Source organism: Mycolicibacterium palauense (assembly GCF_002592005.1).
Classification (GTDB): domain Bacteria; phylum Actinomycetota; class Actinomycetes; order Mycobacteriales; family Mycobacteriaceae; genus Mycobacterium; species Mycobacterium palauense.
The window spans coordinates 1-40592 of sequence record NZ_NVQF01000057.1 but is presented as its reverse complement, the minus strand read 5'-3'; the positions used below and the strand labels follow the sequence as shown (position 1 = coordinate 40592).

The 40592-nt window shown below is 69.5% G+C and carries 41 protein-coding genes; 18 read left to right on the top strand and 23 right to left on the bottom strand.

Features of this window, described 5'->3' with window-relative positions; genetic code table 11:
- Nucleotides 1–775 precede the first annotated feature (775 nt).
- The 4 genes from nrdE to CSR00_RS20155 all read right to left on the bottom strand — a co-directional run bounded on the left by nrdE (nt 776) and on the right by CSR00_RS20155 (nt 6050).
- Nucleotides 776–4174, bottom strand: a complete 3399-nt coding sequence (gene nrdE, locus CSR00_RS20170; protein WP_099024200.1) for a class 1b ribonucleoside-diphosphate reductase subunit alpha — start codon at nt 4172–4174, stop codon at nt 776–778.
- Complete coding sequence (nrdI, locus tag CSR00_RS20165; RefSeq protein ID WP_099024210.1) at nt 4141–4587, bottom strand: class Ib ribonucleoside-diphosphate reductase assembly flavoprotein NrdI; 447 nt, start codon at nt 4585–4587, stop codon at nt 4141–4143. Before nrdI ends, nrdE begins: the two co-directional genes overlap by 34 nt.
- Before the next feature lie 75 nt (nt 4588–4662).
- Complete coding sequence (locus tag CSR00_RS20160; protein WP_099024199.1) at nt 4663–4914, bottom strand: redoxin NrdH; 252 nt, start codon at nt 4912–4914, stop codon at nt 4663–4665.
- A gap of 572 nt (nt 4915–5486) precedes the next feature.
- Nucleotides 5487–6050: an NAD(P)H-dependent oxidoreductase gene (locus tag CSR00_RS20155; protein ID WP_099024198.1), complete on the bottom strand. Its 564-nt coding sequence runs from the start codon at nt 6048–6050 to the stop codon at nt 5487–5489.
- Nucleotides 6051–6191: 141 nt separating this feature from the next.
- Here CSR00_RS20155 and CSR00_RS20150 point away from each other — a divergent pair, with 141 nt between their 5' ends.
- From CSR00_RS20150 to CSR00_RS20135, 4 genes are read left to right on the top strand one after another with little or no spacing between them, the layout of a single operon-like run.
- Nucleotides 6192–6773, top strand: coding sequence for a TetR/AcrR family transcriptional regulator (locus CSR00_RS20150; RefSeq protein ID WP_245906301.1), 582 nt, complete (start codon nt 6192–6194; stop codon nt 6771–6773).
- 4 nt (nt 6774–6777) lie between these two features.
- Nucleotides 6778–7827 carry a DNA polymerase IV gene (locus CSR00_RS20145; protein ID WP_099024196.1) on the top strand — a complete coding sequence of 350 codons (1050 nt, stop codon included), beginning with the start codon at nt 6778–6780 and terminating at the stop codon, nt 7825–7827.
- Between the two features lie 39 nt (nt 7828–7866).
- Nucleotides 7867–8652 (top strand): TetR/AcrR family transcriptional regulator, encoded by a 786-nt coding sequence (locus tag CSR00_RS20140; RefSeq protein ID WP_099024195.1) that lies wholly within the window; start codon nt 7867–7869, stop codon nt 8650–8652.
- Nucleotides 8653–8662: 10 nt separating this feature from the next.
- Entirely contained in the window at nt 8663–9796 is a 1134-nt protein-coding gene (locus tag CSR00_RS20135) for an AAA family ATPase (RefSeq protein ID WP_099024194.1), read from the top strand.
- Here the strand turns inward: CSR00_RS20135 and CSR00_RS20130 are convergent.
- Together CSR00_RS20130 and CSR00_RS20125 are read right to left on the bottom strand one after the other, a co-directional pair.
- Nucleotides 9762–10709, bottom strand: coding sequence for an SDR family oxidoreductase (locus CSR00_RS20130; protein ID WP_099024209.1), 948 nt, complete (start codon nt 10707–10709; stop codon nt 9762–9764). The genes CSR00_RS20135 and CSR00_RS20130 overlap by 35 nt on opposite strands.
- Before the next feature lie 26 nt (nt 10710–10735).
- Entirely contained in the window at nt 10736–11398 is a 663-nt protein-coding gene (locus CSR00_RS20125; protein ID WP_407662487.1) for a TetR/AcrR family transcriptional regulator, read from the bottom strand.
- A 117-nt stretch (nt 11399–11515) separates the two neighbouring features.
- Here CSR00_RS20125 and CSR00_RS20120 point away from each other — a divergent pair, with 117 nt between their 5' ends.
- Nucleotides 11516–13003, top strand: a complete 1488-nt coding sequence (locus tag CSR00_RS20120) for a cytochrome P450 (protein WP_099024192.1) — start codon at nt 11516–11518, stop codon at nt 13001–13003.
- A 17-nt stretch (nt 13004–13020) separates the two neighbouring features.
- Here the strand turns inward: CSR00_RS20120 and CSR00_RS20115 are convergent, their stop codons facing one another.
- From CSR00_RS20115 to CSR00_RS20085, 7 genes are all read right to left on the bottom strand, one after another.
- Complete coding sequence (locus tag CSR00_RS20115) at nt 13021–13578, bottom strand: 2-isopropylmalate synthase (protein WP_245906295.1); 558 nt, start codon at nt 13576–13578, stop codon at nt 13021–13023.
- A 182-nt stretch (nt 13579–13760) separates the two neighbouring features.
- Nucleotides 13761–15200 (bottom strand): DUF2254 domain-containing protein, encoded by a 1440-nt coding sequence (locus tag CSR00_RS20110; protein WP_099024191.1) that lies wholly within the window; start codon nt 15198–15200, stop codon nt 13761–13763.
- Nucleotides 15201–15346: 146 nt separating this feature from the next.
- Nucleotides 15347–15739 carry a DUF302 domain-containing protein gene (locus CSR00_RS20105; RefSeq protein ID WP_099024190.1) on the bottom strand — a complete coding sequence of 131 codons (393 nt, stop codon included), beginning with the start codon at nt 15737–15739 and terminating at the stop codon, nt 15347–15349.
- Between the two features lie 24 nt (nt 15740–15763).
- Nucleotides 15764–16033, bottom strand: coding sequence for a metal-sensitive transcriptional regulator (locus tag CSR00_RS20100; protein ID WP_099024189.1), 270 nt, complete (start codon nt 16031–16033; stop codon nt 15764–15766).
- Between the two features lie 24 nt (nt 16034–16057).
- Nucleotides 16058–16936 carry a sulfite exporter TauE/SafE family protein gene (locus CSR00_RS20095; protein WP_099024188.1) on the bottom strand — a complete coding sequence of 293 codons (879 nt, stop codon included), beginning with the start codon at nt 16934–16936 and terminating at the stop codon, nt 16058–16060.
- Nucleotides 16933–17817: a sulfite exporter TauE/SafE family protein gene (locus tag CSR00_RS20090; RefSeq protein WP_099024187.1), complete on the bottom strand. Its 885-nt coding sequence runs from the start codon at nt 17815–17817 to the stop codon at nt 16933–16935. The genes CSR00_RS20095 and CSR00_RS20090 overlap by 4 nt, the downstream gene beginning before the upstream one ends.
- Nucleotides 17814–18401, bottom strand: a complete 588-nt coding sequence (locus CSR00_RS20085) for a rhodanese-like domain-containing protein (protein WP_099024186.1) — start codon at nt 18399–18401, stop codon at nt 17814–17816. The genes CSR00_RS20090 and CSR00_RS20085 overlap by 4 nt, the downstream gene beginning before the upstream one ends.
- 175 nt (nt 18402–18576) lie before the next feature.
- Here CSR00_RS20085 and CSR00_RS20080 point away from each other — a divergent pair, with 175 nt between their 5' ends.
- From CSR00_RS20080 to CSR00_RS20035, 11 genes are all read left to right on the top strand, one after another.
- The gene (locus tag CSR00_RS20080) at nt 18577–19956 is read left to right on the top strand and encodes an MBL fold metallo-hydrolase (RefSeq protein WP_099024185.1); all 1380 of its coding nucleotides are present in this window, start codon (nt 18577–18579) and stop codon (nt 19954–19956) included.
- Between the two features lie 44 nt (nt 19957–20000).
- Entirely contained in the window at nt 20001–20381 is a 381-nt protein-coding gene (gene trxA, locus CSR00_RS20075) for a thioredoxin (protein WP_099024184.1), read from the top strand.
- A 73-nt stretch (nt 20382–20454) separates the two neighbouring features.
- Nucleotides 20455–20583: a DUF8730 family Cys-rich protein gene (locus CSR00_RS31585; protein ID WP_281259742.1), complete on the top strand. Its 129-nt coding sequence runs from the start codon at nt 20455–20457 to the stop codon at nt 20581–20583.
- Between the two features lie 162 nt (nt 20584–20745).
- Nucleotides 20746–21129: an ArsR/SmtB family transcription factor gene (locus CSR00_RS20070; protein ID WP_099024183.1), complete on the top strand. Its 384-nt coding sequence runs from the start codon at nt 20746–20748 to the stop codon at nt 21127–21129.
- A gap of 2 nt (nt 21130–21131) precedes the next feature.
- Entirely contained in the window at nt 21132–21611 is a 480-nt protein-coding gene (locus CSR00_RS20065) for an NADH-quinone oxidoreductase subunit B family protein (protein ID WP_099024182.1), read from the top strand.
- Nucleotides 21608–23587 carry a proton-conducting transporter transmembrane domain-containing protein gene (locus CSR00_RS20060; RefSeq protein ID WP_099024181.1) on the top strand — a complete coding sequence of 660 codons (1980 nt, stop codon included), beginning with the start codon at nt 21608–21610 and terminating at the stop codon, nt 23585–23587. The genes CSR00_RS20065 and CSR00_RS20060 overlap by 4 nt, the downstream gene beginning before the upstream one ends.
- Before the next feature lie 5 nt (nt 23588–23592).
- Complete coding sequence (locus CSR00_RS20055) at nt 23593–24540, top strand: respiratory chain complex I subunit 1 family protein (RefSeq protein ID WP_099024207.1); 948 nt, start codon at nt 23593–23595, stop codon at nt 24538–24540.
- Entirely contained in the window at nt 24537–25199 is a 663-nt protein-coding gene (locus tag CSR00_RS20050; RefSeq protein ID WP_099024180.1) for a hypothetical protein, read from the top strand. Before CSR00_RS20055 ends, CSR00_RS20050 begins: the two co-directional genes overlap by 4 nt.
- On the top strand, nt 25199–26665 hold the full coding sequence (locus CSR00_RS20045) for a proton-conducting transporter transmembrane domain-containing protein (protein WP_099024179.1): 1467 nt from the start codon (nt 25199–25201) through the stop codon (nt 26663–26665). The genes CSR00_RS20050 and CSR00_RS20045 overlap by 1 nt, the downstream gene beginning before the upstream one ends.
- The gene (locus CSR00_RS20040) at nt 26662–28143 is read left to right on the top strand and encodes a hydrogenase large subunit (protein ID WP_407662483.1); all 1482 of its coding nucleotides are present in this window, start codon (nt 26662–26664) and stop codon (nt 28141–28143) included. The genes CSR00_RS20045 and CSR00_RS20040 overlap by 4 nt, the downstream gene beginning before the upstream one ends.
- Before the next feature lie 133 nt (nt 28144–28276).
- Nucleotides 28277–28507 (top strand): HicB family protein, encoded by a 231-nt coding sequence (locus tag CSR00_RS20035; RefSeq protein ID WP_099024177.1) that lies wholly within the window; start codon nt 28277–28279, stop codon nt 28505–28507.
- 63 nt (nt 28508–28570) lie between these two features.
- Here the strand turns inward: CSR00_RS20035 and CSR00_RS20030 are convergent, their stop codons facing one another.
- The 9 genes from CSR00_RS20030 to CSR00_RS19990 form a co-directional block, all read right to left on the bottom strand.
- A complete protein-coding gene (locus CSR00_RS20030; RefSeq protein ID WP_099024176.1) occupies nt 28571–29452 on the bottom strand; it encodes a hypothetical protein in 882 nt (293 codons plus the stop codon).
- Nucleotides 29449–30672: an NHL repeat-containing protein gene (locus tag CSR00_RS20025; RefSeq protein ID WP_245906294.1), complete on the bottom strand. Its 1224-nt coding sequence runs from the start codon at nt 30670–30672 to the stop codon at nt 29449–29451. The genes CSR00_RS20030 and CSR00_RS20025 overlap by 4 nt, the downstream gene beginning before the upstream one ends.
- Entirely contained in the window at nt 30669–31547 is an 879-nt protein-coding gene (locus CSR00_RS20020; RefSeq protein WP_099024205.1) for a NifU family protein, read from the bottom strand. Before CSR00_RS20020 ends, CSR00_RS20025 begins: the two co-directional genes overlap by 4 nt.
- Nucleotides 31541–32821, bottom strand: a complete 1281-nt coding sequence (locus CSR00_RS20015) for a hypothetical protein (protein WP_245906293.1) — start codon at nt 32819–32821, stop codon at nt 31541–31543. The genes CSR00_RS20020 and CSR00_RS20015 overlap by 7 nt, the downstream gene beginning before the upstream one ends.
- 5 nt (nt 32822–32826) lie before the next feature.
- A complete protein-coding gene (locus tag CSR00_RS20010) occupies nt 32827–33093 on the bottom strand; it encodes a hypothetical protein (protein WP_099024203.1) in 267 nt (88 codons plus the stop codon).
- A 5-nt stretch (nt 33094–33098) separates the two neighbouring features.
- Complete coding sequence (locus CSR00_RS20005; protein WP_407662486.1) at nt 33099–33917, bottom strand: hydrogenase maturation protease; 819 nt, start codon at nt 33915–33917, stop codon at nt 33099–33101.
- Between the two features lie 62 nt (nt 33918–33979).
- Nucleotides 33980–35587: a nickel-dependent hydrogenase large subunit gene (locus CSR00_RS20000; RefSeq protein WP_099024175.1), complete on the bottom strand. Its 1608-nt coding sequence runs from the start codon at nt 35585–35587 to the stop codon at nt 33980–33982.
- A gap of 51 nt (nt 35588–35638) precedes the next feature.
- Entirely contained in the window at nt 35639–36610 is a 972-nt protein-coding gene (locus CSR00_RS19995; RefSeq protein WP_099024174.1) for an NADH-quinone oxidoreductase subunit B family protein, read from the bottom strand.
- Between the two features lie 123 nt (nt 36611–36733).
- Nucleotides 36734–37288: a DUF1641 domain-containing protein gene (locus CSR00_RS19990; RefSeq protein ID WP_099024173.1), complete on the bottom strand. Its 555-nt coding sequence runs from the start codon at nt 37286–37288 to the stop codon at nt 36734–36736.
- A gap of 247 nt (nt 37289–37535) precedes the next feature.
- Between CSR00_RS19990 and CSR00_RS19985 the strand changes: the two genes are divergently transcribed.
- Both CSR00_RS19985 and CSR00_RS19980 read left to right on the top strand, forming a co-directional pair.
- Entirely contained in the window at nt 37536–38597 is a 1062-nt protein-coding gene (locus tag CSR00_RS19985) for an AraC family transcriptional regulator (RefSeq protein ID WP_099024172.1), read from the top strand.
- Nucleotides 38598–38781: 184 nt separating this feature from the next.
- Nucleotides 38782–39609: a class I fructose-bisphosphate aldolase gene (locus tag CSR00_RS19980; protein WP_099024171.1), complete on the top strand. Its 828-nt coding sequence runs from the start codon at nt 38782–38784 to the stop codon at nt 39607–39609.
- Here CSR00_RS19980 and CSR00_RS19975 read toward each other — a convergent pair.
- On the bottom strand, nt 39606–40547 hold the full coding sequence (locus CSR00_RS19975) for a GAF domain-containing sensor histidine kinase (RefSeq protein ID WP_245906292.1): 942 nt from the start codon (nt 40545–40547) through the stop codon (nt 39606–39608). The two genes, CSR00_RS19980 and CSR00_RS19975, sit on opposite strands and share 4 nt — an antisense overlap.
- Nucleotides 40548–40592 lie beyond the last annotated feature (45 nt).

The window sequence follows — 40592 nt, the reverse complement described above, 5'->3', positions numbered from 1 at the left end:
GAACTGGGCTTCAAACAGGTCAAGTGGATCGAGTCGATCGAGTTCGTGGACAGTTTCGACGGCATCGGCAAGGGCCACGGCGGCTACAACGAGGACCACGAGTTCTACGGGTATCGAATGCCCATCTGATCACCGCGTGAGCTCGGTGCAGGGTCAGGCAGCGGAGTCCCGGGCGGCCCGAAGGATCCGCTGCACCGTCGACGTCGACACACCCCGACTGCCTCCGCGATCGCCCGTTGCGTGGCGCCCCTGTCGGACATCGTCAGGACCCGCGTCGCCGTGTCGATATCGGCGGTGGTTCGACCCGACGCGACGGTCAGCCGCGGCAGCTTCAACGTCCTCGGCGGCGATCTGCTCGGAACTCTTCCACCGGCCGCGCTCGATATCGCTCTGTGTATCAGCGAGCCAGGCACTCGCGGCTTTCTTCTGTCGGCGTCGCCTGAAAACTAACCCCGTGTCGGCGAAAAGGGGTCAATTTTCGGCCGCCGTTGACATCTTCGTGGTGAACGTGACGGGTGCCGTCCTCCGCTGCCCGTCTGCCGCGCAGTACCGGGCCTGCCACCGCTCGCTCGGGAGCTTCCGGATGCCGCCGAAGTCGCGTGCCCCACTCCCCGCCATCTACCCAGCCGCTGTCCGTGCCCCGCGACGTGCCCCATTTGTGCCCCGCACGATGCCCAAACCTGTCAACCAAGTGCAGAAGTAGCCGAACAGGCTGCCTAACGAAAAAGCAGGCCAGAGGAGGTTTCCTCTGGCCTGCTTCACGTTGATCTCTGCCCTAGAGCATGCAGGACACGCAGCCCTCGACCTCGGTGCCCTCCAAGGCCATCTGGCGCAGCCGGATGTAGTACAGCGTCTTGATGCCCTTGCGCCAGGCGTAGATTTGCGCCTTGTTGACATCGCGGGTGTTGGCGGTGTCCTTGAAGAACAGCGTCAGGCTCAGCCCCTGGTCCACGTGCTGGGTGGCTGCGGCGTAGGTGTCGATGATCTTCTCGTAGCCGATCTCGTAGGCGTCCTGGTAGTACTCCAGGTTGTCGTTGGTCAGGTACGGCGCCGGGTAGTAGACGCGCCCGATCTTGCCTTCCTTGCGGATCTCGATCTTGCTGGCCACCGGGTGGATCGAGCTCGTCGAGTGGTTGATGTAGGAGATCGATCCCGTCGGCGGCACGGCCTGCAGATTCTGGTTGTAGATGCCGTGGGCCTGCACCGACTCCTTGAGCCGGCGCCAGTCGTCCTGATCGGGGATCCGGATACCGGCGTCGATGAAGAGCTGACGCACCTTGTCCGTCTTGGGTTCCCACACCTGCTCGGTGTACTTGTCGAAGAACTCACCGGAGGCGTACTTCGAGCGCTCGAAGCCCTTGAAGTGCGTCCCCCGCTCGATGGCGATCCGGTTCGAGGCCCGCAGCGCGTGGTAGAGCACCGTGTAGAAGTAGATGTTGGTGAAGTCGACACCCTCTTCGGAACCGTAGAGGATCCGCTCCCGCGCCAGGTAGCCGTGCAGGTTCATCTGGCCCAGACCGATCGCGTGGGAATCGTTGTTGCCCTGCTCGATCGAGGGCACCGAGGTGATGTGAGTCTGGTCGCTGACCGCGGTCAGTGCCCGGATGGCCACCTCGATGGTCTGCGAGAAATCCGGGGAGTCCATCGCCTTGGCGATGTTCAGCGATCCCAGGTTGCACGAGATGTCCTTGCCCACTTTGGAGTAGGACAGATCGTCGTTGAACTCCGAGGGCGTGGAGACCTGCAGGATCTCCGAGCACAGGTTCGAGTGGGTGATCTTGCCCTCGATCGGGTTGGCCCGGTTCACCGTGTCCTCGTACATGATGTACGGGTAACCGGATTCGAACTGCAGCTCGGCCAGGGTCTGGAAGAACTCACGGGCCTTGATCTTGGTCTTGCGGATGCGGGCGTCGTTGACCATCTCGTGGTACTTCTCGGTGACCGAGATGTCGGCGAACGGCATGTCGTAGACGCGCTCGACGTCATAGGGCGAGAACAGATACATGTCCTCGTTCTTCTTGGCCAGCTCAAAGGTGATGTCCGGGATCACCACGCCCAGCGACAGGGTCTTGATCCGGATCTTCTCGTCGGCGTTCTCGCGCTTGGTGTCCAGGAACCGGTAGATGTCGGGGTGGTGGGCGTGCAGATAGACCGCGCCCGCGCCCTGGCGGGCGCCGAGCTGGTTGGCGTAGGAGAACGAGTCCTCCAGCAGCTTCATGATCGGGATCACGCCCGAACTCTGGTTCTCGATGTTCTTGATCGGCGCGCCGTGTTCGCGGATGTTGCTCAGCAGCAGGGCCACACCGCCGCCGCGCTTGGACAGCTGCAGCGCCGAGTTGATCGAGCGCCCGATGGACTCCATGTTGTCCTCGATGCGCAGCAGGAAGCAATTGTGCACGACTGTGCCGCGGATCGTGTAGGTGTGCGTTCCTTCCACGTGGAGGTTGTACACCTTCTCTGGAACGTCGAGCGTGCTCGTGAGTTCCCGGACACCAAACACCGTGCGCCCATGCACGACCTGAAAGGTCTTGCGCGAGGTCCCTTTTTGTCCAACGTAGTTGTACAAGTTCTTACCGACATCAAAAATGAAGTCCTCGTTGGCGCCGGGCAGTCCGGGCACAAACACCTGTCCGGTCACGTTGCCGGCTTGGTTGACGTACTGGCGAACCCTGGACACGATCCCTACTCGGCGCAGCAAAAGCTGCACCTGATCGATGAGTTCCGGGTTCACAAGGTCGAGCACCATGCCGCCTGTGGTGGTGCACCCATCCCCACGGAACAACCCAGCCAATAGGCCTCGCTGGAACTCATCGTCAGCGGTCAGAACGTCGTGAGACAACCGCTTGTGGTGGTAGCCCGTACCGACCATCGACAGAAACAGCTCAGCGACGACCTTGCTGTTGCAGATCATGCGTACCGATTGGTCAGACACACTCTGGTTGACCGACAAATCCGTCGCGAACACACGTTTGAACGCCGCGGCCAATTCCTGCTGATACTCGAGTTCGTGCGAACCGACCGTGAAGTGGATACCATTCGGCAACTTCTGGCCGTCTGCCCCCAAACGCTTCGAGACATGCCCTTCGGCGACATACCAACCCAGGATAAGCCCGAGATCGTATGACTCTTCGACGTAGCGGTTCACCGATACGAAAGTCATGCTGTGACGCTGCTTGTTGCGATGCTTCATATCGCAATTGACCTTGCGAATGAGGCCGTCGACCTCTTCATAGGTGCCGGAACCGACGTGGTCCATCAGGTCATGGACGCGCCGCTCGCGGCCCTCTAACGGCGCCGCCGTGACGATGAAGTCCGACGCGTGAATGTCTTTCGCAGCCAACCACACGAACCCGTTGAATGGGTCGGCGCCGTCGCCGTCGATGATTGTCTTCACGTCCCGCGTGGTCCACACCAGGATCGGGTGCTCTGGCGTGCATAGGATCGGCTCTTTGTGCCCAAAATGCGAAACCGACACCAGCGCTTTGTCATTGGGGTTCTCAATGACGGACTCAACCAGGGAAAAAGAGCCATCGTGGGAGAGCACGCGATCGCCCGGTTGCAGTGTTTCGATTGCCCTGGGCCCGTCGGGAGTGTCGATAGGGGTGCCGGCCGGGAAGCAGCTGACCGGCTCGCCGCGCTGCTTCTTGCCCGAGTTGAGGAAGGTCGGGGTCGCCGGCTGGAACCGGCCCTCGATGATCTCGTCGACCAGCCGCTCGGCCAGCACGGTGTCGCCCGAGGCCAGGGTCAACGCCACCATGACGACACGGTCCTCGAACCGTTCCAGATAGCGCTTACCGTCGAAGGTCTTCAGGGTGTAGGAGGTGTAGTACTTGAACGCGCCGAGGAAGGTCGGGAACCGGAACTTCTTGGCGTAGGCGCGGTCCAGCAGCGTCTTGACGAAGTTGCGTGAGTACTGGTCGAGCACCTCGCGCTCGTAGTAGTTCTCCCGGATCAGGTAGTCGAGCTTTTCATCCTGGTTGTGGAAGAAGACCGTGTTCTGGTTGACGTGCTGCAGAAAATACTGACGCGCGGCCAGCACGTCCTTGTCGAACTGGATCCTGCCGTCGGCGTCGTACAGGTTCAGCATCGCGTTCAGGGCGTGATAGTCGGTCTCGCCCGGCAGCGCGTGCACGCCGGTGGTTACAGGTTCTGCAGCTGTGACGGTTGGTGGCACGAGAGTTCCTTCCAGAAGTCTTCCAAGCCCGCTCGAACGGCCAGCACGTCGTCGGTCGTTCCCATCAGTTCGAAGCGGTAGAGATAGGGCACGCCGCACTTACGCGAGACGACCTCGCCCGCGTAGCCGAATTCGGCGCCGAAGTTGGTGTTGCCCGCGGCGATCACGCCGCGGATCAACGACCTGTTGTGTTCGTTGTTCAAGAACGCGATGACCTGCTTGGGGACGTAGCCGCCGGCGTCGGGATCGGGCCCGTTGGCCCGGCCACCGCCGTAGGTGGGCAGGATCAACACGTACGGCTCATCGACCTCGATGCGGCCGTGCAGCGGAATGCGGGTGGCGGGCAATTCGAGCTTCTCCACGAAGCGGTGGGTGTTCTCCGAGACGCTGGAGAAATAGACGATGCGGCTCACCGTCACTCCCCTCCCTGTGCTGGTGGTTGTCTGGAAGCGTGCGAACCGTCCGCGGACCCGCGGACCCGCCGCGCGCTACGCGGTCGCGGCGCTGCCCTGGAAGGCCCCGGCGAGCGACTTGATCCGGTCGGGCCGGAAGCCCGACCAGTGTTCGTTGCCGGCCACGACGACCGGCGCCTGCAGATATCCCAGAGCCATCACGTAGTCGCGGGCCTCGCTGTCCATGCTGATGTCGACGACGTCATAGGCGATGCCCTGCTTGTCCAGCGCCTTGTAGGTGGCGTTGCACTGCACACAGGCGGGCTTGGTGTAGACGGTGATGGTCATCTTCGGTACGGCTCCCCTCAACCAAACTTCAGCGAAACTGCTGCGGATCTCTATCGGGATCTCTTCGGGATCTCTTCTGATCACTGCGGACTTGACTACGAAACGGGACACACTGCTGTTCAGCAGACCGGTGAGCCCCGAAATTCCGGTGATCGGCAGCCACGTCGACCCGGCTTCCGGTACTGGATACCGCCTGGAAACCTCGGTTCTCGGTGTGCTCGCTGACCTCTGCGATCTTGGGGTCTGTCGGCCTGTCAGACACTACACCTAGTGGCCGACAATGCGAAGAGGTACAAGATGTTCTGAACAACATTCGTGAAATTCCCTGGTCGTAAGCCCCGAGAAAGCCGACACGCCTGGCGTGTCGCAGATCACAACACGCCGAAACCGGCATCCTCACCCCCATATCTAGCACCGGCCACCGACAGCTTCGCCCGGGTGTGCGCCCGGGCGAAGCGCCGCGCCCGGAAGGAGTCGGGACATCACCCCGGGCCGGCCCCGAGCCGGCCGCGAGACAGCAAAGCCGCCGCGGGGTCGATGCACCCCGCGGCGGCGTCCCCCTTTCGGCCGGGTCAGCCGGCCTCGACGGCGAGCTTTCCGACGATGCCGGCCAGCCGCCGGGCCACCTCGCCGTTCTCCCGCGGGTGCGCTCCGTCGAAGACCGTCGACGACACCGACAGGGAGAGATCGGCGATCACCCGGGCGCCCGCGACGCCGAGGGACTTCCGGGTCTCGTCGTGGGCCCAGACACCGCCGTACCGCCCGTGCGAGGCGCCGACGACGGCGACTGGCTTACCCTTGACGGCCCCGTCGCCGAAGGGGCGCGACAGCCAGTCGATGGCGTTCTTGAGAACGCCGGGAATGCTGCCGTTGTACTCGGGGGTGATCACCAGCACGGCGTCGGCCGCCGCGGTGGCGCGCCGCAACGCGGCCACCGGCTCTGCGACCGTGCTCGGGTCGTCCGAATCTGTGTCCTCATCGATGTCCTCGTTGTAGAAGGGCAGTTCACCCAGCCGGTCGAAGGACTCCAGGCGAACGCCGGCGGGAGCGGCCTCCACCGCCACCTCGGCCAGCCGGCGATTGACCGACTCCGCCCGCAGGCTTCCCACCAGTACCAGAATCGTGCTCGTCGACATTTCGCTCCCATTCCCGGCCGTCGTGCCCGTATGCGTCATCAAGGTAACCGGACTTCAGTCCGATTAATTCCGGCGGGCTACAGTGCAGACATGAGCGCCGCGGATCGGCCCTGGCATGCGCCGCTGACGGTTCCCCCGACGATGCCGGTGACCGCAGCAGCTCCCCCCGAACGCGTCGACGCCGCGCGCAACCGGGCCGCCCTGCTGGCCGCGGCGCGCCGGCTCATCTCCGACAAGGGCGCCGAGGCGGTCACCATGGACGACATCGCCAACGCCGCCGGTGTCGGCAAGGGTACGGTGTTCCGCCGGTTCGGCAGCCGCGCCGGGCTGATGATGGTGCTGCTCGACGAGGATGAGCGCGCCAGCCAGCAGGCATTTCTGTTCGGCCCGCCACCGCTGGGCCCGGACGCGCCGCCCCTGCAGCGCCTGATCGCGTTCGGCCGGGAGCGGATCCGCTTCGCCCACGCCCACCACGAACTGCTCACCGACGTCGACCGCGATCCGCAGGCCCGCCAGGACAATCCGGCGCTCATGGTGCAGCGCCGCCACGTCTATGTCCTGCTCACCGACGCGGGCACCACCGGCGACCTGGACGCTCAGACCGAGGCACTGCTGGCCCTGCTGGACGCCGGTTACGTCGAGCACCGGCTGGGCGAGGGGCTGACGCTGGACGACATCCAGGACGCATGGGAGAGCGTGGCGCGCAAACTGTGCGGGCGCTGACGCCGTGCGCGACTGGATCCTGCACGTCGATCTCGACCAGTTCCTGGCCTCGGTGGAACTGCAGCGCCGCCCCGACCTGGCCGGCCTGCCGGTCATCGTGGGCGGTAGCGGCGACCCCACCGAGGCGCGCAAGGTCGTCACGTGCGCTTCCTACGAGGCCCGCGAATTCGGTGTGCACGCCGGGATGCCGTTGCGCGCCGCCGCGCGCCGCTGCCCGCAGGCCACGTTCCTGCCCTCGGATCCCGAGGCCTACGACCGGGCCTCCGATGTGGTGATGGGCCTGCTGCGCGATCTCGGCCATCCGGTGGAGGTGTGGGGCTGGGACGAGGCCTACCTGTCGGCCCGCACCGAGGATCCGGCCGCGCTGGCCGAGCAGATCCGCACCGTCATCGCCGGGCAGACCGGCCTGGCGGCCTCGGTGGGGATCAGCGACAACAAGCAACGCGCCAAGGTCGCAACCGGATTCGCCAAACCGGCGGGGGTGTTCACACTCACCGACGCCAATTGGATGGACGTCATGGCGGCCCGCCCGGTCGACGCGCTGTGGGGGGTGGGGCCCAAGACCGCCAGGAAGCTCAGCGCGCTGGGCATCACCACGGTGCGGGGGTTGGCCCACGCCGACGCCGAACTGCTGACCTCGACGTTCGGGCCGCGCACCGGGCTGTGGCTCCTGCTGCTGGCCAAGGGCGGCGGAGACGAGACGGTCAGCGCCGAACCGTGGGTGCCCCGGTCACGCAGCCACGTCGTCACCTTCCCGGTCGACCTGACCGAGCGCGCGGACATGGACGCCGCGATCGCGGACCTGGCCCTGCGCGCGCTCGGCGAGGTCATCGACGCCGGGCGCAGCGTGCTCCGGGTGGCGGTCACCGTGCGCACCGCCACCTTCTACACCAGGACCAAGGTGCGCAAGCTGCCCGAACCCGGCACCGATCCGGAGGCCATCCGGGCTGCCGCGCTGGCGGTGCTGGATCTGTTCGAACTGGACCGGCCCGTGCGGCTGCTGGGCGTACGCCTCGACCTGCAGATGCCCGGCACGCCCAGCGTGCCCGGATAGCACCGACGGCGTCGGACGTGCGGCGTTACCATCGGGGTCATGGGGGGAAGGCCGGCACGGCCGGGGCTGCGCGAGCACAAGAAGCAGCTGACCCGGGCCAGGATCGTCGACGCGGCGCTGGAGCTGCTCGACCGGCAGGGCTATGCCCACACCACCGTCGAGAAGATCGCCGAGGCCGCACACGTGTCCCCGCGCACCGTGTCGCACTACTTCCCGAGCAAGGATCACCTGCTGCTGGCGCCGGTGGACGACTACCTCGACGCGGTGGACACCCAGTTGAGACGGGTGCCGCCGGAGCTGCCCCCGCTGCAGGCGATGCTGGCCGCCAACCTGGCCGTGCTCGACGAATCCGCCCGCGCCGACGCCGTGCTCAGCGCCTCGCGCCTGGCCGCTCTGCTGCGGCTCATGCACTCGGCGCCGCCGCTGCAGCAGCTCGCCCGCTCGCTGCGCTCCGACGAGGTGACCGCCGACATGGCCCGCCGCCTGGCGACCACGACCGAGGACCGGCGCGTCGATCTGGCGTTGTCGATCTGGGTGTCCATCATGGCGACGGCCTTCTCCGGGGTGACCGAGATCCACGCCGACGCCAACCCCGCCACGGCCGACCTGCCGGCCCTGCTGCGCGCCCGACTCACCGAGGCCATGGCCGCGTTCGCGATGGCGGCCGCGCCCTCACCGGTGGCCTCCGACACCACCCGGCCCGACACCACCCGGCCCGACACCACCCGGCCCGACACCACCCGGCCCGATACCGCACGGTCCGACACCGCCCCACCTTTCGCCGCCCAACCCGTCGCTGCGCTACCTGTCACCGCCCGTCGCTAACCTCGGGGCCATGTTGTCCACGGTGGCGGTGCACGGCTACCGCTCGCTGCGGGATGTCACGCTGAGCCTGGGCCGGGTCACGGTCGTCACCGGCGCCAACGGCACCGGCAAGTCGTCGCTGTACCGGGCACTGCGGCTGCTCTCGGACTGCGGTCGCGGCGAGATGATCGCCGCGCTCGCGCGGGAGGGGGGCCTGCAATCGGCGCTGTGGGCCGGGCCGGGCCGTCGCAACAGTCGCGTGGCACTTGAACTCGGTTATGCTGCAGATGATTTCGGCTACATCATCGATCTGGGGCTACCTCAGATGGCCGGAATCGCCTCGGCGTTCGAACGGGATCCCGAGATTAAACGGGAGGCGGTGTTCGCCGGGACGGTACTGCGCAGCGGTTCCGCCCTGGTCCGGCGCGCCGGCCCGCTGGCCGAGGCCCGCGCGCCCTCCGGACGAGGGTTCGACGAGCTCACCCGGGCGCTGCCCACCTACCGCAGCGTGCTCGCCGAGTTCGCCGACCCGGGCCGGCTACCCGAGGTCGCTGCCGTTCGGGACCGCCTGCGCGAGTGGCGGTTCTACGACGGTTTCCGCACCGACGCCACCGCCCCAGCCCGGCGGCCGCACGTGGGCACCCGGACGCCGGTGCTCGCCGACGACGGGAGCGACCTGGCGGCGGCCGTACAGACCATCGTCGAGGCCGGCTTCGACGATCTGGCCGTGGCGGTCGCCGAGGCGTTCGACGGCGCGTCGCTCTCGGTGAGCACCACCGACGGGCTCTTCGACGTTCAATTGCACCAGCGCGGCATGCTGCGGCCGCTGCGTGCGGCCGAACTGTCCGACGGCACGCTGCGGTATCTGCTGTGGACGGCGGCACTGCTGAGCCCACAGCCGCCGACGCTGATGGTGCTCAACGAGCCCGAGACCTCGCTGCACCCCGCCCTCATCGGACCGCTGGCCGCGTCCATTCGCACCGCCGCCGCCACGGCGCAGATCGTCGTGGTCACCCACTCGGGGGCGTTGGTGGAGGCCATCGAGGACGGCGCCAGCGGGCCGGGCGGGGTCGTGCGGGTGGAACTGGTCAGGGAGGACGGCGAGACCCGCATCGCCGACCAGGACATGCTCAGCGCTCCGTCGTGGCACTGGGGGTCACGGTAGCCGTCACCCCGGGGGCGCGCCCGGGGTGCGAAGCGGACCGCCGTGGCGCGGGCCTGAGCACCCGGGTGAACACGACGTTCACCCTGCGCATGGCCACGCTGTAGGGCCACCACGCCAGCCGCTTGAAGGCGTAGAGCGCGCGGATGTCCGAGGAGGTGTAGATCAGGAACTGGTTCTTCTGCACGCCGGCCAGAATCTTGCGGGCAGCGGTCTCCGGTGACACCGCGTGTCCGCCGAACCGGTCCACCCACCGGCGGACCCGCGGGTGGTCACGGTCCACGCCGGCGATCTCCACCGTCGACACCAGCGGGGTCTTCACGGCGCCCGGCACCACGACCGACACGCCGATGTCGTGTCGGTCCAGGTCGAAACGCAGCACCTCCGACAGGCCACGCAGCCCGTACTTGCTGGCGCTGTAGGCGGCGTGCCAGGGGAAGGCCACCAGCCCGGCCGCGGATGAGACGTTGACCAGGTGGCCGCCGTTGCCCGCGGCCATCATCGCCGGCAGGAACGACTCGATGACGTGCACCGGCCCCATCAGGTTGATGTCGATCACCGAGCGCCATTGTTGGTGGCTGAGCTGGTCGACGGTGCCCCACACCGAGACCCCGGCGACGTTCATGACCACATCCATCGCGGAATGGCGAGCGTGGATGTCGGCCGCGAAGGCGGCGACCTGGTCGTGGTCGGCGATGTCGAGATCCCGGTACTCGGGCACCCTGGCCCCGAGCGCGCGGGCGTCGGCGACGGTCAGTCGCAGCCCCTCCGCGTCCCGGTCGGTGAGGTAGAGCTCGGCACCCGCGCGGGCCAGCGCCAGGGCGGTGGCGCGCCCGATCCCGCTGGCCGCGCCCGTGATGAAGCACCGCTTACCCGCGAATGTCGCCTCGAGTGCCTGCCCGGACCGCTGAGCCATGGCGGTGACGATACCGACGGTAACGGTCAGACCGCGGAGCCGCCCCACAAACAGGTCAGCCACAGCTGTTCGAGTACGCGCACCCCACGGTCGATGTCGCCGTCGGGGCCCAGGAAGGTCACGTCGCCGGACAGCATCATCACCGTCGTCGCACCGAGGGTGCGGATCAGCGCGGGAATGTCCTCGCTGATCGGATGTGCGGTGCCGGCGGCCATCTCGTCCTCGACGATGCGCACGATCTGGTCGACGACCGTGGAGATCTGGCCGTCCTGGATCTTGCGGATCTCGGCGTCGGTGCTGCGCGCCGCGTTGCACGCCGACATCACCGGGTCGTTGTGGGCGAACACCGCGGCCGCACTGCCGACCATCCGCTTGGCGAAGGCCGCCGGTGATTCCTCGGCGCCCCGGGGTGCGAAGTACTGGGTGAGTTCCTCGAGTTCCTGGGTGGCCTCGGCAAAGATCTGTGCGAGCACCGCGTACTTGGATTCGAAGTAGAAGTAGAAGCCCGAACGGGCCACGCCGGCGCGGTCGCTGATGGTGCTGACCGACAGGTCGGCGAAGGGGGTTTCCTGCAACAGCTCACGCACGGCACCGATGATCGCGCGCCGCTGCCGGTCGCCCCGCCGCTGCGGCGTCGACCCACTCCGGGTCTGCTGCTGGGAAACGCTCACCCCACAACCATGCACCACATCGGCGGCGGAACGAAACTTGACACGCGTCAACTGACGCGGAGAGACTAGACGAAAGGTGGCATAGGCCACAACGATTTCAGGACGCACCCCTACCATCGCGGCAAAGGAGCTTCAGTGGCCCCAGCGACCATCAGCACCCCGCAATACCTGCTCGACCAGGCGCGGCGCCGGTTGACCCCGACGCCGAACACCCTGCCCGGAATGGGCGCGCTGGAGAAGCGGCTCAAAGCCACCGAGTGGGAGCAGTTCGCGCTGGCCGATCCCCCACCCGGCAGCGGCCTCAAGCCGGTGATGGGTGATGCGGGGCTGCCGATCCTGGGCCACATGATCGAGCTGTTCCGCGGCGGACCGGATTTCGTGCTGGAGATCTACCGCAAGTACGGGCCCGTCCACTACCAGCGCACCCCCGCGCTGAAGTCCGTCATGGCCCTGGGGCCCGACGCCACCCAGGCCGTCTTCTCCAACCGCAACAAGGACTTCTCCCAGCGCGCCTGGGATCCGGTGATCGGCCCGTTCTTCAGCGGCGGTCTCATGCTGCTCGATTTCGACGAGCATCTGTTCCACCGCCGGATCATGCAGGAGGCCTTCACCCGCAGCCGGTTGACCGGCTACGTCTCGCACGTCGACTCGGTGGCCACCGAGGTCCTCGCCGACGACTGGGCGGCCAACGACCCCCGGTTCCTGTTCCATCCGGCGGTCAAACAGCTCACCCTCGACATCGCCTCCGAGGTGTTCATGGGGCACCCGGCGGGCACCGACCACGAGCTGGTCACCACCATCAACGAGGCGTTCACCACCACCACCAGGGCCGGCAACGCGATCGTGCGCAAGCCGGTGCCGCCGCTGACGTGGTGGCGCGGCCTCAAGGCCCGCAAGACCCTGGAGGACTACTTCGCGAGCCGGATCGCCGAGAAGCGCCGCTCGGAGAGCACCGACATGTTCAGCGTGCTGTGCCACGCCCAGGACGAGGACGGTCGGAGCTTCACCGACGAGCAGATCATCAGCCACATGATCTTCCTGATGATGGCCGCCCACGACACCTCGACCTCGACCATGACGACCATGGCCTACCACCTGGCCGCCAATCCCGAGTGGCAGGACCGCTGCCGCGACGAGTCGAACCGGATCGGCGACGGCCCCCTGGACATCGAGGCGCTGGAGAAGCTGGAAACCTACGACCTGGTGATCAACGAGTCGCTGCGGATGCAGACCCCGCTGCCGTTCAACTTCCGCCGCGCCGTGCGCGACACCGATCTGCTGGGCTACTACATCCCGGCCGGTACCGACGTGGTGATCTGGCCGTCGATGAACCACCGGCTGCCCGAGCTGTGGACCGACCCCGAACGGTTCGACCCGGGCCGGTTCGCCGAGCCGCGTTCGGAGCACAAGAAGCACCGCTACGCGTTCGCCCCGTTCGGTGGGGGCGCCCACAAATGCATCGGAATGGTGTTCGGCCAGCTGGAGATCAAGACCGTGATGCACCGGTTGCTGCGCCGCTACCGGCTCGAGCTGACCCATCCCGGGTACCGGCCGCGCTATGACTACGGCGGCATGCCGGTGCCGATCGACGGCATGCCGATCGTGCTGCGCCCGCTGCACTGACCCCGGCGTCAGCACTGTCAACGGTGCGCGAAAAGCCTGTTCCCACAGGAGATGACGGCACGCAGCGCGGACTCGGTGGGGCATGCCGACCATCCGATGGCCCACTCGTCACGCACTCCGTCGGAGCCCCGGACGAAAGTCGCGGTATGCCCGCCGGAGCTCAGCTGATGGAACTTCAGCATCTCGATCCCGACACCGCGGTCGTGCAGCATGGCCGTCAGCGCGGCCAGCGGGCCCGAGGCCGCCGCCGTGGCCGTGGCGACGTGGTCGCCGACGGCCAGGGTGGCCCGGTAGTTGCGGGCCTGCGGCCCGAGCCGACCGGACGGCCGGTCACCGTCGGTGCACTCCCAGTCCCCCAGCCGCAGCGGCCCCGGTGCCGAACCGAAATGGTGCGCCACGTCGTCCCAGGACATGTCCGCGGCGATCTCGCGCAGGCCGCGCGGCAGCGGCGCGTCGAAGAAGTCCGCGAACCGCGGCCGGACCGGCCGTTCCCCGGCCGAGAGCCCCAACGGGACGTGGTTCGGCGGGTTCAGGAACGAGGTGCGGTTCGGGAACGGGGTGGAACGGGGAATCATGTGCCGGTCTTCTCTGCTCTTCGGGAGTGACCGACGGGTAGTAGCCTCCGACCCACAGCGGGGGGTCGGTCTGGATCAGACCCCGCTGCGGGTTGCGGCTACTACGAGAAGATGTCGCACGAGGCCGACATTAATCTCATCGGCCTCGCCCGCGCAAGCCAGTTCGGGCTCACGGTTCTGGCTCACCGTTCTGGCTCACCATTCGAGTCACCGTTCGGCCCGACGGCCCACCGCCCCTGCAGGGCCTCCTCGACCGCGCGCCCGAGGGCGCGCAGGCCGGCGCGCTCGCTGTCGTCGAAATCCTGCTGACCGGCGGTGCGCCGCACCCGCTCCAACTGCGCGGCGACCGCCTCCCGGTCGCCGTCGCGGTGGCAGCGCCAGGCCAGGTCGCGCAGCAGCGCCAGGATGGCCGCCAGCAGGTCGGGATCCGAACTGCCGTAACGGCGGGGCGCCGATACCGCCAGATCCAGCAGGTCGGCCATTGCCGGCCGGCTCAACACCACCAGCGTGTCCCGCGTCTCGTCGGCGGTGAGCCGCACCGGCCCCAGCCGGTGATCGGACAGCTCGCAGAGCACGACGGCGCTGTGGCCCAGGACGTGCACCGCGGTGGTCGGATCGTTGATGCCGGGCGACAGCGACTTGACGGCCACGTCGGTCAGTTGCCGCAGCCCGTAGCCGACGTCCTGGATCGGGGTGCGCTCGTCGGCGGTGTAGACCGCGTCGGCCACACACCGGACCAGGCGCTGGGCCGCCTCGCTGTCGAGGCGCCCCGTTCCGCGCGCCGACCAGGCCCGGGCGATCGGAGTGCCCTCGACGATCCACTCTCCGGGCATGCGATGCACCACCACGACCGCGTGGGCCTCCGCGGCGGCCGCGAGGACACCCTGCCCGTCGACGTGGGCCAGGAAGCCGGTGGCCGGGGCGCAGACATCCAGCGCCTCCGGTGGCGCCACCGGCAGTGCCCCGCCCCCGCTGCCGCGACCGCCGTCACCGTCGGCCTCGTCATCGCTGTCGCGCAGGAGGCTACCGGCGGCCGTCATGGCGTCGTGGCGGACGGTGTCCAGCAGCGTCTCCACCCTGATCTGGCGAACCAGGTGGGCCAGGAACAGCACCAGCGTGATCACACACAGCACGGCCAGCAGGTAGGCGACCGTCACCGAGACCTTGGGCACGAATTCGCGCTGGCCCGGACCGTCGTTGCGCACCGACCGAAGCACCGTCAGCGCGTAGACGAAGGTGGCCAGGAACAACGCCAGGGTCCACTGGACGAAGCGGTCGCGGGCGAAGGTGCGCAGCAGCCGCGGCGAGAACTGTCCGCTGGCGAGCTGCAGGGTGACCAGGGTCAACGAGAACGTCAGCGAGGTGACCGTGATCAGTGACGACGAGACGGCGGTCAGGACGTCGCGGGCGGCGTCGGCACCGCCGCCGAACAGGTAGTCCGACCCCGTGTAGTCGGACGCCGTGGCGGTCAGCCGGTCGTCGAGGGCACGGTCGAGTTCGGGCAGGGCCACCCCGGCACAGATCGCGATCGCGATACCCATCGCGGGGACCGGCCACAGCCGGGTGCGGACCACGTCGAGCACCAGGGTGCTCCGGCTTGCGAGGGCCGAGCGCACTCCCATCTGGGCACCACCTCCGTGGCACCCATACTGCGCCATCGACGGGCGTGACCGGCCGAAAACCGGCGGGTACTCACCGTCAGGGTGTCGACCTCAGGGGTGGACGGTTTCAGGTGCCGTCTGACGCGCTCAGACGCTCTCAGACGCTCTCAGACGCTGTTGATGGCGGCCTGCAGCCGCTCGGTCACGGGGTCGGCGACCCCGGCCAGTGCCGGGTCGCCGGTCACCTCGACCATCAGCTTCGGGTTCATCGCCTCGACGATCACGGTGCCGGGGTTGTCGGTGTCGGTGCGCACCACGACATTGCACGGCAGCAGCAGGCCGATCTGGCGGTTGGCCTCGACGGCCTGGTGCGCGAACGGCGGATTGCAGGCACCGAGGATCAGGTAGTCCTCCATGTCCTCGCCCAGCTTGGCTTTCAGCGTCGCCTTCATGTCGATCTCGGTGAGCACCCCGAAGCCCTGTTCCGACAGGGCCTTTCGGGTGCGCTCGACGGCCTCGTCGAACGGACCGCTGGTCGTCGTCGACAACGCGATGTCCATGGTGTCCTCCTGTGCGTTACGGGCTCAGGCGAGTGCCAGGAACAGTTTCTCCAGTTCGGCCTCGGTCATCGGAGTATCACCCTCGCTGCTCTCCCCGGTGACGCATTCGCGCAGACCGGTGGCGACGATCTTGAAGCCGGCCCGGTCCAGCGCCCGCGACACCGCGGCCAGCTGGGTGACCACGTCCTTGCATTCGCGGCCTTGTTCGATCATCGAGATCACGCCGGAGAGCTGACCCTGCGCGCGGCGCAACCGATTCAGCACCGACGCGATGGCGTCTTCATCACCAACCATGAGCGTTTCCTTTCAACTCTGCCTCTAGAGTACCCCGTGGGGTATAACAACGCCGCCGTCGTTGCTATGCCGTGACCGTCTTCGGCGCAGTCCCGCACGGGTTGCCACCACGGCCGCGGACAGTACCGTCACGGCGCCGACCGCTCCCCCGATCGCCGGACCGGCCTGCTGGGCCAGCACCACGCCGGCCATCAGCAGCACGAACCAGCCGAACAGCGACCGCAGCAGCGTCGCGTCGACGCGCGCGGCCAGCCAGCCGCCCACCACGCTGCCGAGCACCGCGGCCGCCGTCACCCCGGCCGCCAGACCCCATTCGACGTGGTCGGAGGCCAGATGCCCCAGAAAGCCGGCCAGCGACTGCATCGCGATCACGACCAGCGAGGTGCCCACGGCGACCGGCATCGGCAGATCGGCCAGCAGCGTCAGGGCCGGCACCAGCAGGAATCCGCCACCGGCCCCCACCAGGCCGCTGATCAGGCCGACCGCCAGCCCCAGCAACACCAGGCGCACCACGGGCAGCCGGTCATGGTGGGTCGCCTCGCCGCCCTGCCGGCGGCCACGCAACATCGCCACCCCGGCGGCCAGCATGATCACCGCGAAGGCGATCAGCAGCACGGCCCCGGGCACGAATCGGGCCAGGATTCCCCCACCGAACGCGCCGGCCATCGCCGCCGCACCGAAGACGGCGGCGATGCGCCACTTCACCCGGCCGGCACGCGCGTGCGTCACCGCGGCGATGGCGCTGGTCACCCCCACCACCAGCAGCGACGTCGCGATGGCCGGCTTGGCGTCCAGGCCGGCCACCGCGGTCAGCAGCGGCACCATCAGGATGGAGCCGCCGCCGCCGAGGAGCCCCAACGAGACTCCCACGACGGCGGCGAGCGCTATGGCGACGCTGATCATGACGCCGCGGACTCCAGTGGTTCACGCTGCTTGAGGAACCGTTTCGGGCACCAGGAGCTGCCGTGGCTGCACCCGTAGGAGAACACCCCGGCCACCACCGTCACCGCGGCCGTCGCGATGCCCAGCGCCGGATGCATCTCCTGGGCGAAGATCACCGAGGACATGATCAGGACGAACCAGCCGAACGCCTTGCGCAGCGACTCCGGATTGACCAGCGAGGTCATCCTGGCGCCGAGCAGCCCGCCGATCACGGCCGCGACGGTCACCATGCCCGCCATCGCCCAGTCGATCTGCACCGTGCTCAGGTACCCGGCGAGTCCGGCGAAGGACTTCAGCGCGATGACCACCAGCGACGTGCCGACCGCGATCGGCATCGGCAGCCCGCCCAGCAGCACCAGGGCCGGCACCACCAGGAAGCCGCCACCGGCGCCCACCAGCCCGGTCACCAACCCGACGACCAGGCCCTCGGCGATGATCTTGACCGGATGCAGCGAGTGTCCGCCGCGTGATTCGCCGTAGGCGGCGGGTTTGCGTCCCCGCAGCATCGCGATCGCGGTGGCCACCATCATCAGCGCGAAGCCGATGAGCAGCACGGTGCCCGGGATGAACCGCGCCAACAGCCCGCCCAGGTAGGCGCCGGTCATGCCGGCGGCACCGAAGATCAGGCCGACGCGCCAGTGCACCCGGCCCGCCTTGGCGTGCGAGATGGCGCCGACCGCACTGGTCACGCCGACCACGAGCAACGAGGTGGCGATCGCGGCCTTGGCGTCCATGCCGGCGACGTAGGCCAGCAGCGGCACGGTCAGGATCGAACCGCCGCCGCCGAGGATGCCCAGGGTGATCCCGACGACGACCGCGAGCGCCAGGGTGAGCACGATCATGACCGGCCACCCCCGACCAACTTGCTCACGACGGTCTGGGCGTCACAGCTGGCACCGCGGTTGTAGGGCAGCTTGGACAGGAGCATGCCCATGGCGCAGGTGTTCGACACCGCGGCGAAGGTCAGGCCCCCACCGATCGCTCCGGCCACCCACTTGAGCTTGGGTGCGGCGATGCTGCCCAGGATCGAGGTGAGCACGATGGATCCGGCGACCAGTCGCACCTGACGCTCCAGGTCCCACTTGGCCGCACCGCGGTTGACGTTGAACCCCTTGGTCTCCCAGTCAACGATCCCGCCCTCCAGGACGTGCACGTTGGGCAGGCCGGCCCCGCGCAGGGCCTCCTCGGCCTGCGTCGCACGCTGGCCCGAGCGGCACACCAGGACGACGTCCTCGTCGAGGTGCTTCATGATCTCGTCACGGTGCTCGCGCAGCAGGTCCAGCGGCACGTTGTAGGAGCCGGGGATGTGTGCGGTCTCGAATTCGGCGGGGGTGCGGACGTCGAGAACGCGGGGCGGCTCGGCCGAGCTGAGGCGTTCGGTCAGCCCGTGCGAATCGACGGTGACGGGGTTGGCTGCGGTGGTCATCGGATTCCCTTCGTTGCGGTTTCGGATCGATACCCCTTGGGGTATGTTGCGATCATCGTACACATACCAGTAGGGGTATGTGCAAGTGGGAACAAATACCCCCTGGGGTATGTTCCGGATGACGAGAGAAAACCCATCCGGCACCGCCGGCGACTCCGAAAGGAAACCTGACCCGATGATCCTGGAGCAGTACTACATCGAGTGCCTGTCACACGCCTCCTACCTGATCGGCGACGAGACGACGGGCCGCGCCGTGGTCGTGGACCCCAGGCGCGACATCACCGAGTACCTCGAAGACGCACAGAAGTACGGTCTGCAGATCGAGGGTGTGATCAACACCCACTTCCACGCCGACTTCGTCTCCGGCCACCTCGAACTGGTCGAGGCCACCGGCGCCTGGATCGGCTTCGGCGAGGCCGCCGAGACCGACTACCCGATCCGCCGGCTGCGCGACGGCGAGCACATCTCGCTGGGGCAGGTCGACCTGGAGATCCTGTCGACACCCGGGCACACCTGGGAGTCGATCAGCGTGGTGGTCCGCGAACGGCCCGGGGCCGTTCCGGCGGCGGTGCTGACGGGCGACTCGATGTTCATCGGCGACGTCGGCAGGCCCGACCTGGTCAACCTGGGCGACGGCTCGACCACCGACCTGGCCCGTGCGATGTACCACACCATCCACGACAAGCTGCTGCAGCTGCCCGACGAGGTCACGGTCATGCCGGCCCACGGTGCGGGCTCCTCCTGCGGGAAGAACCTGTCCACCGAGCTCACCTCCACCATCGGCGAGCAGCGCCGCACCAACCCCTCGGTGCAGCCGATGAGCGAGGACGAGTTCATCGCCCTGGTCACCACCAACCAGCCGGCGGCCCCGTCGTACTTCAGCGTCAACGCGGCGATGAACAAGCGGGTCCACCCGCTGCTGGCCGGCGACCGCGCGATCCTCGAACTGGCACCCGAGCAGGTGCGCGAGGCGCTGGCGGCCGGGATCCGGGTCGTGGATGCGCGCAGCGTGGAGGACTTCGCGGCCGGCCACCTGCGCGGCTCGGTCAACGTCGGGTTCGACGGGCGCTTCGCCGAGACGGGCGGCATGGTCGCCGGGGTCGGCGACGAGATCGTGCTGATCACCTACCCGGGTGAGGAGCAGGAGGCGGCGCTGCGGTTGGCCCGCATCGGCTCCGACAACGCCGTGGGCTATCTGCACGTCGACCGCGACGGCGGCTTCCCCGCCGAGCTGAGGGATCTGGTCACCACCGCCCCGCGGGTCGGGGTTCGCGAGCTGGACCGGATGCTGGCCGAGGACGCCGTGACCCTGATCGACATCCGCAATCCCGGCGAACGGGAGGCCGGTGTGATCCCGGGTTCGGTGTCGATGCCCCTGGCCCAGCTGCGGGCGCACCTCGACGACATTCCCACCGGCAAGCCCATCGTCGTGCACTGCGCGGGCGGTTGGCGTTCCAGCGTGGCGGCATCGCTGCTGCGGGCGCAGGGATTCGCCGACGTCGCCGACCTGGAGGGCGGCTACAACGCGTGGGCCGAGGACCACATCCCGGCCTGACGACACGAGCCGGCAAGAACCAAGGAGCTGAAGGAGATACGAACATGACAACGCGCACGTTGACCTACGACGACTTCGAGACGACCATCCTCAACAACGAGATCGTGCTGGTGGACTTCTGGGCCTCCTGGTGCGGCCCGTGCCGGGCATTCGCGCCGGTGTTCGAGAAGTCCTCGGCCGCACACCCCGAGGTGGTGCATGCCAAGGTCGACACCGAGGCCGAGCAGGAGCTCGCCGCGGTGATGGGCATCCGGTCCATCCCCACCATCGCGGCCTTCCGCGACGGGATCATGGTCTTCAGCCAGCCGGGCGCACTGCCCCCGGCGGCGCTGGAGGACCTGATCTCCCAGATCGAGGCGCTGGACATGGACACCGTCCGCGCCAAGATCGCCGAGCGCAAGGCCACCGCCCAGACCCAGGCCTGAACCCGGCGCAACCACAAAGCCCGACAACCACAACCACACCGCCCCGACGAGAGACGACGAAGGAGGAACGCTCATGTGCTACCCGGTGAAATGCCCCCGCTGCGGCAAGACCACCTGGGACGGCTGCGGACAGCACGTCGCCGAGGTGAAGGCCTCGGTGCCGCCCGCCCAGTGGTGCACCTGCGCCGACCGCCGGCGCTGACACCCCGCGCCCGCCGCGCACGAACTCCCCGGGACCCGCCACGTCGGCGAGGTTTCCGGGGAGTTCGCACTCGAGCGGCACGGGTCCGATTTGGACGGCTCGGCCGGCCGCCGCTACAGTGGATTGCGATTTCGTTCAATCCGTCAACCGTTGAGGTGAGCCGTGCCGGCCCGGTTCCTGCAAGACTCCGAACAACCGCTGTATGAGATCAAGGCCAACCTGTTCAAGGCGTTGTCGCACCCCGCCCGCATCCGGATCCTGGAGATCCTCTCCTCCACCCAGGAGGCCACCCCGGTCAGCGACATCCTGACCGGGACCGGGATCGAGGCGACACTGCTGTCGCAACATCTCGCTGTCCTCAAGCGCCACCACGTCGTCGTCGGTGAACGCGTGGGCAACGCCGTGTACTACCGCCTGGCGCATCCGAAGATCGCCGAGTTGCTGCTGATCGCCCGGATCTTCCTCACCGACACCCTCTCGGCGCGACGCGACCAGCTCGAGGCCATGCGGTCACTGCCCCCGATCGGCACCTCGGGGGATCAGTGACCATGGGCTGGCTGACCAAGATCCTGCGCACCGGCCGCATCACCGAAACGGCCGACGACGCTCCGCCGGCGTGCACCGAACCCGTGGCGGGAGTTCGCGGATCACTGCAGATCCGGCATGTCGACGCCGGCTCGTGCAACGGTTGCGAAGTCGAGATCGGCGGGGCGTTCGGCCCGGTCTACGACGCCGAACGATTCGGTGCCCGACTGGTCGCGTCCCCGCGCCACGCCGACGCGCTGCTGGTCACCGGACCGGTCACCCACAACATGGCCGACCCGCTCCGCGACACGGTGCAGGCCACGCCGCTGCCCCGGGTGGTGATCGCCTGCGGCGACTGCGCGATCAACCGGGGGGTGTTCGCCGACGCCTACGGTGTGGCCGGCGCCGTCGGTGACATCGTCGACGTCGACGTCGAGATCCCCGGGTGCCCACCCGAACCCGGCCAGATCGTCGCCGCGCTGCGCAAGGTGACCGGGAGATGACCGCGCTCGCCACCACGACGCCGAGCCCACCCCACCGCCGGGACCGCGGTGGCGGCTCCCCCGGCCCCGCGATATCCGGGACGGCCACGGCCGCGGTCGGCGCGCTCGGGCTCTGGGCGGGCCTGCTCGGAATGTTCGGGCACCCGGCACCGATGCGGATCGACTGGCTGCTGCCGCTGGCCGGCGTGCAGATCACCCTCGACCCGCTGGGCGGCTTCTTCATGGCCCTGACCGGCGCCGTGGCCGTCCCGGTCGGGCTCTACACCGTCGGCTACGCCCGCCGGGAACATCTCGGCCCGGTCCCGCTGACCGTGCTGCCCCTGTTCGTCGCCGCCATGCTGCTGGTTCCCGCGGCGGGCACGGTCACCACGCTGCTCTACGGCTGGGAGCTGATGGCGGTGGCGTCGCTGGTACTGGTGCTGACCGAGCACCGCCGCGCCGAGGTCCGTTCGGCCGCACTGTTCTACGCCGTCATGACCCAGCTCGGCTTCCTGATGATCCTCGTGGGGCTGATGATCGCGGTTGCCATCACGGGATCGGATCGACTCACCGACCTCTCGGCGCTGCCGCCGGGGGTCCGCAACATCGTCTTCGTCCTGACCGTGACCGGGTTCGGCTCCAAGGCGGGCCTGCTGCCGCTGCACGCCTGGCTCCCCCGCGCCCACCCCGAGGCCCCGAGCCCCGTGTCGGCGCTGATGAGTGCGGCCATGGTCAACCTCGGTATCTACGGGATCGTGCGGGTGGACCTTCATCTCCTGGGAACCCCCGAATACTGGTGGGGGCTGCTCCTCGTCGTGGCCGGTGCACTCTCGGCGCTCTACGGGGTGCTACAGGCCACCGTCGCCGTCGATCTCAAACGTCTGCTCGCCTACTCCACCACCGAGAACATGGGGGTGATCAGCCTCGCGCTGGGAGCGTCGATCCTGCTGCGTGACGCCGGGGCCGACTCCGCGGCGGTCGTCGCCGTCACCGCGGCCGCCCTGCACCTGATCGCGCATGCGGCATTCAAGTGCCTGGCGTTCCTGGGGGCCGGTTCGGTGCTCGCGGCCACCGGCCTCCGCGATCTGGACCGCCTCGGCGGACTGGCCCACCGGATGCCGGCGACGACCGCCCTCTTCGGGATCGCCGCGCTGGGGGCCTCCGGCCTGCCGCTGGGCGCCGGGTTCGTCAGCGAATGGCTGTTGCTGCAGGCGCTGGTCCACGGCGGCTCCGGTCACGGCCCCACACTGGCCCTGGTCGCGCCGCTGGCGGTCGGGGCCATCGCGCTGACCACCGGGCTCGGCGTCGCGGCCATGGTGAAGGCGTTCGGGATCGGATTCCTGGCCCGGGCCCGGTCCACGGCGGCCGCCGGCGCCGCCGAAGCCGGCCCCGCCATGGTGACCGGCATGGCGCTGGCCGCCGCGGCCTGCATGTGCGTGGCGGTCGTTCCGGCGATCGTGGCGCCCGCGCTGGCCGCGATGGTCGGCCAGGTCACCGCACCGGACACCGCCACGATGGTCGACTTCGCCACGACCATCCGGCTGCCCGGGCTACCCGGCTCGATCAGCCCCACCTGGCTCGCGCTGACCCTGGCCGCCGCGGTCGCCGCGAGTGCGGCGACGCTGGCCTGGCGGTCGCGCCGCCGGCCCGCACCGGTGGAGCTGCCCCTGTGGGCATGCGGGGCAGCGGAACTGACCCCGCGCATGGAGTACACCGCCACCTCGTTCGCCGAGCCGCTGCAGCGGGTCTTCCACGACGTGCTGCGCCCCGACACCGACATCGAGATCAGTCATCACGTCGAATCCCGATACATGGTCGAGTCGATCAGCTACCGCAGCCGGGTGTCCGACGCGATCGAGCGCAAGGTCTACGCCCCGGTGATCGCCGCGGTTTCGGCGCTCGCCGAGCTGGCCCGGCGGGCCCACACCGGCAGCGTGCACCTGTATCTCACCCTCGGCGCGCTGGGGGTCCTGGTGGTCATGGTGGTGTCGCGATGAGCGTGCTGCCCTACGCGGCCGGCGTCGCGCAGCTGGCGACGGTGGTGCTGGGAGCACCGCTGGTGACCGGGCTGATGCGCCAGGTTCGGGCCGCGCTGGAGGGCCGCGTCGGTGGCGGGCTGCTCCAGCCCTGGCGCGACATCCGCAAGCAGTTCGGCAAGCAGCAGATCAGGCCGACCGGTACCACCGTGGTCTTTCTGGCCGCGCCGTTGGTCCTCGCCGGGACGACGGTGCTGATCGCCGCGGTGGCGCCGATCGTCGCCACCGGGTCGCCGCTGGACTCCGTCGCCGACCTGTTCGCGGTCGTCGGTCTGCTGTTCCTGGGCACCGTCGCGCTGATCCTGTCCGGCATCGATACCGGGACCTCCTTCGGGGGCATGGGCGCCAGCCGCGAGATCACCATCGCGGCGCTGGTCGAACCGACGATCCTGATGGCCGTGTTCGCGTTGTCCATACCCGCCCATTCGGCCAATCTCGGTGCGCTGGTGTCGAACACCCTCCAGAACCCCGCGCAGGTCGCTTCCCTGTCGGGGGTGCTGGCGTTCGCGGCCCTGGTCATCGTCATCATCGCCGAGACCGGCCGGCTGCCCGTCGACAACCCGGCGACGCACCTGGAGCTCACGATGGTGCACGAGGCGATGGTGCTGGAGAATTCCGGTCCGCGCCTGGCGCTCATCGAGTGGGGTTCGGCGATGCGACTGGCCGTCCTGCTGGCGCTGCTGGCCAACCTCTTCCTGCCCTGGGGCATCGCCGGGTCCGGCTCCGGTCCGGCCCTGATCGCGCTCGGTGTCGTGGCCGTTGTCGTCAAGGTCGCGGTCCTGGCGGCGATCCTGGCCGCGGTCGAGGTCTTCATCGCCAAACTCCGGTTGTTCCGGGTGCCGGAACTGCTGGCGGGGTCCTTCCTGCTGGCCCTGCTGGCCGTCGTCGCCGCCAACTTCCTGGTGGCAACGTGAGCGCCGAAACCTACTCCCTGGCCATCAATTTCGCCGCCGGCATGCTGCTGCTGGCCGCGGTGCTGATCGTCTGGCGCCGCGACCTGGCCAGCATGGTTCGGTTGGTGGCGCTGCAGGGCATCGCCCTGGCGGCGATCCCCCTGGTGAACGCCTGGTACGAATCCGACGCGACCCTGCTGATGGTCGGTCTGACGATTCTGGCGCTGCGGGCGCTGGCGCTGCCGTGGCTGCTGGGTCGTGCGGTGGCGGCCGAGCCGACCGACGGGCGCGAGGCCACACCCCTGGTCAACGTCGCCAGTTCGCTGCTGATCGCCTCGGGACTGACCGTTGCCGCCTTCGCCGTCGCCCGCCCGGTCGCGGCCCTGGAACCCGGCCCGGGGACGGCGGCGGTGCCCGCGGCGTTCGCCGTCGTGTTCGTCGCGCTGTTCGTCATGGCCACCCGCCGGCGCGCGGTGTCGCAGGCAATCGGATTCCTGATGCTCGACAACGGGATCGCCGCATCGGCGTTCCTGCTGACGGCCGGGGTTCCGCTCATCGTCGAACTGGGCGCCTCCCTCGACGTGCTGTTCGCGATCGTGGTGATCGGCGTGCTCACCGGGCGTCTTCGGCGCGCGTTCGGCGACACCGATCTGGACCAGCTGCGGGAGTTGAGGGACTGATGATCGTGGCCCTGCTGATCGCGATGGCCGCCCCGGTGGCCGCCGCCCTGACCATCCTGGTCGCCGGCTGGCGCCCGGTCACGGCCTGGGTGCCGGTGGCGGCCTCGGTGACCGTGCTGGCGTGCGGGGTCGCCGAGGCCACCCGGGTGGGCGACAGCGTGCACGTCGGCCTCGGTGGGCTACTGCGCGTCGACGCGATCACCGCGACCATGCTGATCGTCATCGGCGTGGTCGCCACCCTGGCCACCTGGGCCAGCGTGGGGTACCTGCAGACCGAGGCGGCCCACGGACACGCCGGCGCCTCCGACATGCGCCGTTACGGGGTGCTCACCTCGGCGTTCCTGGCCGCCATGGTGCTGGCGGTGTGCGCCAACAACATCGGCGTGATCTGGGTGGCGATCGAGGCGACGACGATCGTGACCGCCTTCCTCGTCGGCCACCACCACACCCGCACCGCGTTGGAGGCCACCTGGAAGTACGTCATCGTCTGCTCCGTCGGCATCGCGGTCGCCTTCCTCGGTACCGTGCTGCTCTACTTCGCTGCCCGCCACGCCGGCGCCGGGGCCGACACCGCGTTGAACCTCGACGTGCTGATGGCCACCGCGCACAACCTCGACCCCGCGGTGACCCGGCTCGCCGGCGCGCTGCTGTTGCTGGGTTACGGCGCCAAGGCGGGTCTGTTCCCGTTCCACACCTGGCTGGCCGACGCGCACAGCCAGGCCCCGGCACCGACCTCGGCGCTGATGAGCGGGGTGCTGCTGGCGGTGGCCTTCTCCGTGGTGATCCGGATCAAACCCGTCGTCGACACCGCCACCGGCCCGGGATTCCTGCGCACCGGCCTGGTGGTCATGGGTCTGATCACGCTTCTGATCGCGGCACTGATGCTCACCGCGACCGGCGATCTGAAACGGATGCTCGCCTACTCCTCGATGGAGAACATGGGGCTCGTCGCCATCGCGGCAGCGGCCGGCACCCGCCTGGCCATCGCCGCGCTGCTGTTGCACGTCGCGGCCCACGGGGTCGGCAAGACGGTGCTTTTCGTCAGCAGTGGACAGCTTCAGGCCGCGCACCGATCCACCGCCATCGCCGACATCACCGGTGTGCTGGGGCGCTCACGCATGGTCGGCGGCGCGTTCGCCGTCGGGGCCCTGGTGCTCCTGGGAATGCCCCCGTTCGCGATGTTCGCCTCCGAGCTGGCCATCGCGCGCTCGCTGGCCGACGCCGGCCTGGCCTGGTCACTGGCCGCCGCGATGATCCTGGTCGGTGTGGCGTTCGCCGCACTGGCCCGCAACAGCGGCCGCATTCTGTTCGGGTCGGCCCCCGACGACGCACCCCCGATCAGCACACCCGTGACCGTCACGATGGCCCTGGCCGTCGGCCTGGCCTGCTGCGTGGCGCTGGCCACCGCCCCGTCGGCCTTCAACGACCTGCTCACCACCGCCGGAACCCTCGGAGCGCCACGGTGACCCCGGCAACGCCGGACACGGTGCGCCACACCGTCGGCGAGCACGAGCTGGCCGCCGCGGCCGCGGACCTGCTGGACGGCGGGTATCGGGCCGCGCTGGTGGCCGCCCACGACGACGGCCACCAGCTGCGGGTGGTGTACCTGTTCCTGGCGGCCCGACCGGACCGGCGCGTCGAGCTGGTCCTGCGACTGCCGGCCGACACCCCCCGGCTGCCGTCACTGGCCGACCTTTCGTTCCCGCTGAGCCGCTTCGAACGCGAAATGGCCGATCTGTTCGGCATCGAACTGGTGGGCCATCCGCGTCCGCGTCGGCTGGTCCGCCACGCCCACTGGCCCGAGCGATGGCATCCGATGCGCGCCGACGCCGGTGCGCCGCCGCCGTTCGAGCCCAGCGGCCGGTTCCCCTTCGTCGCGGTGGAGGGACCCGGCGTCTACGAGATCCCGGTCGGGCCCGTGCACGCCGGCATGATCGAACCGGGGCACTTCCGGTTCTCGGTCGCCGGCGAGACCATCCTGCGGCTCAAGGCCCGGCTCTGGTACGTCCACCGGGGGGTGGAGAAGGCGTTCCAGGGCCGGACGGGCATGGACGCCGTCGCACTGGCGGAACGGATCAGCGGGGACACCTCGGCCGCACACGCGCTGGCGCACTGCCTGGCCGTCGAGAACGCCGCCGGCGTCGAGGTGCCCGCCGACGCGCAGCGGCTGCGGATGCTGCTCGTCGAACTGGAGCGGCTCTACAACCACGCCGCCGACCTGGGCGCACTCGCCAACGACGTCGGGTTCTCGCTGGCCAACACCCACGCCCTGCGCATCCGGGAAGCGCTGCTGCGGATCAACGCCGAGGTCACCGGCCACCGGCTGCTACGCGGGGCGCTGCGGCCCGGCGGGGTGACGCTGCGGGCCCTTCCCGACCCGGCGCGGCTGCGCGACCTCGGCACCGATCTTGCCGAGGTCGCCGCCCTCACGCTGGGCAACACGGTGGCCTACGACCGATTCTGCGGCACCTCCGCGCTGGCGACCGAGGACGCCCGCGCGCTGGGTTGTCTCGGCTACGTCGCCCGGGCCAGCGGATTGCGCTCCGATGCGCGCCTCGACCATCCCGTGATCGACCTGCCGGTGACCGAGGTCGGCGCGCAGACCGGCGATGTGCTGGCCCGATACCAGGCGCGCCGGGACGAGTTCGCCGCCTCGGTGGACCTGGTGTGCCGGCTGGTCGAGGGCCATTCCGGCGGACTCGACCACACCGTCGCCGTGCCGGAGGCCCGGGGCGAGGGTGTCGGGATCGTCGAAGGCTGGCGCGGCTCCATCGTGCACCGCGCCGAGGTCGGACCGGACGGCTCGTTGACCAGGGCCAAGGTTGTCGACCCGTCCTGGTTCAACTGGCCGGCGCTGCCGGTGGCGATGTCCGACACGATCGTGCCGGACTTCCCCTTGACCAACAAGAGCTTCAACCTCTCCTACGCCGGCAACGACCTGTAGGCCCGCACGTCCACCGGTCCCCGGCCCGCGGGCCGGACGACACCACCTGGTCCCGTCGGTACGGGTCCTTGGGACCCGGAATCGGGGGCCAACACCGAGGCCGCCGCGCGCGGCCCGGTCCTACGGTTTAACCATGAACACCGAGACGAAAGCCCTCGAGTACAGCTACCGGATCCACTGGTCGCCCGACGAGCGCGGCTACATCGCATCGGTGGCCGAGTTCCCGTCGATCCGGTCGGCTCCCGCCCCGACGCCCCAGGAGGCCGCCCGAACGGCGTTGTCGTCGGTTCAGGCCCACCTCAGTGCCTTGGCACAGCGCGGAGAGCCGGGACCCGCACCCCACGGCGTCATCCGGTGCGGCTGAGGACGCCGGAGTCCGCCGCCCCGCCTCGCGCCGCCGGTCGCGCGTCGCGGGTTCGGGACGCGGTCAGGGCCGCGACGGTCCCAGCCCCACCAGCCCGGGATCGAAGGTCGAACGCGCGGACACCGAGGTGGCGGCGGCCCTGACCACGACCGCGGCATCGGACTCGTGGCCCTTGGGGAACACGATCTCGGCGCTGTCCGGGCCGTCCCGGTGGGCCATCAGCCAGTCGTAGAGCAGCCAGTCCACCGCGCAGGTCACCGCCAACGGGTCCGCCTCGGCCAGGCTCGCCGAGGCGATCACCGCGTTCAACGCGTCCAGGTGCTCCTGTCGGGCGGCCTGCTTGTTCACCCCGGAGCTGTCGAACATCATCATCGACAGGGTCAGCGGAAAGCGTTGTCCGGCTTCGGTGCGCACCACCCAACGCCCCCCGAGCCACGGACGCTGCGGATCGACCTGGTGCATCTCCCCGAAGCCCCCGATGACACCGACGTCCGGATCGTCGAGTTCGCCGTCCAACGGCGCCGGTCCGAGCAGGCCCAGCGGCAGCCGCGCGCGGATCGAGAACAGCGCCGCGGTCCCGATGATCTTGCCGGCCCGCAGATCCGCTGGGGTGCCGGTGCTCTCCAGCGCGGCGGCGTACTCGAAACACAGTCGGTCCAGTGCCCGGTGCAGGTCGACGAGCGCGTCACGCTCGGTGGAGTCGGTGGGACGCCGGCCACCACCGAGGATCTCGCCGAACCGCTCGGCGGCGATGATCAGCGCGTCGTCGAGTGCCTCCAGGTGGGTGGCGATCAGCCGGTCGGGCTCCTCCTCCATCGGGGTGTCCATCGGGTTGTCCATCAGGTTGTCGCCGGCGACCAGCTGCTGCAGGTGTGTCGGCACCCCGGCCGCCGTGGTCCAGAAGAACCCGATCTGGCCGTCGGACTGGACGATCCGCGGTCTCACCGTCGCCGCCAGATCATCACCCGGTTGTTCCCCGAATCGGCGACCGCCAGCCGGTCGCCGCGCAGGGACAGCCCGTAGGGCCAGCACAGGGTGTCGTGCTGAACGGCGGCCCACCGGTTCTCGCCGTTGCTGGCGAAATCCGGCTGGGCCAGGACATGATCGGCGGGACGACCGTCGGACGGCAGCCCGTCCCACAGCAGCACCCTGTTGTTGGCCGTGTCGGCGACCGCCAGCCGCTCCCCGGCGGCACCACCGCCGGCGTCGAGGCCGATCGCGTACGGGAAGCGGAACCGGTCCGCGGTGTGCGGACCGTAGGGCCATTCCTGGGAGTCACCGAAGTCGCGCTGGCCCAGCAGCATGGCCGCCGGGCCGTCGCGGTCCGGCTGCGGCGACCAGCCCAGCACCCGATGGTTGCCGGCATCGGCGATCAACAGCAGATCGGCGCGCCCGGTGATGGCGTGCGGCCAGCGGAAACTGGCCGGCCCGACCCGCTCCCCCCGGTTCTCCTCGCGATGGGCCGCGTCGGGCTGTCCGAGGACGATGTCGGCGGGCCGTCCGGGCTCCGGAATACCGTCCCGCCACCCGAGGACGCGGCGATTGCCGGTGTCGGCCACCCAGAACGTGTCCCCCAGGACCGCCACGCCGAACGGCCAGTACAGCGTGGCGGCCGAGCAGCCGGTGCCCCCGTTGGGCTCCACCGACGACGGATCCTTCTGCCCCAGAATCAGATCCGGGGCGACGTCGTCGCGCGTCGGGATCGTGTCCCAGACCAGGATCCGGTGGTGCCAGGCGTCGGCGACGACCAGCCGGCCGTCGTGGATCAGCACCCCCGTCGGCAGGTTCATCCCGCGTTCGGGCCCGCGCCCGCCGGCCGCACGCCCCTCGGTCGTCCCGTCCGGCTGGCCCAGCACCACGTCGGCGGGTTGTTCGTCGGCGTCGGGCAACCCGTTCCACACCAGCACCCGGTGGTTTCCCGAATCCGCGACCACCACGTGACGTTCCCCGAGGAACACGGCCCGCGGGGAGTACATCCAGGCCGCGGTCGGGTTCGCGGGCGGCAGCGCCAACCCCCCGGGGGCGGGGGCTCCCAACCAGACCTCGGGGCGCCAACCGTCGCTGAGGTCGGCGGCCGGCCGGGCGAACTGTCGCACCGGATCACCGGCGGACAGCACGGCACCGGAGGCGCCGGAGATGTTGTGCCGAACGGTGTATCGACTCATCCCCGCACTCTTACCCAGACGTCTCCGTCGTCGACCCGCAGTGGCAGTTGTTCGAGCTGGGCGCCCGGGGCGCTGAGACACTCACCCGAGCTCGCGTCGTAGCAGAAGCCGTGCCACGGACAGGTGAGCGTCCCGTTGCCGACGTCGAGGATGGCGTTGTCCAGTGGCAGACCCTCGTGCGCGCATTCGTTGCGGTAGGCCGACAGCCGGCGGCCGACGCTGACGATGATCACGTCGGCCTCCTCCCCCGACTCGGCGGTCAGGCTGTGCATCACCACACCGTCGTCGGGCACATGGGCGGCGGCACCCAGCCGGGCCCACCCCTGAAGCGGCCGGTCCGGCGGCATCCGCAGCGATTCCACCGGGATCAGCGCCGGTGTCGGCTCGTTCGGCAGCACCTCGACCGCGGTGATGGACGGGACCCCGTCGACCAGGGCGTCCTGCACCAGGGTGCGCAGTGTCACCGACGACATCGAGCAGCCGTTGCAGGCACCCTCGAGCCGCACGAACGCGGTGCCCTCGGCGACCCGGACCAGGGTGACATCGCCGCCGTGGCTGTGCAGCTGGGGCCGCACGGAGTTGAGCACCCGGTTCGCGTGGGTCACCGGGTCCGGGCGGATGATCTCGTGCAGCGACAGCAGCAGATGCACCACCGGGTCGTCCACCAGCTCGAAGAGCACGGCGCGGGCCGCGTCGTCCTCCCGCATCCGCCGCACCATGGTGACCAGCCCGGCGCGGTGCACCGCCTCCAGCGCGGCCTTGAGCTCCTCGGCGACGGCCCGCGACGCCGGGTCCAGATCGGCCAGGGCAGCCACGGCGTCGTCGACGCGCTGGGCCAGCTCTTCGAGCCCCGGCTCGTAGAGCGCGGTCACGATGCCGGCCCGTCGCCGGGCTGCGAGCGCAACAGGGTGACCTGACGGGCGATCTCGTCGAGAACGCCGCGGACCGCGCGCACCGAGTCGTCGTCGTGGTGCTCCTCGAACAGGAATCGGGCCTCGTAGAGCTTGGCCTTGGCCTGGTCGAACACGCCGAGATGGGCCAGCGCATTGCCCTGGTTGGCCAGCACCCGCGCGCGGCCCAACGGGTCGGTCTCCCGGTCCCGGGCCTCCAGCACCGCCTCGTAGAGCTCCACGGCCTCCACGAGATTGTCGGCCTGGTGTTTCGACGGGGTGTACACCAGCGAGTTCGCCAGATTCAGCTGCACGCTGGCCCACTGTTCGGGGTGCTGCTCGCGGGTGTAGACCTTCAGCGCCGAACGCAGGGACTGGGCGGCCACGCCGAGGCGCAACTGGCTGGAGGCCTCGACCATCGGCATGGTCAGGTAGGCGGTGGCCAGGTTCGCGTGCGCGGCCGCCCACAGCAGTGGGGCCTCTTCCCGCAGCACCAGCTGCAGCGCCGAATGGTAGTGCGGGATGGCCTGCGCGATCAGCCCCGGATTGTCCTGGGCACGTTCATGGATCAACCCCGCGACGGTGAGGTGCAGCTCCGCGCGGCTGACCCGCAGCCCGTCGGCCCCGTCGAGCAGGCGCAGCGCCCGTTCGAGCCGCTGCTGCGCCGACGGGTCGTCGATGTCGCGGCACACCGAACCGGCGGCCCCGGCCAGGGCGCCCTGCAGCCGGGGCGCGGCGGCCGCCGCCGCATCGGCTGCCCGATCCAGCAGTTCGACCGCCGCCTGCGGATCGCCCAGCGACAACGCGTGGCTGGCCTGTGCGGCCAGCACGACCGCGGCCACTTCGCCGTCCCCGCTGCCCACCTCCGGCGCGGTGTCGCGCCGGCCGATCGTGAACAGCACCAGGTCGACCAGGACCCCGAACTCCCCGAGTTCGTCGCGCAGGGCGTCGGTGTCCACCCCGTCGGGGTCCAGCACGAACCGGTTGAAGCGGGTCACCGGATCCTCGCCGTGCAGGTGCGACAGCGCGGACTGCACATCGCCGGAGTGCGCGAGCGCGTGGGCACGCAGCGCCTCGGGCCAGCTCTCGGGCTCGTTCCCGTCCAGCAGCGCCGCGCGCACCGCGTCGTGGCCCGGGCCGTCGGGAATGAGCATGTACCCCAACGGCAGCGAAAAAGCCCCCAGCGCCTGCGGCCGTGGGGCGGGCCCCGGGTTCTCGGCCGGGCCGGAGTCGGGAAGTGCGGTCATGGTGTCGGTCATCGGCATCAACCGTTCAGGGGTCCTCGGATGTTTCGTTCGGCGGCGCGCTTGATCAGGCCGGCCGAGATCTCGGCACGCCGTTTGGTGGCGTGGGTGTCGATTCTGCGGCGCACCACACCGTCGGCGAACACCACGATGATCTCGACGGCCCAGCGGCCACGCTCCTCGATGACGACGGTCGTCACGTCGAGCGCCTCGTCGGCGGAGCTGTCGGCCCGCGCCTCGGTGCGCGGGTGGCGCGGCCAGTCCCCGCCGGTGGGGTGCTCAGCCACGGCGATCACCCGTCCGGCTCCGGTGCGCCGGCGGCCGACTCGAGCGGGACGTGCAGGGCCCTGCGCTCATCGTCCCAGAATGCCGCATACACCCCGGCCAGCGCCCGGTCTCCGACGACTTCGCGGATCAGCAGCGACCGGTCCCCGGCCGGGTTGCGTTGTTTGAGCAGGAGACCACCGCTGCGCGGACCCTGCAACGGGATGAGCCACAGGTCACCGTCGCGCAGCACCGCGGCCACCGCCGACGAGGGGAAGCGGCTGGCGGCCAGCGCGGCGTCCATCCGCAGGTACCCGTCGGCGAACTCGACGGTGACCCGGTCCGCGGCGGCCGGCCGCAGCGGGGCCAGGTACTCGGACTCGATGTCGGCGATCACCGTCTCCATCCCGGCCCGTACCGGCTCGGAGAGCTCGGTCCCGAGTTCCACCGCGGCCGCCTCGATGAGGTAGACGGTGATGTCGGTGGGGCAGTCCTCGCCGAGCGCCCACCGCGCGAACGCGATCGCGTGGTCCCAGCGGAACGAGTGGGTGTGCAGACCCTGCAGCGGCGGCAGTTCGGCCAGTTCCGCGCCGGGAACCTTGAACACGGTGCCCGGCGGGGAGCCGGCGGCGCCCCGGGTCAGGCACGCGTCGACGATCACCACCCGCCCGGCGCCGCGCATCTGGAACGCCACGTCCATTCCCGCGGTGCCGCCGTCGACGAGCCGGGCCCCGTCGGGCACCCCCCGCTCCCAGAGATGGCGGACGAGCACCGGTCCCACGCCGTCGTCGCCGCGCAGCAGGTTGCCGCAGCCGACGACCAGGACCGCGCACCCCGGTGGTTCCAGGTCGGCCCCGTCGGAACGTCCCGGGGTGTGGCGGTCGGTCGTCGTTTCGTTCAACGGCCGGCTCACACCATTCCGTTGATGACGAACTTGGACAGTTCCTTGCCCGTCTTGCCGTCGTAGGCGTGCACGGTGCACACCAGGCAGGAGTCGAAGCTGCGCGCCACGTGGCCGAGCTCGACGGGATCCTCCGGGTCGACGATCGGCGAGCCGACCAGCGCGCGTTCGATCGGCCCGAGCGCTTCCTCGCCGTCGCGCGGTCCGATGTTCCACGCCGTCGGCGTCACCACCTGGTAGTTCTTGATCTTGTTGTCTTCGAGGACGATCCAGTCGCTCAACGCGCCGCGCGCCGCCTCGGTGGAGCCAAAGCCCATGCCCTCGGCATGCTCGACGGGCTTGGAGTAGAAGCTCTCCCGCAGGTCGAGCTGATCAAGCCAGGACCGGGTCCACTGGTAGTACTTCGGGCCCTCGTGCATGCGGGCCAGCTGGCGGACCATGACGCTCGGCCCGATCTTGTTGTACATGTCGACGAAGAGCGGATCGTTGTCCTGATGGGCCGCGGCGTTGGGGCCGCCCGCCGCCATCCGCCGGGCCAACGGCCCCGCCTCCAGCGGAATGTTGCCCAGGTCGCCGACCGCGTAGCGCGGCGATTTGGCCCAGCTGTACTTGCCCTGCTTACGTCCGGCCTCGGGGTCGATCGGGATGGTCTCACCGTCGAACGGATGCAGGGGGCGGCTGCCCTCGTAGAACGAGTGGGTCACGTCCTCGCGGACGTTGGCCTGGTCGAACTCGTACCACTGTCCCTTGGCGTACACCCCGCCACGGCCGATCAGTGCGGCGTTGCGTCCCTCGATGGTCGGGTTCTCGTACAGCGACGGCTCGAAGTAGGTGCCGGTGGCGATGTAGTTGCCCACGCCGGCGCCGTACTTGTCCAGGCCGACGTCCAGGCAGTAGCGGATGAAGAAACCGCAGTCGCTGTTGTACTGCGCCTCGTTCTCGTCGACCCAGGCCAGCACGTCCTCCCAGGTCTTGTTCTCCAGCCAGCGTTCGATGCTGCAGCCCAGCCACTGCCCTTCGAGCCAGTTGTCCTTCCAGTGCTCCAGGATCGCGATCGACCGGGTGACGTCGGACAGGGTGGGTGCGCACATCACCCCGCCGGGGACCATGAAGCTCGAGTGCGGCCACTGCCCGCCGAAGATGGCGTAGACCTCCACCGGCTTGGCCGAAAGCACCACGCCGGGCTGGTAACTCGTGCCCACGTAGGGGGCGAACCGGCGCACCGCCTCGTCGTAGAGCGAGGACTTCGCGTAGTTCTTGTTGGTCAGGTCGATGGCGAACAGGGCGTAGAAGTAGCGCGGGATCGACTGCAGCGTCTCGCAGGCCTGGCAGATGTTGCGCACCAGGGTCGCGTTGGGCGGCATGTGGGTCCGCCAGGCGGTGTCGAGCGCGTAGGCGGACTTGTACAGGTGGCTGCCGCCGCAGATGCCGCAGATACGCGGGCACACGATGAGCCCGGCCTGGGGGTCCTTGCCGCGCAGGATGATCTCGAAGCCGCGGAACATCGCGGCCTCGGTCCACGCGGAGGTCACGACGCCGTCATCGACCGTGACGCGCACGTCGAGGTCACCCTCCACGCGGCCCAGTGGGCTGACGAAGAGGTCAAGCTCGGTCATAGAGGTTTCCTTTCGGGTGAAGCGGGCTGGGTGTTTCGGGTGCGCAGCGCGCTAGACCACGAACATGTCTTCCTTGGACCACTGCGGCGCCGCGATGCGCGCCGCCGCGGCATGCGCCATGTAGGTGAGGTGATCGGAACCTTCCGGGACTTCCTTGGGGATCATGCCGCTGACCTTCTGCGTCTTGAACACCGTGCCCGGCGCGAGGTCGAAGTGCGGGAACTCGGGTTCGGTGCAGCCCACGCAGGGCATCCCGGCACGGGTCTTCGACGACTGCCGGTTCCACAGGATCCGGTTGCACGGCGAGTGGGTCATCGGTCCGCGGCAGCCGAATTCGTAGAACAGGCAACCGGTGCGGGTGCCCTCGCCGAACGACATCGTCGACTGCTTGTACTCGAAGAACTGGACCCGGGTGCACCCCGTCTGGGTGAAGGTTTTGAAGAAGGTCTCGGGCCGGTGCAGTTCATCGAGAGCGATGTCGCCGGCGCGGCCGGTGGCCAGGGCGACGATGATCTGGGTGATCCAGTCCGGGTGCGCCGGGCACCCGGGAATGTTGATGACCGGCAGGCCCATCTTCGAGCGGAAGTCGGGCCCCAGGAAACCGCCCTTGTCACGCTTGTGGAACTGCAGCCCGGTCGATCCCGAGGGGTTGGGCTCCATCGCCGGAATCCCTCCCCAGCAGGCACAGTCGCCGATCGCGACGACGATCTGGGCGGCGCCGGCGAGGTCGGTCACCCAGTCCTTCATCGGGCGGTCGGCGAACATGTCCATCCGCCCCGAGCCGTCGGGCCCCTCGATCACGGTGCCCTCGAACACGAAGATGTCCAGCGGGCGCTCTCCGTTGGCGCAGTCCCAGAACACCTTCTGGGCGTTGTTGCCCAGCTCCAGGCCCAGCGACGGGTGCCACAGCAGGTCGAGACCGAAGTCGACGATCAGGTCGACGACGTTGGGTTCGTCCGCGTTGAGAAACGACATGGTGTTTCCACTGCAGGCACCTCCCTGGAACCACAGAACGGAAGCCATCGACTCTCCTCTCGCAGGTGCGATCCGGATTCGAATCGCGTGTTCTTCGGGCTGTCTTCGAATGTCGTCGTGCTCGGGTACGGTGATTTTCGGGATCGCTGGAATCGTCGGCGCTGCAGGGGGTTACCGGTGGGGAAGGCGGCGACCGAAGGCGCGGGCCACCTGAGCGACGAAGCCCAGGCCGCGGGTGACGTCGCGGTCCCTGCTGAGCCGCCAGAGGCCGTACAGCCCCTTGGGCCCGTCCGGATCGGCGGCCGCGGCGGCCTTGCCCTCCACCAGCGCGTCCCCGGCGTCGGCGAGCAGGTCGACAACCTGCGGAGAGAGCATCTGCGAACGCAGCAGCCTGTTCAGCGCGGGCGCGGCGTCCGCCACCGCCCCGGCCAATGAACTCAACCCGGTGGCGAGCGCCTGGACGTCGACCGTGCGCAGTTCGGCCTGCACGCCGTCCAGGCCGGGCAGTGGGGATCCGGCGCCGCGCAGTTCCTCGACCGTCGAGGACAGCGAGGCGGTGATCTCATCGCCGCGGCGCACGAAGCCGTCGAGCCCGGTGACCAGGATCGCCAGCAGATCGGCGTGATCGAGCAAACTGTTCAGGGCGGCGGCGACCTGCGGGTCCTCCAGCCGTTCCCGGAGCCGGTCGCCCGGCGACGCGTCGACGACCTGACCGTTTGCCGACATATGACCTCCTGGCGGATCGGGACGGGCTGGGCCCGGGGCCTGCGACTCTTATGGCGTCAATCACAAAGCTAGTCGTCGTTTGCGGAGCTGCCTATCGCTTTCGCGCAGTTGCTGTCAGGATTGCGCAAAGTTAAACCCGCTGGCGCGCGCCGAGACCGTGAGAGGCTTGCATGATCACCACAGATTCGCTTAGGGCAGCCTCACCGCCTGCGCCGGCGGGGCCGCCCGGGCGACCAGGGCGGCCGTCGTGTCGCGGCTGACCCGGCTCGGCTTCATCGACGTCCGCCGGACCAGCAACCCGGTCCGGCGCAAGGTCCGCTCGCGCGGCGTGCCGCCGGCGCTGGCCGACAACGAGATCTTCTACACCGAGAGCGCCACCGAGGCCGCCCGGCTGATGGCCAAGGCCCTGGCGCCGCTGTCCCTGTCCGTGGCCCCGGAGACGGCATCGGACTTTGCTGCCACGATGCACGGAGTCCGCCTGCGCAACGTCAGCATGCTCTACCTGGACCTGCATGTCGCCGCGACCGTCGACATCCCGGTGCAGGGGCCGTATTTCGCGGTGCACATGCCCATGAACGGGCGCGCGGCGATCGACCACCGCGGCCGCAGTTTCGAGGCCAACACGCTGACCGCGCTGGTCACCACGCCCGGGACGGCGCTGACGGTCCGCTTCGACCACGACTCCCCCCACCTGCTGATCCGCATCGAACAACGCGCGATGGCCGCCCACCTGACGCGGCTGCTGGGGCGCACTCTCACCAAACCGCTGGAGTTCGCGCCCGAATTCGACCTCGCCACCGAGGCCGCGATGCGCTGGCACACCGCGGTGCAGCTGATCCACACCGAGGTCTATCACCCCGGTTCGCTGATCCAGCGTGGGCAGGGTATCGGCGCGATCGAGGAACTCGTCATGAGCAGCCTGCTGCAGCTGCAACCGTCGAACTACCACCAGGAGCTGCTGCAGCCCGCACAGCCGGAGAGCCGCCGCGCCGTCGTGCAGGACGCGATGGACTTCATCGACGACCACCTCGCCGAGCGGATCACCATGGAGGCCCTGGCCAAGGCCGTGCACATGAGCGTGCGCACGATCCAGCACGGATTCCGCGAGGAGCTCGGCATGACCCCGATGACCTACGTGCGGGAGCGCCGGCTCGAGCGGGTCCACGAGGAGCTGACCGACGCCATTCCCACCGACGGGGTCACCGTGACCGCCGTCGCCGAGCGCTGGGGCTTCCACCACCTGGGCAGCTTCGCCGTCGAGTACCGCAAGCGCTGGGGCGAGGCCCCGTCGGACACCTTGCGGCGCTGATCGGTTGCGGTGACCGGCCGTTCGGCGGGGGGACGCGAAGCCCCCGCCGGCTCCACCGTCTGGGTGAGGTCCGCACCACCGGCCCGGCCTAGCGTGAGCCCCGCCGAGTCCGGCGCACGCAGCGGCACCGGACCTCCACCTCACCGCCGGCACCTCAGCGCCCCACCCCAGCAAGGAGACCCCGATGACCGATCTCAGGCGGATCGCGGCCGCGCTCACGGACCCACGCGGAACCATCCACGCCGTCGGCCACCGAATGCCGGTCACCACGGCCGGATTCGCGCGGTCGGTGTCGGCGATCGCGTTCTGCGCAGAGACGCCGGGCCGGGCGGGCCCGCTGCCGGGAATCGCCCTCGACGCCAACCCCGCGCCGGGCGGGTCACCGAGTGCGGAGAGACGGCTCGACGACCACGACGCGCTGCAGTGCCGACTCGACCGCTACGCCGCGACGGGCGTGGCATTCGCCGTCCGGCGGGCGGCGTTCACCATCTCGGCGACCACGCCCAGCCGCGGCGCCATCGCCGGAAACGCCGTCGCGCTGGCCCGTTTCGCGGCCGCGTGCCAGGGGGCCGGACTGGTTCCGGTCGTCGGCGCGGAGGTCCTCACGACCGGCGGCCACGACCTCGGGCGCTGCGCCGAGGTGACCGGCCGCGTGCAGACCGCGGTGCACCGGGAGCTGACGGCACACGGCGTCGATCTGGCCGGTGCGGTTCTGGCCACGAACATGGTGACCGACGGTGCGGCGCACCTGCGCCGGTCGACACCGGCGCAGGTCGCCGAGGCGACCCTGGGTGCGCTGGGCGGCTGGCCCGCCGCGCTGGGCGGGGTGGCGTTCCTGGCCGGTGGTCGGGAACCGGCCCGGGCCACAGCCAATCTGAAGGCCGATCTCGCCGCCCTGCAACGGTACGACACCCCGTGGCCGCTGACGCTGTGGACGTTCCCTTTTGGCCCCACGGTGGCGTCGCCGGCGCCGACCGTGTCGCGGCGGCGTCCGGAACCGCTGCCCGCCTAGATCTCTCGGGCCGGATCGAGGGGCACGGAGACGGTGACCGTGGTGCCCCCGCCGGGCCGGGAGCGCACCGTGAGCCGGCCGCCCACCAGTTCGGCGCGTTCACGCATCGAGAGCATGCCGTAGCTGGAGGCCGGGCGCTCCGGCGCGGGATCGAAGCCGACACCGTCGTCGGCCACATGCAGCCGGGCCACGCCGTCCTCCACGCCGAATCGCACCGTGGCGGTCAGCGCCCGGGAGTGCTTGACGACGTTCTGCAGCGACTCCTGGGCGATCCGGTACAGCGCGACCTCCAGGTGCTCGGGCAGCCGGTCGTCGGCCAGGTCGAGGTCGAGGTCCACCTCGGGGATGGAGGACGCCAGGCTGGCCAGGCCACCTGTCAGTCCGAGGTCGTCGAGCACCGGCGGACGCAACCCGCTGATCGCCGAACGCGCCTCCGCGAGCGTGAGATCCACCAAATCGCGGGCCTTCTCCAGTTGGCCGGCCGCATCCTCCGGTGCGGCGCCGTCGACGGCGCGGGCGGCCGCATCCAACCGGTAGGTCAGGCTGACCAGGCGCTGGGAGATTCCGTCGTGGATGTCGGCGGCCAGGCGGCGTCGTTCGGCCTCCTGTGCCGCGATCACCTGTTCGGCGAAATTCCCGTGTGCGCGTTCGCGGGCCGACAGCTGTCGGTGCATCCGGGCCTGGTCCAGGGCGCCCGCGGTCATGCGGCCGATGGCGACCAACAACTCGATGTCGCGTTCGGTGAAGTCGCGCCGGGCGATGGTGTGCACGTTGAGCACACCCACCAGGCCCCCGTGCCCGGTCTCCATCGGTACCGAGGCCATCGACGTGTAGTCGGGGCCGCGCAGCCCCGCCACGGCCACATAGCGCGGATCGTCCTCCTTGTGGCTGACGATCACCACGGGCCGGCGGTGGCTGGCCACCCAGCCCTGATACACATCTCACCTGACCCACACCCCCCCGTGCGTCACTCTCTGGTCCCT

Coding starts and splice junctions, on each gene's coding strand:
- CSR00_RS20160 (WP_099024199.1), bottom strand. CDS start 4,914: ATGACCATCACCGTCTACACCAAGCCCGCCTGTGTGCAGTGCAACGCC.
- CSR00_RS20155 (WP_099024198.1), bottom strand. CDS start 6,050: ATGTCGACGAGCACGATTCTGGTACTGGTGGGAAGCCTGCGGGCGGAG.
- CSR00_RS20150 (WP_245906301.1), top strand. CDS start 6,192: ATGCCGGTGACCGCAGCAGCTCCCCCCGAACGCGTCGACGCCGCGCGC.
- CSR00_RS20140 (WP_099024195.1), top strand. CDS start 7,867: ATGGGGGGAAGGCCGGCACGGCCGGGGCTGCGCGAGCACAAGAAGCAG.
- CSR00_RS20135 (WP_099024194.1), top strand. CDS start 8,663: ATGTTGTCCACGGTGGCGGTGCACGGCTACCGCTCGCTGCGGGATGTC.
- CSR00_RS20130 (WP_099024209.1), bottom strand. CDS start 10,709: ATGGCTCAGCGGTCCGGGCAGGCACTCGAGGCGACATTCGCGGGTAAG.
- CSR00_RS20115 (WP_245906295.1), bottom strand. CDS start 13,578: ATGATTCCCCGTTCCACCCCGTTCCCGAACCGCACCTCGTTCCTGAAC.
- CSR00_RS20110 (WP_099024191.1), bottom strand. CDS start 15,200: ATGGGAGTGCGCTCGGCCCTCGCAAGCCGGAGCACCCTGGTGCTCGAC.
- CSR00_RS20105 (WP_099024190.1), bottom strand. CDS start 15,739: ATGGACATCGCGTTGTCGACGACGACCAGCGGTCCGTTCGACGAGGCC.
- CSR00_RS20100 (WP_099024189.1), bottom strand. CDS start 16,033: ATGGTTGGTGATGAAGACGCCATCGCGTCGGTGCTGAATCGGTTGCGC.
- CSR00_RS20095 (WP_099024188.1), bottom strand. CDS start 16,936: ATGATCAGCGTCGCCATAGCGCTCGCCGCCGTCGTGGGAGTCTCGTTG.
- CSR00_RS20090 (WP_099024187.1), bottom strand. CDS start 17,817: ATGATCGTGCTCACCCTGGCGCTCGCGGTCGTCGTCGGGATCACCCTG.
- CSR00_RS20085 (WP_099024186.1), bottom strand. CDS start 18,401: ATGACCACCGCAGCCAACCCCGTCACCGTCGATTCGCACGGGCTGACC.
- CSR00_RS20080 (WP_099024185.1), top strand. CDS start 18,577: ATGATCCTGGAGCAGTACTACATCGAGTGCCTGTCACACGCCTCCTAC.
- trxA (WP_099024184.1), top strand. CDS start 20,001: ATGACAACGCGCACGTTGACCTACGACGACTTCGAGACGACCATCCTC.
- CSR00_RS31585 (WP_281259742.1), top strand. CDS start 20,455: ATGTGCTACCCGGTGAAATGCCCCCGCTGCGGCAAGACCACCTGGGAC.
- CSR00_RS20065 (WP_099024182.1), top strand. CDS start 21,132: ATGGGCTGGCTGACCAAGATCCTGCGCACCGGCCGCATCACCGAAACG.
- CSR00_RS20060 (WP_099024181.1), top strand. CDS start 21,608: ATGACCGCGCTCGCCACCACGACGCCGAGCCCACCCCACCGCCGGGAC.
- CSR00_RS20045 (WP_099024179.1), top strand. CDS start 25,199: ATGATCGTGGCCCTGCTGATCGCGATGGCCGCCCCGGTGGCCGCCGCC.
- CSR00_RS20035 (WP_099024177.1), top strand. CDS start 28,277: ATGAACACCGAGACGAAAGCCCTCGAGTACAGCTACCGGATCCACTGG.
- CSR00_RS20025 (WP_245906294.1), bottom strand. CDS start 30,672: ATGAGTCGATACACCGTTCGGCACAACATCTCCGGCGCCTCCGGTGCC.
- CSR00_RS20015 (WP_245906293.1), bottom strand. CDS start 32,821: ATGACCGACACCATGACCGCACTTCCCGACTCCGGCCCGGCCGAGAAC.
- CSR00_RS20000 (WP_099024175.1), bottom strand. CDS start 35,587: ATGACCGAGCTTGACCTCTTCGTCAGCCCACTGGGCCGCGTGGAGGGT.
- CSR00_RS19995 (WP_099024174.1), bottom strand. CDS start 36,610: ATGGCTTCCGTTCTGTGGTTCCAGGGAGGTGCCTGCAGTGGAAACACC.
- CSR00_RS19990 (WP_099024173.1), bottom strand. CDS start 37,288: ATGTCGGCAAACGGTCAGGTCGTCGACGCGTCGCCGGGCGACCGGCTC.
- CSR00_RS19980 (WP_099024171.1), top strand. CDS start 38,782: ATGACCGATCTCAGGCGGATCGCGGCCGCGCTCACGGACCCACGCGGA.